This is a genomic window from Butyrivibrio sp. DSM 10294 (assembly GCF_028539135.1).
Classification (GTDB): domain Bacteria; phylum Bacillota; class Clostridia; order Lachnospirales; family Lachnospiraceae; genus Butyrivibrio.
The window spans coordinates 1-57,671 of record NZ_JANSWL010000036.1 but is presented as its reverse complement, the minus strand read 5'-3'; the positions used below and the strand labels follow the sequence as shown (position 1 = coordinate 57,671).

Genomic DNA, 57,671 nt, shown 5'->3' with positions numbered 1-57,671 from the left:
AAATGAGCAGATCGATTTCCGAATGTATGTAGGATTGCGAGAGCGAAGCGGAGCAATCCGTATATCACGGAGTACAATAAATCAACGGAGGAAATTAAAATGGCTAAGACAATTAAGTACGGCGCTGACGCCCGCACAGCTATGGTAGAAGGCGTTAATAAGCTTGCAGATACAGTAAGAGTAACACTTGGACCTAAGGGAAGAAATGTAGTTCTTGATAAGAGCTACGGCGCTCCCACAATCACCAACGACGGTGTAACAATTGCCAAGGAGATCGAGCTTGAGGATTCTTACGAGAACATGGGTGCTCAGCTTGTTAAGGAAGTTGCTACCAAGACCAATGACGTAGCAGGTGATGGTACAACAACAGCTACAGTTCTTGCACAGGCTATGATCAATGAGGGTGTTAAGAACCTTGCAGCAGGCGCTAACCCTATCGTACTCAGAAAGGGTATGAAGAAGGCTACAGACAAGGCTGTTGAGGCTATCGGCAAGATGGCTACCAAGGTTAAGGGCAAAGAGCAGATCATGAGAGTAGCTGCAGTTTCATCAGGAGATGATGAGGTTGGACAGATGATCGCTGACGCTATGGAGAAGGTTTCCAACGACGGCGTTATCACAATCGAAGAGTCCAAGACAATGCAGACAGAGCTCGACCTTGTAGAAGGAATGCAGTTCGACAGAGGCTATATCTCAGCTTACATGGCTACAGATATGGACAAGATGGAAGCTACACTGGATGATCCTTTCATTCTTATCACAGACAAGAAGATCTCCAATATCCAGGATATTCTTCCTCTTCTTGAGCAGATCGTTAAGACAGGCTCCAAGCTCCTTATCATCGCTGAGGATGTTGAGGGTGAGGCTCTTACAACACTTATCGTTAACAAGCTTCGCGGAACATTCAATGTAGTTGCTGTTAAGGCTCCCGGCTACGGCGACAGAAGAAAGGCTATGCTTGAGGATATCGCAATCCTTACAGGCGGCAAGGTTATCTCTTCTGATCTTGGTCTTGAGCTCAAGGACGTTACAATGGATGACCTCGGAAGAGCTAAGAGCATCAAGGTTGAGAAGGAGAAGACCACTATCGTTGACGGTCTCGGCAACAAGACAGACATCAAGAACAGAGTAGCTCAGATCAAGAAGCAGATCGAGGATACAACCTCTGAGTTTGATAAAGAGAAGCTCCAGGAGAGGCTTGCCAAGCTGGCAGGCGGTGTTGCTGTTATCAGAGTAGGTGCTGCAACAGAGACAGAGATGAAGGAAGCTAAGTACAGAATGGAAGATGCTCTTAATGCTACAAGAGCAGCTGTAGAAGAGGGTATCATCTTCGGCGGCGGCAGTGCATACATCCACGCAACCAAGGAAGTAGCTAAGCTTGCAGATTCACTTGAAGGCGACGAGAAGACAGGTGCTAAGGTAGTTCTCAAGGCTCTTGAGGCTCCTCTTTACCACATCGCTAACAACGCAGGTCTTGACGGATCCGTAATCGTTAACAAGGTTAAGGAGTCCAAGCAGGGCGTTGGCTTTAATGCATACACAGAAGAGTATGTAGACATGGTTAAGGACGGAATCATCGATCCTGCCAAGGTTACAAGATCAGCTCTTCAGAACGCTACATCAGTAGCATCAAGCTTCCTTACAACAGAGGCAGCAGTTGCTACAGTTAAGGAGCCCGTACCTCCTATGCCCGCTGGCGGCGCAGGAATGGGCGGTATGATGTAATTCATTAAACTCATAAGAAATTAAACTCCTTGTCGCAGTTGCGGCAAGGAGTTTTTTGCTATTTGCTCTACAAAAATGCTATAATAACTCTATGTGCGCAAAAATAAAACAAAATCTGAATAACATTCTTGGAGTGCTGTTTCTGGTACTTGGAACAGCAGCTTTTTTTAATACACTTAAGTTTGCCTTCGGAAGGGATATATGGTACGACGAGGTCTTTTCCCTGTGTTTTGCTAAGAAGAGCTATGGCGATATTGTGAGTCTTACAGCAAGAGATGTCCACCCGCCTCTTTATTATTTTTATCTTAGATTCGTTACCTCTATCGTCACCGGAATATTCGGGGAAGGAAGCTTCTACGCCGCAGCCAAGCTGGCTTCGTGCCTTCCCTGGCTGGGACTTATGGCCTTGGCTGTTACGTATATCAGAAAGAGATTCGGGATTCTTACGGCGGGAATGTTTATGTTCCTGATATCGGTTATGCCTCAGATCCCGATTTATTATGTTGAGATCAGAATGTACTCCTTTGCGCTGTTTCTTATTACAGCTCATATACTGACAGCTGATAGGATATTGTCAGGCGAAGGTGACAGGAAGCGCCTTTTTATACTGTTTTTTGTTTTGGGAATACTTACTGCCTATACTCAGTATTACGCCTGCATTGCCACTGCAGGTATCTATCTGGCGGTGGGAATTATCTCTTTGTTTCAAAAAGGTGATGACAGGAAGCAGATCCTTATCGGTGTGACAGCATCCGCAGTTATTTCTGTGATCGCGTATCTGCCCTGGCTTGGTGTAATTAAGAGGCAGATGGATAATATCAGCGGCATGTATTGGATTCAGCCCCTTACGCTAAGGAGCATACTTGGCTGTATCAAGTTTGCTACGCTTCCTGTTGTTTATGCAGGGCGTATGCCTGAAATATCGGCAGGGCTCTTGATACTGACAGTTACAGTAATACTTGCTATATATTTATTTGCTTCCAAAAGAGCTGCCAAGAAAGATGGGCTGCAACTTTTTGTACTTATGCTGATGCCGGTTATTGTGGTGATTGCCGGTGGATTCGTGTTATCGGCTCTGGGAACGCCGATTTTTGTCTACAGATATATGGTGCCTGCTCTTGGAGGAGCATGGCTTCTTGTGGCGATAGCTGTATCAGAAGTCATGAACAAGGCATTGGAGCGAAGATTGGGAGCGTTGTTATATATTTTGATCCTTCCCGTTATTCTTGCAGGAGCTCTGAACTACAAGGGCTTTTGCGATGAGGAGAGCAAAAAGGTATATGAGGAAGCCGCAGCTATGAACCTTGTGGACAGTATACCCACAGGCTCAGTCATCATCACCAATTTTGACCATGTGACGGCCGTGATGGGCTTCTACAGACCTGACTGTGAGGTGTATCTGTACGATGCAGAGATTGATAAGCTCCTTCCGGATATGCTTGGAAGTATCAGGGATGATGCCAGGGACGACATGCTGGATTATTTCCTGCAGAGCGGAAAAGAGGTCTATTTCTTCGGGAGCTTTGCTTCCAGAGAAGATATAGTTAAGAACTGGGAGAGTGAAGGGATAGGCGCATATCGAAGAGCCAGCATTCTGATAGAGAGATACTGGATAGATGTCTTCGAACTTCACGACTGAATATAAATTAACAGGGGAAATCTCTTTTTATGAAAAACAAACTCGTAAAACTACCAATAATCGTTGTGGTAATCCTTATGGCAGTTATATACCTGGTCAGGATGTTCACTAACGGGCCCTGGTACGACGAACTGTATACCTATTATTACTTTATCAGCAGAGGTCCGGCATATGCGGCTATTCACTGGCCGGTTCCCAATAACCACGTGGGATATTCGGTTCTGTCGGCTTATCTGGACTATTTGGGTAATCCTTATATAGGACTTAGGGGAGTATCCTTTTTGGCTGCTGTGGCCAATCTGATCCTTCTGTACAGATTCTGCGCAAGGTTCCTTGACAGGTTCCTGAGCGCAGCGGTTACACTTATGTACTGTTCAGCTTACCTTATTCATTCACTGGCTGTTCAAGGAAGGGGCTACACGCTGGTTATCACATATCTGCTCATCGCCATGACCTGTGCGCTTAATATCGGCATGGGAGAGGGCAGGAAAAGAGATTACGTACTGTTTGGACTGTCTCTGATGTTGGGACTGTATACCATTCCAAGTTCGCTGTACTGGGTGCTTCCCATCTGCTTAACAGGAGGATTATTCCTTTTGTTTGCAGGGAAAAAGAGCGAGCTGTTCAAGCTGTTTATGTCAGGTGTGGTTGCCGCCATCGGAACCTTTTTCCTGTATCTTCTGATCTGGCTTGCAATAGGAGCCAATCTTCTGAGCAAAGATCAGAGCAGCGCCTTTTTCGGGATGAATCAGGCGAAGGTTGTGCTGAAGGCTCCGATAGATTCGGCGCTTACCGGAATAAATTATATGACTGCAACTCCGTATATTCAGAGCATCGACAGGGTGCAGTGCATTACGGGTCTTCCACAGTATTTTAAGGAACTTTTTGACAATTATTATGACAGGCTGGGATCAGTTGTTCTTGTTATTGCGGTTCTGGTGCTTGTTCTTAATCTTGTGATCGCGATAAGTAAAAGAAATGACAAGGATGAGGAGTTCTACGGCGCGCTTTTTGTATCGGTTTTCATGATCTTTGTTCCTGTTATGCTGGTAGTACAGAGCGTTCATCCCTATAAGAGAGTTCTTAGTTTTCTGGCTGTTCCTCTGACTCTGGGATTGGGAATTATCTGCAGGGAACTTACGGATAGAATAAAAGATAAAAAGAAGGAAAGTGCTGCCAGTATCTGCATCATGGCCGCAGCTACTCTATTCTGGGTGCTGGCAATGACTAATCCCTATTACAGGGCGCCGATGGCGGACAGAGAAAACGAGCTCAAGGCAGCCTTTGACACTATTAATGTGTCGGATATTGATACCATATACTATACTGATGATTATCAGAAATATGTTTTGAAGTTTTATTATGATGTGACCCCGACGGAATATTATACGCTGGAGGAAGCAAATTATGTTGTGATAGGTCCGGAGCAAAGGGATGAAACCTATGATTCTCCCGTCTGGCCTGTATTTTACCCCTACAGCGAAGGATTAATTAATGATGTTTCAAAAAAAATGGTTGTTATAGGGGGCACAGACAATTATACTATCTATGCGAGTAACACCGATTAACCGATCGGTTTTTTGGAGGATGAGTTAGTTGGATTTAGAAAGACAGAAGAAAGCCCCTATTTATGAGGCTCTTGAGAGATTTAGAAAACAGAGGGTTGTGCCCTTTGACGTTCCCGGTCACAAGAGAGGCAGAGGTAATGCCGAGCTTGTGAGCTTTCTTGGCGACAGATGCGTCGGAATCGATGTCAATTCGATGAAACCACTGGATAACCTGTGCCATCCCGTATCGGTTATCAAGGATGCAGAGGAACTTATGGCAGACGCCTTTGGTGCTGCCCATGCATTTATGATGGTTAACGGAACCACCAGCGCTGTTCAGGCTATGGTTTTATCCCATGTTAAGGCAGGGGAGAAGATCATTATGCCCAGAAATGTACATAAGAGTGCCATCAATGCTCTTATTCTCTGCGGCGCTGTTCCCGTATATATTGATCCCAAGGTAGATACCAAGCTGGGAATCCCTCTTGGTATGGAGATAGCGGATGTTAAGAAGGCAGTGGAAGATAATCCTGATGCCAAGGCTATTCTTATCAACAACCCTTCCTACTACGGCATCTGCTCAGATCTTAAGGCGATTGTAGAGCTGGCCCATGCCAATGGCATGAAGGCTCTCGTGGATGAGGCTCATGGCACGCATCTGTACTTTGGACCAAATCTCCCCCTTAATGCAATGGCTGCAGGCGCCGACATGGCTGCCATCAGTATGCACAAGTCTGGAGGAAGCCTTACACAGAGTTCAATCCTATTGTGCGGCCCGGATGCAAATGTGGGATATATCAGCAGAATAGTGAATCTTACACAGACCACCTCTGCCAGCTATCTGCTTCTTGGAAGCCTTGATATTTCAAGAAGAAATCTTGCGCTTAACGGACATGACAGCTTTGCCAAGGTTACAAGGATGGCTCAGTACGCAAGAGAAGAGATCAATGATATCGGTGGTTATTACGCTTACGGCAATGAGCTCAAGAACGGCGGTAGTATCTTTGATTTTGATGAGACCAAGCTTGTTGTTAATACAAGGAGCATCGGACTTACAGGTATCGAGGTATATGATCTTCTCCGTGATGAGTATGATATTCAGATGGAGTTCGGAGACCTGTCCAATGTTATGGCTTATATTTCCATCGGCGACAGGCTTCAGGATATTGAGCGTCTGGCGGGGGCACTTGCAGATATCAGAAGACTTTATTCCAAGCCGGAATATCAGATCTTCGCCGCAGAGTACATCACACCTATAGTTAAGGCAACTCCTCAGGAAGCTTTTTATGCTGAGAAGGAATCACTTCCGATAGATGAGACTGTGGGCAGGATCAGTGCGGAGTCGGTTATGTGCTATCCGCCGGGAATACCGATCCTTTCACCCGGTGAGATGATCACCAAAGATATTCTGGATTATATTAAAACAGCCATGGAAAAGGGCTGTTCCATGCAGGGACCCGAGAGTGAGGATATCTCGGAGCTCTTTGTACTGAAATAAGAAGCATAGACTTATTAAGATATAGGAGATGAAGTAATGGCTGAGATGGATTATTGGTTCAGTGATATGCACACAGGCAATGTAAAAATAAGCATTCGCCTTGCCAAACAGCTTTTTTCGGGAACCAGTGAGTTTCAGAGAATCGATGTCTTTGATTCACCTGAATTCGGTAAGTTCCTGACCTCGGACGGAAACATCATCTTTTCCGAGAAGGACGAGTTCACTTATGATGAGATGATCGTTCATGTGCCCATGGCTGTTCACCCCAAGGTTCAAAGAGTCTTGGTTCTTGGCGGCGGCGACGGCGGTGTTGCCAGAGAGCTGACACATTATGACGAGATCAAGGTCATCGATGTGGTGGAGCCTGACAATATGTTTGTGGATGTCTGCAAACAGTTTTTCCCGGACAACGCAGTGGGACTTGAGGACGACAGGGTTCACATCTATTATCAGGACGGACTTAAGTACCTTCGTAAATGCGACGATATGTATGACCTTATTATAAATGACGTTACAGAGCCTCTTGGACATGAGGCGGGACTTTTCACCAAGGAATTCTACGGAAGCTGCTACAAGGCGCTTCACGACGACGGAATCATGGTTTATCAGCATGGAAGTCCCTTCTACGATGAGGACGAGGAGAGCTGCAGAGCCATGCACCGCAAGGCCTACAGAGTATTCCCGGTTAACAGGGTATATCAGGCCCACATTCCTACCTGCCCCGCAGGCTACTGGCTCTTTGGTTTTGCCAGCAAGAAGTATCATCCTCTGAAGGACTTCAACCCCGACAGATGGGACGAGAGAGGTATCAAGACCTGGTACTACACAACACATCTTCACAAAGGAGCCTTCATGCTCCCCAAATACGTTGAAGATTTGCTTCAAGAAGAGGAAGATATGTCTAGATAACAAGGGCGTTTTATGTGGAGCAATCCGTGTTATCTAGACAAGAATATAGCAAATATTACGAAGATAAAGGAGAATAAAATGAGTAGATTATTGGTTATCGGCTGCGGCGGAGTTGCTCAGGTTGCAATCCAGAAATGCGCACAGAACAATAAAGTATTTACTGAGATGTGCCTTGCTAGCCGCACAGTATCCAAGTGCGATGCACTTAAGGACAAACTTGAGAAGCAGGGAACAAGCGTTAAGATCACAACAGCTACCGTTAATGCGGATGACAGCGCCGATGTGGCTAAGCTTATAAAAGAGTACCAGCCCGATGCGGTTCTTAATGTTGCTCTTCCTTATCAGGATCTGGCGATCATGGATGCCTGCCTTGAGTGCAAGGTTGATTACATCGATACCGCCAACTATGAGCCTGAAGATACAGATGAGCCCGTATGGCGCGCAGCTTATGAGAAGAGATGCAAGGAGAAGGGCTTTACCGCTTACTTCGACTACAGCTATCAGTGGGCATATATGGACAAGTTCAAGGATGCAGGTATCACAGGTCTTCTCGGAACAGGTTTTGATCCCGGCGTAACAAGTGTATTTGTTGCATATGCAAAGAAGCACTATTTTGACGAGATCCACAGCGTTGATATTCTTGACTGCAACGGCGGCGATCATGGCTATGCTTTTGCAACCAACTTCAATCCTGAGATCAACCTCCGTGAAGTAAGTGCCAACGGCAGCTACTGGGAGGACGGACACTGGGTAGAGACTAAGCCCATGGAGATCAAGAGAGAGTATGATTTCCCTCAGGTTGGCAAGAAGGATATGTATCTTCTTCACCACGAGGAAATTGAGGCCCTTGGAAGAAACTTCCCTGAGATCAAGAGAATCCGTTTCTTCATGACCTTCGGACAGAGCTATCTTGATCATATGAGATGTCTTGAGGATGTGGGAATGCTTTCCACAAGCCCTGTTATGTTTGAGGGAAGAGAGATCGTGCCTATTCAGTTCCTGAAGGCTCTTTTGCCCGATCCCGCAAGCCTTGGCCCCAGAACAGTGGGTAAGACCAATATCGGCTGTATCTTCAAGGGAATCAAGGATGGCAAGGAGAAGACTCTTTTCATCTACAACGTATGTGATCACCAGGAGTGCTACAAGGAGCTTGGAAGCCAGGCTATCAGCTACACAACAGGTGTACCTGCTATGATCGGCACATCACTTGTGCTTGAAGGCAAGTGGAAGAAGCCCGGTGTATACACAACCGATGAGTTTGATCCCGATCCTTACATGGAGATGCTTAACGAGTTTGGCCTTCCATGGGTGGTTGATGAGAATCCCGTGCTTGTTGACTGATAAATATGATATGTCTGTCCCTCGGAAATGTTGTTCCGGGGGACTTTTTTTATAGTGATTTATGTTTATTTTAGATTTGATAGGCATTTGGCATAGTAAAATTAAAGGGTGATATGTTATTCTAATACATGGCGCTTTTTAGGACGCCGGAATAATAAAGGTGGTAATTACTTATGAATTTAAAAGAAATACCTACTCCTGCGTATGTTATCGATGAGAAAAAACTAAAGAAAAATCTGGAGATTCTGGCTGATGTTCAGAAAAGATCCGGAGCAAAAATATTACTGGCCCAGAAGGCCTATTCCATATATCAGACCTATCCGCTTATTGCACAGTATTTATCCGGATGTACAGCATCGGGTATCTTCGAGGCAAGACTTGCCCATGAGGAGTTCCATGCGCCGGATGGGTCCAAAAGAGAGAATCACGTATATGAGCCTGCCTTCAAGGACGATGAGATGGAGGAGCTCTGCGAGATCTGTGACCACATCGTCTTTAATTCCATAAAGCAGCTACAGCACCACAAGCCTGTGTGGAAGAAGGCCTATGAAGAGGGCAAGATCTCTGTTGGACTAAGAATCAATCCCGAGATCAGCACCGATGATGCACATGAGATATATGATCCCTGCGCTAGTGGCTCAAGACTTGGTATAAGGCTCTGTGATATGCCTTCTAGGCTTCCTGATGGGGTTGAGGGACTTCATTTCCATAATCTATGTGAGCAGGACTTCAAGCCTCTTCTTGATACCTTCAAGAAGGTTGAGAAGGATTTTGCAGCCTATTTTCCGGATACGGAGTTCTCTTATTCAGAGGGTGAAGAGCCCAAGGGAAGTCAGCTTAGATGGATCAACCTTGGTGGTGGCCACCATATCACAAGGGATGACTACGACGTGGAAGGTCTGATTGATCTGGTTAAATATATTAAGAGCACCTATGGACTTGAGGTATATCTTGAGCCCGGTGAAGCCATCGCTCTCTATGCGGGATATCTGGTTACAACGGTCATGGATATTGTTGAGACGGACAGAAAGCCCGTACTTATCCTCGATACTTCAGCAGCCTGTCATATGCCCGATGTTATAGAGATGCCCTATGTTCCGCCTCTTAAGGATGCGGACAATCCGGGAGAACTTCCCTATACCTACAGGCTGTCTTCAAGGACCTGTCTCGCCGGCGATGTTATCGGCGACTACAGCTTTGAGAAGGAGAAGAAGATTGGCGACAGGCTCTATTTTGAGGATATGGCCATCTACAGCATGGTAAAGAACAATACCTTCAACGGAATGCCGCTTCCTGATATTGCTGTGATGCATGACAGGAACGATATTGAGATAATCAGAAAGTTCGGATATGAAGACTTTAAGATGAGATTGTGATCATGAATCTGGAAAGGAGCTGCTTTGCAGAAAATTACCGATAGGGCACCTGTAATGGATGGATACCGTATGCCGGCTGAGTTCGCACCTCATGACGGCACGATCATGATATATCCTGTAAGACCCGGAAGCTGGGGAAAGGACCGAAGCGCTGCCCTTAAGGCTTTTGGTGACATTTTTTTGGAAATATTAAGGAGAGAAAATCTGTATCTTCTTGCCAGCAAAGAGGATTTCGAGGAGGCAAGACTTTTCCTGGATACTCTTATCGTCAAGATGAAGGTTCAGGGAACAGATGAGGATACTCTTAAGCTTATGGAGGACAGATGCCTTATCCTGCCCATAGAGTCTGATGACGCCTGGGCAAGGGATGTGGGACCAACCTTTGTATCAGGCGGTGACAAGCAGATAAGAGGAATAAACTGGAGCTTCAACGCCTGGGGCGGCGAGGTGGACGGTCTCTATGCCTCCTGGGACAAGGACGATAAGGTGGCAGAGAAATTCCTTGATATGTGCGAGATAGATTTTTATGATGCTGCGCCTTTTGTACTGGAGGGAGGTTCCATTCATTCAGATGGGGAAGGAACTGTGATGGTTACAGAGTCCTGCCTTCTGAGCAAAGGAAGAAATCCCGGGCTTACCAAGCAGCAGATTGAGGATATTCTAAAGGAGTATCTGGGAGCGAAGAAGGTTCTGTGGCTCCCCTATGGAATATATAACGATGAGACCAATGAACACGTAGACAATGTCTGCGCCTTCACATCGCCCGGAGAGGTGGTTCTTGCCTGGACTGATAAGGAGGATGATCCCCAGTATGAGATGTCCAAGGCTGATCTTGAGTATCTTGAGAGTGTGACCGATGCAAAGGGGAGAAATATCACGGTTCATAAGCTTCCGATTCCCGATAAGCCGGTAACAATAACCAAGGAAGATCTTGACAACTACGTCTTTGAAGAAGGCGAAGATGAGAGAGAAATTGGAGAAAGACTTGCAGCCAGCTACGTAAACTTTTATTATATTAACGGTGCTGCTCTGGTTCCTCAATTTGGTGGGGATAACGCAGAGAGCGATAAGAGAGCACTGGATATTCTCGGAAAACTCTGCAAAGACAGAGAAGTGATCGGTATTGACGCCAGGGCAATACTTCTTGGCGGTGGAAATATTCATTGCATAACGCAGCAGATCCCTGAGAATGATCTGGGGAAGCAACAGTAAATCTAGGAAATTAAGCAGGTACAAAATGAGAACAAAGGTTAAAGTTGCCTGTATTCAGTACGCCTGTGACAGAGGGGCGGTATCTGATAAGGAGCAGGTAAGAAGAAGTATAGAAAAGGCAGGGGAGCTGGTTAGAGAGGCAGGAGCCTCTGGAGCGCAGATAATTCTTTTGTCGGAGTTATTCGAAAGAAAGTATTTCTGCCAGGAGAGGCGCTATGATTATTATGATTATGCCGTTCCTGCCATGGAAAATGAGGCTGTGAAATACTTTAGTGAGCTGGCAGCAGAGCTCTTTGTGGTAATGCCTGTAAGCATCTATGAGAGGGACGGTAATGTCCTGTATAACTCAGTGGTTATGCTGGATGCGGACGGTAAGAGCCTTGGAGTATACAGAAAGACTCATATTCCGGATGATCATTATTATCAGGAGAAATTCTATTTTACCCCCGGTGATACCGGATTTAAGGTATTTAAGACAAGATATGGCAATGTTGGCGTTGGAATCTGCTGGGATCAGTGGTTCCCGGAGACCGCAAGATGCCTTGCGATTCAGGGAGCGGATATTATTCTGTATCCTACGGCCATTGGTTCGGAGCCTATTCTTGATGTGGACAGTTCGGGGCACTGGATGAGGACTATGCAGGGGCATTCTGCGGCCAATATCATTCCGGTGGCAGCAGCCAACAGAATTGGAACAGAGAGTGTTGAACCCTCCAAGGAAAACGGCGGGCAGAAGTCCAGTCTTTGCTTCTACGGAAACAGTTTTTTGACCGGCGAGACAGGTGAAGTTATTGCAAGGGCTTCAAGGGACAAGGAAGAGATCATTTACGCTGAATACGATTTTGCACAGATAAGGGAGAACCGCCTGTCCTGGGGATTATTCAGGGACAGAAGACCGGAATGTTACGGCGAAATCACCAAATAAGAAACAGATTAGAAGGAAGAATATAGAAAGTTATGGAATATAAGGATTATATGGTAAGAGCTACTGCGGGAAATGCGCAGATCAGAGCTTTTGCAGCAACAACAAGGGACCTGGCTGAGTACGGAAGAAAGGTCCACGGGCTGTCACCCATAGCGGCAGCAGCTCTTGGAAGACTTATGACAGGTACAGTTATGATGGGCACAATGATGGATAACGATGAGGACCTTATCACCGTCAAGATGGATGGCGACGGACCTCTTAAAGGCGTCCTTGCAACCGCCGACAATAAGGGCAATGTCAAGGGCTATGTGTCCAATCCCTACGTAATAATGGAGCCCAATGCAGCAGGACATCTCAATGTGGGCGGTGGTATCGGTGAGGGTACTCTTACCGTTATCAGAGACATGGGAATGAAGGAACCATACGTGGGACAGGTTCCCCTCTACACTGGAGAAGTGGCAGAGGATCTCACTTATTATTTCACCAAGTCAGAGCAGACTCCATCTTCAGTTGGACTGGGTGTTTTGGTGGAGAGAGAGGATCTGTCGGTTATCGCATCCGGCGGCTTTATTATTCAGCTTCTTCCTTTTGCTGAGGAGGAGACAATCAGTCACCTGGAGGAGAATCTCAAGAAGTTCACATCCGTAACGGATATTCTCAAGGCCGGCAAGACTCCGGAGGAGCTGCTTAAGATAGTTCTTGATGGTTTTGATATTGAGTTCACTGACAAGATAGACCTTAACTTCTACTGTAACTGCGACAGGGACCGAGTTGAGAGAGCTCTGATGCTCATCAGCGAGAAGGATATCGAAGAGATGATCGGAGATGGCAAGGAGATAGAGATGTGCTGCCAGTTCTGTAATAAGAAGTACACCTTCAGCGTTGATGAACTTAAGGAAATCAAGATCAAGGCAAAGTCAGCAAAGAAGTAATTATTAGGAAAATATTATCAGATTATAAAAATAGTGTGAAAATTGATGGCTGGTAGATTATAATTAATCCAGCCATCAATTTTTTTATGGTAAAAAACTGAAAATTTAAGGAGGTAAGTATGAAAAAGTATCACATCAAAAGAGTGCTTGCATTTGTAATGGCACTGACTATGCTGTTTACACTGAGATTCCAGGCAGCAGTTTCGCTGGCAGCTCCATCCGTTCCGGCAGACATCAGATCCATAACAACTGTAGCAGCGGATCTATCCGGCAAGACAATTATTCTTCACACCAATGATATCCATGGTGCAGTAAGCAAATATGCTTACATTGCATCAGTCAAGCAGAACTTCCAGAGCAGAGGTGCTCAGGTTATCCTGGTAGATGCAGGCGATTACAGCCAGGGAACACCTTATGTTAATACATCCAAGGGTCTTGACGCCGTTAAGATGATGAATGCGGCAGGTTATGACCTTGCAACCCTGGGCAATCACGAGTTTGATTTTGGCTACTACAAGCTTATGTCCAACTTAAGCCAGGCTAAGTACAAGACCATTTGTGCAGATGTCCTTGGGGCAGACGGCAAGCCCATCGTAGATCCCAATTATATGTACACAACCCACTCAGGAGTTAAGATCGGATTCTTCGGAATGGAGACTCCTGAGACCCAGACAAAGGTTCATCCCGGTCTCATCAAGGGAATCACCTTCCTCTCCAAGGGACAGCTTGCGACCTGTGCCCAGGAGCAGATTGATACCCTTAAGGCTCAGGGAGCAGATCTTGTTATCTGTCTTGCACATCTTGGAATTGATGATGAGTCTGCAGGCGATGGTCACAGAAGTATTGACCTTTATTCCAAGATTAAAGGCGTTGACCTTATGATCGACGGTCATTCCCATACTGTTATGACCGCTGGCCCCAAGGGAGAGCCTATTCAGTCAGCAGGAACCAAGGCTGAGAACATCGGCGTAGTGATTATAGATGATGCCAGCAAGAAGATAGAGGACAGATTCCTTCTTAACTACGACAAGCTTCAGCAGGAAGTAACCACAGCAGCCAAGGCTAACGAACTGTTCAAGGCCATCGACAACCAGTATGGTGTTGTATTTGCCAAGTCAGAGGTTAAGCTCAACGGCGCCAAGGACCCCGGCAACAGAACAGAGGAGACCAACTTGGGCGACCTTATCACAGATGCTATGAAGTGGAGCATTCTTAAGGCTCCCGGAGCTCTTACCGTTGATGCTGATCATGTTGTTGTTATCACCAATGGCGGTGGCATCCGTGCTACAATCGAAGCCGGCGATGTTACCATGAAGGATATCAACACAGTACTTCCTTTCGGAAACACTGTAGCTGTAGTATATGTAACCGGAGCTGAGCTTCTTGAGGCTCTTGAGGCTTCCACTTTCTGCACACCTAAGGCTATTGGTGGTTATCCTCAGACAGAGGGCATCAAGTTTACAATTGATACAACCAAGGCCTTCAAGCAGGGACAGGCTTATCCTGCATCCACCTACTACAAGCCCGCTGCTATCAGCAGAGTATCAATCGAGAGCATCAACGGACAGCCCTTCTCAGCTACAGATACCTATGCAGTTGTAACCAACAACTTCTGCGCTGCAGGTGGTGATACCTATTATTCATTTGTAAGCGCCAGCTCTCAGTTTGACACAGGTATCGTTCTTGATGAAGCTGTAATTGAGTATGTTAAGGAAGTTCTTGGAGGCAAGATCACAGCAGCCAAGTATGGCGCTCCAAGAGGAGATCAGACTCAGAAATAATCTTTATCCTTAAATAAATACGTTTACTCAGTATAAACATAAGAGCCGTAGTCTTAGCAGAAATGCCGGGACTACGGCTTTTTTATATGTGATATTTAGAATCACCAAAAATATTTAAGAAAAATTTATAATGGTCAAAAATGCAAAGTTTAGCTTATAAATTAAGTCGCAATAAAAGAGCAAATTGCATAAAATAACGACATGTAAATAATAATTTTTGTCACTTTTATCAGTCTGCGATCCTGAGGGGGATTGTTTTACCTATCAAAATGTGACAAAAGAAAAATCAACGGGGAAATGAAAAAGGAGGATTGTTGGAATGCATAAGGGGTTTAACGGACGCGTTTCCAAAGGAAAGGGAATGGCCTGCTTTCTTGCCATAACCATGGCCGCGTCAAATCTGTCCGCGATAGCGAACGGCGTAACAGCTTTTGCAGCAGAAGATGAGACCTTGCTGGAGATCAGTGAGGAGGATTCGCAGGAAAGCGCAGAGGAACTAATTCTTGAGGAGGAGCCGGAAGAGGAGGCTGATTTCGAGGAAGAAATCCAGCTGCAGGAGGATGAACCTGATACTGTCATGACTTCTTCAAAGGTTCTTGCTTCAGGGGGCGGACTGATCGCTGACCAGGGAGATGAAGGTTATGCGAACTACATGGAAGACCAGGTCATCGCTGACATAAAATTCGGCGAGGGCCAAAATGCTTCTTCCAGGGATGTTTACAGCAAAGATAAGGGCTACGGCTTCTCCGACGTGGATTATTCTACTGAGGCAAAGGGCTGGTCCGGTAATGTCTATTATCCGAGAGTGCCTGCAGTAACGGCCGGCGCTACTAATGTTAAGGACTATGATTCTTATGTCGCCGTAGATTCCAAGATCTGGACTGAGACTGAGAGCTCAGGCTATGGCGTATATACCTATGAGACAACATCAACCTTTGATGTTGATCTGTACAATGCAGATTACCTCGTGGAGGTAACTCTTACCAATCCCACAGGATCAGCATATACAGCAGCTCTTGAAGCTGAGGATATCTCCAAGAAGTGGGATATTAACGTGGCTGCAGGTGATTCAGTTACAGAGAGCTTCGAGGCAAACCTTGTTGACGGTCAGCTGAACCTTAAGTTCCTTGGTGCAAGCAGCGCAACCAAGATGTCTGACGCCAAGACTACCACAGTATATGTATCTGAGGTGAAGATCACAAGACTTGCTACAGAGGCTCGTGGTGATAAGCCTACTGTTTTCGTTGCTTCTGATTCTACAGTTCAAACCTATGATGAATATTATTATCCTCAGACAGGCTGGGGACAGGTTCTTTCTTCATACTTCGGAGATTTCGTTGAGGAGAGAGAATGCGATGCCTGCGGCTACAGCCAGTCACAGACCTATGAGACGGAGAGCGTTATCGTTGAGAACAGATCAATCGGCGGACGTTCTTCCAAGTCCTTCATTGATGAGGGCAAGTTCGATGATATCCTTGAGGATATCAAGCCCGGAGACTATCTCCTGGTTCAGTGGGGACATAACGATTCTACATATTCAAGACCTAACAGATATGTATCCTCAGAGGATTTTGCCAAGTGGATCATGATGTATGTGGATGGTGCTTATGAGAGAGGAGCAACTCCTGTTCTTGTAACTCCGGTAGCTCGTTACAGCTACACAACAGATTCCAACGGCAATCTTGTTTCTTTTGCCAGCAACTTCGAGAGCTACCGTCAGGTAATGCTGTCACTTGCAAAAGAGTACAACGTTCCTTACGTGGATCTTACACAGCGTTCGATTGATGTCTGCAACAGCTTCGGTATTGAGGGCTCCAAGATGCTCTTTTTGAAGCTTGCAGCAGGAGAGGTGACTTCAGGAGCATATGCCGGCGGCGTGGATGACTCAACTCACCTTCAGTACTACGGAGCTCTTAAGTTTGCCGGCTGCGTTGCAGAGGGTATTCTTGATTACGCTGATGGCAAAGTAAGCGGCAGCGACGATCAGCTTGATGACCTTGCAGCCAAGGTTACTTTCAAATCCGCAACCGAAGCACCGGCTAAGCCCGAAGGCCTTGCCACAACTTCAGTTGGAGCAACCAGCATTTCGCTTGCATGGGAAGCTGCTCAGGGGGCAGAGCTGTATTACATCTACAGAGCAAAACTCGCCGAGGGACAGACAGCAGCAGATGTTAACTTCGAAGGCGCTGAGAAATACTCTGTATCAGGCAAAACCAGCTATGTTGATTCAAAGTGCGCAGGCGGTGCAACCTATGTATATGCCGTTGCAGGCTTTAACAGCTACGGTGTTGGTGAGTTATCCGACAAGATAGAGGTTGGCACCAAGAATGCCGGCTACAGATTCGACTTTAACTATAACAATTCAGCTACTATGGAAGGCTGGACCGGAGTTAATCAGAATGAAATGTATGACGCAGCCAAGGGTTACGGCTGGATCAAGGCTCCCGGTAACGGCAGAGACAGAAAAGGAAACGGCAATTCAGATTCCTCCGCAATGGCTGATGATTTCAACATCGGAGCAGGAGAATTCGCGGTTGATCTTCCCAACGGAACCTATGAGATCACAGTTTATGCTGCAGATCTTTTATCCGGAACCAGCACAATTAAGCCTGCTTATTCAGCAGAGGGAATCTCCATCGGTTCCATCGCCTGCAAGCAGAGTCTTGGAAGCTGCACCGGAGTTGCCAAGGTAACAGATGGACAGCTTAATATCACAGTTGAGGGAACTAACCAGTATATTAACGGACTTACCATAACCTCTCTTTTGGAGTCTCCCGGCAATCTGGCTATTACAGAGCTTTCTTTTGACAAAGGAACAGCAACCTTCCTTCTGTCCTTTACCAAGGTTAAAGAAGCAGTTTCCTACAATGTATATCAGAAGGGCGAGACAGACAGCGAATTCGTACTTGTTAAGAGCTATACAGCCCAGGAACTTATGGACAACGAGCTTGACTGCAGAGCAATGACAGCAACACTCGGTGAGACTTATTCATACTATATGACCTGTGTTGTAGCTGACGGAACAGAGTCCGCACCTAGTAACACGATTGTTCAGGCAATGATGGATCCTTCTGCCAAGGCTCCTTCAGCACCTGTCAAGGTGGTATGTACAGATCCCGCAGAGGGAGAAACAGAGCTTAAGAACAGCATCAGCCTGACTTGGGAAGCTAATGCAACTTCTGAGAATATTCTTAAGTACATTATTTACAGATCAAACAAGCCTGAGTCAGATAAGGGCTTCAAGGAGTTTACCAAGGTTGGAGAATCCACTACAACAACCTTTACCGATGAGAGCGAAGGACTCTCCACCAACATTCATTACTACTACAAGGTAGCTGCAATGAACGCAGGCGGTGTGTCTGAGATGTCTGAGACATGTATTACACCTATTGCCGGAACTCTTACAGCAGGCGGACTTGAGAGCTATGCTTCCAGAGCACTTGTAGCCATCAATCTCGCAGGTAATGCAGGAGCAGAGACTAAGGTTACCGCAACAGACAAGGACGGAAATGAGCTTACTAAGGGAGTTTATCTCTCCTGGAGAGCATTCCCCAAGGATTTTGACGGCAAGACTCTTACTACTAGCTTCGATGTATACAGGAACGGAGCACTTCTTGTTTCCGGTCTTAAGGTTACCAACCTCGTAGACGAGGCAGGAACAGCAAACGATACTTATAAGGTTGTCGGATCCAATGATGATAACATGGCACTTACCGCAGTTGATACTGCTGTATGGGCACAGCAGTATATCGAACTTGGACTTAATAGACCCGATGATGAGACAATGCCCGATGGCTCAACCTGCAGCTATACCGCCAATGATATGTCAGTGGGCGATCTTGACGGCGACGGCGAGCTGGAGCTTATTGTTAAGTGGTATCCAAGTAATGCACAGGACAACTCCAAGGGTGGATATACAGGAAAGACCTTCCTTGACGGTTATGATGTCAACTTCGCAACAGGAGAGGTATCACAGCTCTGGAGAATCGATCTTGGCGTAAATATCCGTTCGGGTGCCCACTATACACAGTTCCAGGTATGGGATTTCGATGCTGACGGCATTGCTGAGATCGCAGTTAAGACAGCAGACGGAACCACAACCTACACAGGCAAAAACGGAGAACTTGTTGAAACAGGTTATGTTGGAGCCTGCAACAGTGATGCACTTCCCACAGATGTCATCAGTCCTGTAAATGACTACAGAAACAGTGGCGGCTATGTTCTTGACGGACCTGAGTATTTCTCAATGTTCAAGGGCAATACCGGTGAGCTTATTGATACAGTGGATTACATTCCTGCAAGAGGCTCAGTTGCAGCCTGGGGCGATGGCTATGGCAACAGAGTAGACAGATTCCTTTCTGCAACAGCATATCTTAACGGAACAACTCCTTTTGCAGTATTTGCCAGAGGTTACTATACAAGAACAACACTTACAGCATATTACCTTACCAAGACTACTGATGATGAAGGTAACGAAACAGAGCAGATCGGTGTTTACTGGAAATTTGATACCAATGATCTTCCAAACGGACCTTCCCTTGAGGCTCAGGGTAACCATGGCCTGTCAATAAATGATGTTGATGGTGATGGGAAAGATGAGATCATCTATGGCTCACTTACAATCGATGATGACGGAACAGTAATGTATTCAACCGGACTGGGACACGGCGATGCAATGCATGTTTCAGACTGGATTCCAAGTCACCAGGGTCTTGAGGTTATGGATGTTCATGAGCATGACAATGCAGCATATCATGTTGAGATTCATGACGCGGAGACAGGTGAAGTGATTACCGGCTACTACACAGGTAAAGATACCGGCAGAGGAATGGCTTCCGATATCGATCCCAGAGCAGAGGGCGCAGAGTACTGGTCAATCGCTAATCCCAATTACACCGGAAGCGATGAGCCTGCATGGAATTCAAGAAATGGCAGCGTATTCGGATCACTTTCAGGTCTTGTTGGAAAGACCGATAAGACAAATGATGCAATGGTAGAGCTCTCAAGCGGAGCAACACCTGCCGTTAACTTCTCAATTTATTGGGATGGTGACCTTCTTGCTGAAACGCAGGATCACACCTTTAACCAGGCTGCATATGTGCCGCTTACAACCACCATTGAGAAGTGGGATTATGAGAGTCAGAAGTCAATAATGCTCTTTGAGTCATCGGAGGTTCATACCAGCAACGGAACTAAGGGTAACCTTGGCCTTGTGGCAGATATCCTTGGTGACTGGAGAGAAGAGATAATTGCAAGAGATGCAGCTGACAGCAGTAAGGTAAGAGTATATGCCACAACAATTCAGACCGATTATGTAGTTCCTTGCCTTCTTTCAGATCTTGCTTACAGAGAAGGTGTTGCATGGCAGAATGTTGGCTACAATCAGCCCGCTCATACAAGCTACCTGATTTCTGAAGGTCTTTTGACATCACAGCTTACAGAGGGCAAGGTTGATCAGTCATCAGCTGAGATTGTATTTACAGCTGCTAATGACGGTTCAAGATATGGACATGACATTGAGGGCTATGAGATCTTAAGAGCCGATGTAACAGCTGATGAAAATGGCAATCAGACAGTATCCGATTATGAGACTGTTGCTACACTGACAATTGATGAGCTTAAGGCAGCATCAGGGGCAGAAAACGGTGAGACCAAGAAGGTAATCACAGGATATACCGACGGAGCAGCTATAAAGAAATATGACATGGGCTACAAGTCAGGTAATGCAGCCGGATTTGTCAGAGTCCTTGCTGATGACTATAACTCAGCTAGTGGTTACGGCTGGGAAGAAGGAACAGGTTCTGCAGTTAACTGGAACAGAGTAGGAGTAGGCATTGAAGACGCCGGAGAGACTCAGACAGATGTAGAAAAAGCCTGCTGCGATCTTGTAAGAGCAGACAATGAACTTAAATTCCTTGTGGATGTTCCTGCAGGAAGCTACAGAGTTGATGTATATGCCGGCGCTGCATACAGCAACAATGCTTATGACAATGCAACCGTTGCAGTGAACGGACAGGATCTTGGAATTGTTTCACAGTCAGCGAAAGTTGCTGATATTGAAAAGACAGCCTATGTAACCTTTGAAGAGGCTTCGCAGATTGAAATTGTTTCCTCCAACGCGGGTGCGCTTGCAATTCTTAATGCAGTAGTTATTTCCGAGGCTACACCTGTTTATCAGGAGATTACGGAGGGAGATGAGACAGATACTACCGCAGTTTACTCCTTTACCGATAAGAATCTTATGGGCGGAACCAGGTATTCTTACAAGGTGGCAGCAATCGTAGACAGCAAGAAGAGCTATAACTCATCAGCGCTTACGATTGAGACTACAATTGCGATAGAGAAGCTTAATGAAGAGTTTGAAGTATTTGAGCTTGTTCAGGATACTCCTCTTGAAAAGGACCAGACTGTAGAGGATCTTCTTACAGCCAAGAAGGACAGCGTTTCCGTAACAGATTCTGAAGGCAAAGAAACAAGAGTAGCAGTTACCTATGACGCTTCTTCAGTTGATCTTTCACAGGTTGGAACCTACATTGCCAAGGCTTTTGTTCGAGGCTATGCTGAGAACCCTATGGAAATAACCGTAGTTGTTATTGAGAATGTACCTACAGGCTATGCATCTTTCGATGATATCAAGGTAATACTTGGCAATGATGTTGAACTTCCAAAGACTGTACAGGCAACCTTCCTTAACGGTACCTCCAAGGCACAGACTGTAACCTGGGATGTATCAACTCTTGATCTTACCAAGGTTGGCGAATATGAGCTTACAGGTACTGTAGACGGAACAAATGATACAGTTAAGATCACAGTAAAAGTGGTTGATGACTTCATTGCAGCAGTCAACAAGACCTATGCAGAAGTTGATTACCTGAGAAACGATGTGATCCTTCCCGAGACAGTGCAGGCTATTTACTCAAGCGGCAAGAAGGCTGACGCCAAGGTAACCTGGGATACATCATCCCTTGACGTAACAAGCCTTGGAAAGACCTTCACACTTACCGGAACGGTAGAGGATTACGATGATGTAGCAGAGATCGATGTTACTGTAAGATATCCTGCAGTTCAGAAGTTTGACTTTGGTATTGATCCAAACAGAGGAGCTGAAGGCTGGACAACCATCACAGTTAATCCTAAGAACGGTACCAAGACCCTGGCTGAATTTGGAAGTGATTACACCAAAGCTAAGGGCTACGGCTTCGAGAATGGCACATCTCTGATGCAGGGACGTACTGAGGGCTTTGAGTACGATGGAATCCTTCCTGTTAATGTTTATACCGACTTTGCACTGCCTGCAGGCGAGACTTTCCTTTATGATGTTGCAAACGGCAAGTATCAGCTTGATTTTATCAGTAATTCCGTATATAAGAGCTCAATTTCCGGAACTGCTGAAGGTGTCAACTTCAAGGCTGATAATGCAGCCGGAACCTATTCTATCGTAACCATTGAGGTAGAGGTTGAAGATAACCAGCTTAATGTGGAATTCGGAGGCGGTACACCAAGAGTAGGCGGTTTCGTTGTTCGTAAGATCATCGATGATGCATCCTATTATGGCGTCGAAGAAGAGGAAGAGGAAGATAATGTTGCTCCTGCCGGAGAGTTTAAGGTTAAGTGGGGATCAACCTATTACATCCTTGAAAACGGCAACAAGCTTACCGGCAAATGGGTTATTGATGGTAAAACCTATTACTTTACCAAGAATGGAACAATGACAAGACTTAGTCAGGTTACCATTGATGACAAGACCTATTTCTTCAATGCTGAGGGACATATGGTAACAGGCTTCTATACCAGATGGGGCAATACAAGTTACTATGACAAGCACGGAGTATTGTTCAAATCCGCAGTATTTGAGGTAGATGGCTTTAAGTATTATGCTAATGCAAAGGGACATATAGTAAGAAGCACCTTTGTTGATCTGGAAGACGGCAGGCATTACTTCGACAGTGAAAGCCACATGGTAATCGGCAGAACAATAACCAAATGGATGAAGAAGTATACATTCGATGAAAACGGTGTATTGATAGATTAATTATCGAATAATGAAAATTTTATAATTAAAAGAGCCTTCGACATATACGTCGGAGGCTTTTTTATATATAATATTAATGCAGTTCGTAATATAGATAAATTTACATTTGTATAACGTGAATACGATGATCGAGACAATTATGTTAAGGAGGTTGCCTACGATATGGAAGGTAGAGTTAGAAAAGGTAAACTGGTACAGAAACTCATTTTTGCAGCAGTTGCGGCTATTATTGTGGTAGCAATCGCCTTAACTGTCATTAGCGGTATTGAGATAGACAAAACCTATACCAATATGTTTAATGAGGAACTTAAGGTTGCTGTTACACAGTTGAACAGTGAAATGAGCAATGTGTGGGACGGCGACTGGTCCTATGTGGATGGCATTGTCTACAAAGGCGAAGAAAATGTAATGGAGGAATACGAGACCATTCTTGATAAGCTTAAAGCTCAGACCGGTGTGGAATATTCTGTTTTCTATGGAAAAGAAAGAGTTATTACAACCATGAAGGACAGCTCGGGAAAGAAAGCTGTAGGATACAACATTTCTGATAAAGTATACAGCGCGGTTGTTCAGAATAAGGGTAATTATTCAGCCAAGACTGTTCCTGCAGGCGCTGCAGAGAGCTATTACTGCTACTATGAGCCTCTTTGCAATGATGACGGCACCTGCATCGGAATGGTATTTGCAGGTAGGGAGAGCAATTCTGTAGAATCAGCTGTTAAGATGATCATCCTTAATATGTCTCTTTTCTCCCTTATAGTTACAGTTGTTGTATCAATCACCGGAATTGTTATTGCAAATAAGTCATCCGTAAAGATGAGAGCCATTGCAGATGAGCTCGGAAGCCTTTCAAGAGGTGAACTTAAGCTTAATATCGACCAGAGCTCAATAGACAGAAACGATGAAATCGGACTTCTTGCCGATGGTGCCAAGACACTCAGTGAGAAGCTTGGCGAAGTAATTAAGACTACCATGGATATGTCCCGGGAACTCAAGGATTCCGGAGCAGAACTGTCCAGCTCCGCGAATCAGGCATCTCATGCATCCATGCAGGTCAGCGAAGCTGTGGATGAAATATCCAAGGGCGCTGTGAACCAGGCTGAAAGCGTAGAAGACGCCGCAGGCAATACTCAGCATATTGGCAAAGATATTGAAGTGGTTGCTGAGAATGTTGAGCAGCTCAACAGTTATACTAATCAGATGAAAGAATCCTGCGAGGCTGCCATGGAAGCCCTTGGCAAGCTCATAGAGCAAAGCGGAGAGGTTCAGGCATCCGTTAAAGATATCGGACAGACCATTGATTCCACCAATGAATCTGCAAGAGAGATCTCCAAGTTCTCAGAGGCTATCACAGAGATCGCATCCCAGACTAACCTGCTGTCACTTAATGCAAGTATTGAGGCTGCAAGAGCGGGAGATGCAGGTAAAGGCTTTGCAGTGGTTGCAACAGAGATTGGCCAGTTGGCTGTTCAGAGTAGTAACAGCGCCGAAGAGATCAAGAAGATTGTTGAGAAGCTGGTTGCCGATTCAGAAGCTTCCGTAGAAGTAATGCAGAGGCTCAACGCAAGCTTTGAGCAGCAGGAGCAGCAGCTTGGCGATACCAGGACCAATATGCAGTCCATGGCTGAGAACGTTGACAATGTTTCCGAATCCATAGGCAGCATTGCTTCCCACGTAGATCAGCTCTCTATAGCTAAGGATAAGCTGGTAGAGATTATTTCCGATCTGTCGGCTATTTCCGAAGAAAACGCAGCATCAACGGAAGAGACCAATGCATCAATGCAGGAGCTGAATGCAACCTTCGCAATCATCTCCGAATCCGCTGCAAAGCTTCAGGAACTTGCCTCCGGCATGACCGATGCAATGAGCTACTTCAAACCTTGATCATAGAATTTAGTGCCCGGGAGTCTCCAACGATTCCCGGGTTTTTTATTGCCTGTAAGCAATTTTCTGATATGGATTGGCAATATGCGCAGTATGCAACCGCAGCTTAAAGAGATATGATTAATAACAAATATATCAAGGTATAAGGTATGGAGCATGTATATAAATCTTGAGGGGAATTGGAAAGTCAGAATTGAAGATAAGGAATATGATGTCATGATTCCGGGGACACTTGATGAGAATGGTGTCGGCGGTGCAGATGAGCTGCTTCTCAAGAAAGAGGGCAGGGAGTTTGTCAAGGCCGATGGGCCAATTGCGAGCAGGTTTACCCGGAAGAATTACTATATGGGAGAAGCTGTTTATTCGAGGGTGATAGACAGTAAGGATGTAGTAGATCCTGATTGCAGAGTTTTTCTTGAGGTGGAGAGATCACGCGGTCTTAAGCTATTTGTGGATGGTAAAAAAGTAGAGTCAATTCGTGGGACCTTATCTACACCGTATGTATTTGAAGTAACGGGACTTGTACATGAGGGTAGCAGGATTGAGCTTGTCTGTGATAACAGCTATGAAGGCATGCCGGCTGCAAATATCCTGTATTCATCGGCTGCTACCGATGAGACCCAGACTAATTGGAACGGGCTTATCGGAAAAGTGGGACTTAAGGTTGTACCCGGTAATTTCATTGATGATCTCAGGATCTACACAAGGGGAAATAGGGCTTATGTGAAGGCGGCTATTTCAGCAGATGCCGGATTTCAGGGGAACATAGTCATCCGCAGCAAGGCATTTAGAGAAGAAGCAGCCCAAATGGCGATCTCCAATACCAACGACTACAGCAACAACTGCATTCAAATTGAGACCGATAGTATTGAGCTGGCTTCCGATGTACTTAAGTGGGATGAATATGAGGATAATCTCTACTGTGTTGAAGCAACTCTCTATGACCTGCAGGGCAAAGAAATCCATAGTGTATATAAGACCTTCGGAATCAGGGACTTTGGCTATGATAATACCGGAAGGCTGACGATAAATGGAAGACGATTCTTTTTAAGAGGCGAAGCTAACTGCGCAGAATTTCCTGAGGAGGGCCACTGGCCAATGGATAAGGACAGATGGCTGGACATCATGGAGAAGTACAAATCCTATGGGATTAACTGCGTGAGATTTCACTCCCATTGTCCTCCTGAGGCTGCCTTTGAAGCGGCTGACAAACTTGGGATAATGGTGCAGCCGGAGCTGTCACACTGGAATCCTGTGGACGCATTTATACCGGAGAACAGTTACGAATATTACAAAAAAGAACTGGTGGAGATTATAACAAGTTATGCGAACCACCCTTCTTTTGTGATGCTGACTCTCGGGAATGAACTGCATTCATCAGAAGCCGGAATATCTAAGATGGAGGAGCTTCTTGATATCGCAAAAAGTATCGATGATACAAGGCTCTATGCCTGGGGATCCAACAATTTCTACGGAGATAGGGGAGCCAATGGAAAGAGCGATTTCTATACCGCAAGTGACTATCGTAAGACGATGCTGAGAGCAACTTCTGCCGGAATGAAGGGGCATCTTAATGAGGACTATCCAAGCGCCTGTCATAACTTCAATGAAGTCTGTAATGAGATCAGAAAAGAATACCGCAAGCCAATTTTTGGCTTTGAAGTGGGGCAATATGAGATACTTCCCGATTTCGACGAAATACAGGAATTCAGGGGAGTATCTGATCCGGTGAATTACAAAATGATCAGGGACAGGGCAGAGCAAAAAGGCGCATTGAAAGACTGGAAGAAGTATGTTGAAGCCACCGGTGAGACTGCGCTTATGTGCTACGGGGAGGAGGTGGAAGCGGTTCTTCGCACTCCTGAAATGTCCGGATTGTCTCTTCTTGGAATCCAGGATTTCCCGGGACAGGGAACCGCACTTGTTGGTATGATGAACTCTCATATGGAGCCCAAGCCCTATAAGTTTGCAGCGCCGGAGAGATTCAGGGAGTTTTTTGCACCTGTCCGTGTACTGGCATGTCTTCCGAAATATACCTACACCTTCAGCGAGCTTCTTTCCTGTGACATTACAATTGCCAACTATGGTAAAAGAGATATCGGTGGAGAGATTGAGGTTGAAATCTCGGAGGAAAACACAGGTATAGGTCTGATGCATCAGACGCAGAGAACGCAGCATTTTCCCAAAGGAGAATTAACCACCGCAGGGAAATTAGGAATCAGATTCTCACTCCTTAAGTCCGGACTCGGAAGAATATGTATACCCGAAGACGTGGGAGTATGTCTTGTAATAAGAATATCTCTTTTGCCGGAAGAAAGCCGGGGGATTGAAAATGAGCCCATTACAAGTACGTACAAGATCTGGGCTTTTCCTGACATAACTCCTGCGAAGCCGGATTCAGTATATGAAACAGCATCTTTTGATGATACAGCCCTGAAGGTTCTTGAAGAAGGCGGCACAGTTTTCCTGTCGCCTGCTTCAGATAAGGAGTCGCTTCCTCATTCTATCAAGGCACAGTTTTCTACGGATTTCTGGTCTGTTGGAACCTTTGATTTTCAGGAGGGCGGAATGGGACAGTATATTGATGACTCCCATCCTCTTTTCAAAAGATTCCCCACAGGAAACCATAACGAGTGGCAGTGGTGGCCTATGGCAGGTAGAAGAGCAGTGTTTGTTCCTGATAAGATCAAGCCCATAATCAAGGAGTTGGACAGCTATTCATATCTAAGAAATATGGCGAAATTATTTGAATGCAGATGTCTGAAGGGAAGGGTTATGTTTTCCTCAATGGGACTTTCGGATCTGCTCGAATATCCTGAGGCAAAGGCGCTTCTTTACGCGATTTATGCCTATTTGGACTCAGATGATTTTGCCCCGACACAGGAACTTACACCGGGAGAGATAAAGGCTTTGTTTGATTGACATTTATTTAACGGACGGCTATAATTGTATCGTTGATTAATTAACAATTAAGTCTTTGATATTAGTCAAAAAATGTAATTGAATAGGGAGTTATCATGTCAGAGAAGGAAATTTCACAGGCGGTCATCAGTCGTCTGCCGCGCTATTTCAGATATCTAGGAGATCTCAAAGAGAGGGGTATTGAGAGAATTTCCTCCCAGGAATTAAGTGATATTATGAAGGTCACTGCTTCACAGATAAGGCAGGATTTCAACAATTTTGGAGGCTTTGGCCAGCAGGGATACGGCTATAATGTAGGCTATCTCTACGAGGAGATCAGTAAGATCCTCGGCATTGACAAGCAGCACAGTCTTGTTATCATAGGCGCCGGCCATCTTGGCAAGGCACTTGCAGGATATACCAATTTTACAAGAAGGGGATTTGTTTTTAAGGGGGCTTTTGATTGCAATCCCGATCTCTACGGCACAATGATCAGGAACGTGGAGGTACGCCCCATCGAGGAGATGGAGGATTTTGTCAAAGAGAACAAGATCGAGATCGCAGTACTGACCATCCCCAAGGAACAGGCAGTGCCCATGGCTCAGAAGCTTGCAGCCTGCGGAATCAAGGCTATATGGAACTTTGCCCATGTGGATCTGGAAGTTCCTAACAATATTCAGGTAGAAAATGTACATTTATCTGACAGTTTAATGAAATTATCGTATAATATAAATAGGTACGAGAAAACATTGAACCCATCCAAGGATTAATAGTCCGAGGGAGGATACCGGAAAGAGACACCGATGGCAAAGAATGACGAAGTGTACATGTCTGCGCTGGAGGGAAAGAGTATTCCCATCCTTACACTGGATAATAAATGGCACCAGCTGTTTACGCAGACGGAGATGACGCCTGAGATTGAGGCTCTGGCGGATCAACTGAATGCACTGGTTGAACGTGATGGCAAGATCAGAACCGAGACCAAGGACATCAAGAAGCTCAAAAAGAAGCTCCTTGCTGAAATTGTCCCCTTGAGAGATCAGGCCACCAAGTCCGGTGACTCTCCCCAGATTGAGAAGGAGATTCAGGACAGAACCCGTCTTATCAATGAATGTAACGAGAGGCTCGACAGTCATACAGATGAGCTTCTGAGTCTTTCCAAAGAGATCTATGATATAGATTACAAGCTTATGATAGAAACCATGAAGGTGTGCTACGAGAGACTTCATGACAATACCGATTATATCAAGGCTATGGATGAATGGATCTCCAAGGTAAGAGTGGAACTTAAGAAAAATGTCATAAGGCTTCAGGAATCGGAGATGGAGAATTACAATCTTTATTCCTATATGCATCAGATCTTCGGACCGGAGGTTATCGAGATTTTTGACATGAAGTATGACCCGGACAGAAGACACCCAGTAAGGCGCCCTCTTGCCGGCAATGAAAATGAATATGTAGAATAATACAGGGCTGCCGTTCTTGGCAGCCTTAATGTTTATGGCCATTTCCCAAAAGGAGGATGACAATGAGATATGCGGTTACCAGCAGTGAGATGAAAATCTGTGACAGAAATACCACTGAGCATTTTGGAATTGACAGCGCTATCCTTATGGAGAGAGCTGCTCTCAAGATCTGCGACAGGATAGATGAGTGGAGAGCCGGGCGCTGCATTAACAGGCCGCTTCGTTGTCTTATAATATGCGGTGTGGGAAATAACGGCGGAGACGGAGCCTGCGCAGCAAGACTTCTTCTTCAGAGGGGATATCGCGTCAATATCTGTGTTCTTGGAGATTATACCAAGTGCTCAGACCTTCTTCTTAAGCAGCTTAAGATTCTGGAAAAGTACAAGATACTCACGGACACTTTTTCCAATATAGTGGACAACAAAAACATTGTTCAGTGGGATATCATAATAGATGCGATGTTTGGAATCGGCCTGTCGAGGCCTGTGTCCGGAGATTACGTTGAGGCTGTTAACTTCATCAACCAGCAGAAAGCTGTTCGAAAGGATGACCTGTTCATTGTTTCTGTCGACATGCCCTCGGGGGTCAATGCCGATAACGGTCAGATATGCCAGGCCGCAGTTAAGGCGGATGCCACAGTGACTTTTAATCAGGTCAAGATAGGACAACTCATGTACCCCGGTTGTGAACAAGTTGGGCGACTCTACGTTGAGGACGCCGGTATCACCGGGGAGAGTTTTCTTGGAAAGGAACCGGAGGCCTTTTTCTATGACGGAGATATAGATAAGCTTCTTCCTTCCAGAAAAAAGGATTCCAATAAGGGAAGCAATGGTAAAGTTCTGATCATTGCAGGTTCCACAGACATCAGCGGAGCTTGTATCCTATGTGCAACAGCAGCGCTCAGAAGCGGCTCCGGTATGATACGCGTATTTACATCAAGTGCCAATGCGGTCGCCGTCAAGACTCTTTTACCGGAAGCAATACTTGATGTGTATGAAGAGGACGAGAATTTTGAAAGCAAGCTTGAGAAGGCTTTTGAATGGTCTACCCAGGCTGTTCTCGGACCCGGCATTGGAACACTTTCAACGGGCAAAAAGCTTGTAAGAAGTGTATTAAAGAGCTATGATAAAAGTCTTGTCGTAGACGCAGATGCAATTAATATCATCGCTGAGGACAAGAAACTCAGAAACCTTGCTGCCAACTATGCTACCGGCGGTAAGAGACTAATTCTTACACCTCATCTTGCAGAGTTTGCAAGACTATACGGTAAGAGTGTTAAGGAATGCAAGGACAATATTCTTGAATATCCAAGACTTCTTGCTTCGGAGCTTCACTGTACGGTGGTCTGCAAGGATGCAAGAACCATAATAGCCGATGGCTATGAGAAAAAGATATATATTAACGTAAGCGGCAATGACGGAATGGCAACAGCCGGAAGCGGTGACGTTCTGTCGGGAATAATGGGGGCATTTATCTGCGATAAGCAGAGTAGCTTCGAGGCAGCGTGCCTGTCCTGTTATCTCCACGGCCTCTGCGGAGATGCCGCAGCGAAGAGGCTTGGCAAGCATTTCATGGCAGCTTCGGATATCACCAGTGAGCTAGCCAATTTATTGGATTAAATTTTATTTATAAGGATGGTTTGAACATGTTGGAAGAATACTCCAGAGTATATGCCAAAATTGATCTTGGTGCCATAAGACATAATCTTGATGCTATGAAGAATAATATACCTGCGGGCACAAGGATGATGGCTGTTATCAAGACGGATGCCTATGGACACGGCGCGGTTCGTATAGCAGAAGAACTGGAGAAAGTGGATTATATCAGCGGATATGCCACAGCCACCGCAGAGGAGGCCTTCGAACTTAGAGACAATGGAGTCAATAAGCCCATTCTCATCCTTGGTTATACATTCCCATATTCTCATAGGAGAATGCTTTTACAGGGAATTCGTCCCACCGTATTTCGTATGGACATGGCAAAAGAGCTGTCTGAGTGCGCACAGGCACTTATAGATAGCGGCGAGCTGTCAGAGCCTGCACCTATTCATATTGCTGTGGATACCGGAATGAGCAGAATAGGAATTACCCCTGATGACAACGGAGCAGATTTTATCAAAGAGGTAGCAGCTCTTAAGGGAGTCAGAATAGAAGGAATATTTACCCATTTTGCCAGAGCGGATGAAAAGGATCTCACCAATGTGAAGGAGAGGGAGAAGGTCTTTTCTGACTTCGTGAATATGGCAGAGGAGAAGGCCGGTATTACAATTCCAATCAAGCATTGTGCCAATTCCGCCAGCATTATAGCAGTTCCCGAATCAAGCATGGATATGGTGAGAGCAGGAGTAACCGTCTATGGGATGTGGCCCTCTGAGGAAGTGCCCAAGGACATAATAGATCTTAAACCCACCATGGAGCTTATCAGTCATATAGTAATGATCAAAGAGGTTCCTGCAGGAACACCTGTAAGCTACGGCGGAACCTATGTGACCGGTGACAGCACCAGGATCGCAACCATTCCCGTAGGCTACGGCGACGGATATCCAAGGAGTCTGTCCAACAAGGGCTATGTACTTATAAATGGCAGACGCGCCAACATTTTGGGACGCGTGTGCATGGATCAGTTCATGGTGGATGTTACTGATATTCCCGATGCAGCAGAGGGGGATGAAGTAGTCCTTCTCGGAAGAGATAAAAAGAGCGGTGAGGAGATCACCGCAGAGTTTCTTGGAGAGCTCAGCGGAAGATTCAACTATGAGCTCACCTGTGATATTAACAAAAGAGTACCAAGAGTTTATGTTTCCTGAAATCTTTTACTCTTTTTGGCCTTGTCATACTGGACGTTGATTTCCTGGAGTGCCCGGGTATCACCGTCCATATTGTCGGGATGATAGAGCTTGACCAGGGATCTGTATTTTTTATCAAGGCTTTCCTTTGAACTGCAACCGGCAAAGAAATCAAAGCCGGGATTTTCATCATCGTAGTCTTCATCAGATTCGTCGTCATCATATTCTTCTTCGTAATATTCCTCATCATCAGAATACTCATCAGGGTAGCCATATTCACTGTCTTCCGGATAGTCTTCCTCATCCTCATATTCAGCTTCGTCTTTATAGTAATCATCTTCGTAGTAATCATCTTCATATCGATCATCAGAAGCCTCGTCCTCATAGAAGGTGTCAACCTTGGACCAGCGAGGCGATTTCTCATATTCATCATTTTCGAATTCATCGTGATGGCGCCTCAGCCACTTTTCATAGGTTTTCTCATCATGCTTTTTACCGGCATCCCTAAACAGCAGGAAATATCTGCCCTGAATCTGTTTTGCCGGAGATTTGCCAAGGATCAGACGTAGGATATAAATCGCTGCGTCCACGCATACTGCCCCGAAGAGTACCGCTGAATAGGAGGCAAATACTGAGATACACAGCAGCACGCTTACCACGGGAACAAACATCAGTATCGTAACAACCAAAAGAACAATGTATGCAGGGCCCACGTGCAGAACGTAAACTGTATCATTCCACCAGGAAATAAGCTCTCTGTACATTACAGCGACTGTGTTAGTGCCTGCATCAAGAAGCCTGTTTGCTTCGTTAACTCCCTCAGCCGGAAGGAAATCTGCTTCGGAGACATGAAAGGACCCTGTTATCAGCAGCACAATGTTCACAACAAAAAGCCCGGAGAATACTACAGCTGTAACCGGGAGAACACAGAAAAAGTACTTGATGCAGTTGAAAAAGTTTTTTAAAAACCAGGATATCAAAGAAAAGAAAGCTCTCAAAGCACTAACAATTATTCCCCCGAGTGCATTTGCAGCCATCGTAACAATCGAAACCATTTTATTCCCCATTTATTCTGATATTGTGATGATCACTTTTCTAATTTTATCCTATGTAATAAGTGCTTGCAAATAGTGACGGGAAAATGATAATGTGTATGATGTTATCAGCTTTTTTAGAAAAAAGTTAAGTTTGAATGGGGAACCATATTTTATGAAGATATTCAGAGTTATCAGAGAAAAGCTCTTCTGGCTGTCCTATGTGGCGGCAGCCATTCCTTTTATCAGTGCATTTATAGGATACAGAGTGGTTGGAAAACTGGGGTTTTGGGAGACTGTGTATGCTTCCATTGCCCTGTATTTCGTCAATCCTGTCGTTGATATAGAAAACGGATATGTTGTCTTTGCGGAGATAACCTCCACCATAGTTGTTGCAGGTATCATCTTAAGCGTAGTCAGATATGCATCAAGAAGAGTTGGGCATATGTTTGTGAGGCTCCACAAGGATGCCACGGTTGTCTATACCGACAACGACTGGGGAAAGGAGCTTCTTCGCACGATAAGGCATGGCTACATAGTGGACAGCACCGAGAGGGCGGAGAGAGTCAACAACCATATCCTTATGTTTTCTGATGACTTGAATAATATAAATTTCTACACCAAGCATGAGAAAAAACTCAAGGATAAGAACGTATATATGCTGATGCAGCAGGTTGATTCCACACTTTTGGAAGCTGCAGATGATGAGGAAGCAGCCCTTCATTTCTTTAACATCTATGATCTCCTTGCCAGAACCTACTGGAAGGACAATAATCTCTACGATAAGAGAAAAGAAGCCGTTAAGATTGCGATCATCGGCTATGATCAGGTGGGAATTGCCATTTTTAAGTATGGATTTCTTAACAATATTTTTTCCCTTGATCAGAATTTCGAATATCATATCTGGGGATGTGATGAGTTTGAGAAGACCTTCGTTAAACGACTCAGCACCATGAACAAGGACAAGATAATAGTTCATGACGGCAACTGGGATGAGGAAATTGATTCGATCAAGGAGATGGACAGAATAATCTATACCCTGAAGGAACACACCGTTGAAGCGCTTCAGAGAATGCTGTACATCAATCCCGATGCAGAGGTTCATTGCTATTCGGAATCAATGACGGATTTCAGCGACCTGTATCTCTCCGACAAGATCCTTACCTTTGGAGATATCAAGGACGTTCTTACAGAGGAGAATGTCAAGGAAGAAAAACTTTACCAACTCGGTAAGCTGTTTAATTATGACTATTGCCTTAGATATGCCGGTAGAACTGCTCCCGAAGATTTCAAGCAGGAGATGGAGGATGAGTGGAAAAAACTCAGCGGTTTTTATATGGATTCCAATGTGGCAAGAGCCGATCATTTCTGGATAGAGCAGAGGCTTTTTGAGGACGGAGAACTCTCCGAGGACAGTGAGATTGCATGGGAGCTTGAGCACATAAGATGGTGCAGATTCTATTTTATTAATCACTGGACCTACAATGAAGTCAGAAATAATGCCAAGAGACAGCATCCTATGCTGGTGGCGTACGATAAACTTCCAAAATCCGAGAAGGCCAAGGACGGCATTTATGATGAGCGCATCAAGAAGGAGATGCTGCGCCTACTTTCAACAAATGGAAAAATGTGATATAGTTTAATTTGATGTTTTGCGCATTTTTGTTTATTCATGTTTACAGGAGGATTTGATTATGGACGAAGGCTTGCCTTCTGTCAGTATTTTCGCTTTTTGTCTGATTCTTTTAATCGATGTTCTGGTTCAGGGTTTTTCCTGTGCACTTCTGCATTTAAGGCAGGAGGATGTGGAGAAAAAGGATGCGGAACTGAAGGATGGTATCAGCAAAAAGCTGTTGGAACTTCTTAAGAATGATTCGAACCATGTCAAGAGCATGCATTTTGTTACAATTATAATTAACATGCTTCTTGGTGGTATTGTTACATATGACCTAACGGACTTTATTGTTCGAATGGCCGGCGTCAATGAGCAGGAACTGGCACAGAGTTTGATTTTTATTGCCGTGGGACTTGTCCTGGCGCTGCTCATCATGTGCTTTGGAATTATCATTCCAAGAAGACTTGCACTGGGAAATCCTGAGAAATGGGCTTATGTATGCTTTTATCCTGTCAGTTTTTTCAGACTTCTCAGTATGCCTTTTGTTTATCTTACCAATGTGCTGTCCTCCGGAGTTTTGTATATCTTCGGTGTGAGAGAAGACGACAATCTGTCGGATGTCACAGAGGAAGAGATAAAGTCAATGGTAAATGAAGGCCAGGAACAGGGCGTTCTTCAGGAGGCAGAGGCGGACATGATATCCAATATCTTTGAGTTCTCCGACAAGGAAGCTCAGGACATCATGACCAACAGAAACAATATGGTGGCCATTGATGCCAACATGAGCCTTAAGGATGCGGTCAGCTTCATGATGAACACCAACAATTCCCGATTCCCTGTTTATCTGGATGATATCGATCATATAATCGGGATCATGCACATCAGGGATGCCATGAAGAAGCTTTCCGACGAGACGGATGCACAGCTTCCCATCAGGAAAATCAAGGGGCTTTTAAGACAGCCCAAGTTCGTTCCCGAGACCAGGAACATCGATTCTCTTTTCCACGGTATGCAGTCCACCAAGACTCAGATGGTTATCATCATAGATGAGTACGGACAGACAGTAGGACTGGTATCCATGGAGGATATTCTTGAGGAGATTGTCGGTAATATCCTGGATGAATACGACGAAGATGTTAATTATATCAAGCCCACCAAGAATTCGGGCGAATATATCGTAGACGGTAAGACACCTATAGAAGTCCTTGAGAAGAGGTTTGACCTAAGCTTTGGTGAGACTCAGTTTGAGACTCTTAACGGCTTCCTTATTTCAAAACTTGACAGGATACCCGAGGAAGATGTAGACTTTACCGTCAATGTGGAAGGCTATAGTTTCAAGATTCTTTCTGTTAAGAACCATATGATACAGGACGTTTTGGCTAACAAATTACCTGAAGAGGTTTCAGAAGAGGACCATGAACTTGCAATAGCAAAATAGATTTAAACATATATATGAAAGGAAAACAGGTTTTATGTCAGGACATTCAAAGTTTGCTAACATCAAGCACAAGAAAGAAAAGAATGATGCGGCAAAGGGTAAGATCTTTACCATTATCGGAAAGGAAATCGCAGTTGCTGTTAAGGAAGGCGGCCCTAACCCTGCCAACAACTTCAAGCTTGCAACAGTAATCGCTAAGGCAAAGGCCAACAACATGCCCAACGACACCATCGAACGTGGTATCAAGAAGGCTTCAGGTGCCGACGGAGCAGTAGATTACAAGAGCATTACTTACGAAGGATACGGTCCTGGCGGAACAGCCATTATCGTTGAGGCTCTTACAGATAATTCAAACAGAACAGCTGCTAACGTTAAGAGCGCATTCACCAAAGGAAACGGCAACGTGGGAACTCCCGGTTGCGTATCCTATATGTTTGATAATAAGGGACAGATCCTCATCGACAAGGAAGAGTGCAAGATGTCTTCAGACGATCTTATGATGCTCGTACTCGATGCAGGTGCTGATGATTTCAATGAGGAAGAGGATTCTTACGAGATTCTTACAACTCCCGAGAACTTCCAGCCCGTAGTTGAGGCACTTGGCAAAGAGGGGGTTGAGACAGCTTCAGCAGAGGTAACAATGATTCCTCAGAATTATGTTTCCGTAACAGATCCTGAGACTGTTAAGTATCTTACAAGAATTCTTGATCTTCTTGACGAAGATGATGATGTACAGGCTGTATACCACAACTGGGATGAGCCTGAAGAGTAATTTTTCAAGTGAATATTTAAGTTAAAAAACAAATGACGTGGGGGAGTCCTGAAATGAAACTAAGACGCCAATGGCCGGCAATATGCATCTTTTGTGTTTTTCTTCTTTTTGATGTGGTTATGATAGCGAGCTGTAGTTACTTTTCGGGACTTTTTCCGTCTAAAGACATATATCTTTATGTGGGCGGTTTCACAGTGCTGTCTGTTCTTATCATGGGAGTTGTGACCTTCCTTCTGGGAAGAGTCTGTGATGCCATCGGCGCCGAAGAGCTGTCGAGAAAAATTGTTTTTAAGATCCTGTACGGCATAACCCTGGCAGGGATAATTATCGGATCTGTTGTTTACAGAGTCAATTTGCTCTTCAGAACAACAGCAATACCTTCAGGTAAGATCACACTGTATGATAATGCTGCCGTGCACGGCGTAAAGATTCAGGAAACCGATCTTTTATCAATTCTTTATTCCAAGCTTCTTGGCTTTGTGCTTCTCTTTACTGGTAATAAGATTTCTGTGGCGTTTTTCTTCGAAGTATTCCTATTTACCGTATTTATTATCTGCGGAGCTTTTGCAGTCAGGATGCTGCTTGGTAAGACGGCTTCCCTTGTTTTTGCGGCGTATACGGCTTTTATGCCTCTTTTTTCTGATAATACCAGAATGGCCAAGCTGTCAACTGAGTATCTGTTCCTTGTTCTGTTCGGAATAGAACTGTTAGTTGTGTCCTTTTACATTAAGGGCGCAGCCAAAAAGGCATATAATTCCCGTGTGTGGGTGATCTGGTATCTATTGGCAGGCGTTGTCGTTGGCTTTATGTCTTATGTGGACTTTGGCACTTTTGTGACCATATTGCCTCTTATAATTGCTGTTCCTTTTATTCATGATACAGAGGTTAAAAGCGAGCTAATAAGACTTGCATTTGTTTTTCTGGGGGCAATCCTTACTTTCACGGCAATGATCCTTCAGGAAGCCGGAATAATGCAGGGCGACGTTACCATCGTCAAGTGGGCATCCCATTATTTCCACAATCTGAATACCTTCAGCATGTTCTGGACCTACACGGATTATAAGATCATCTATCTGATAACCGTTGTAGCTATGTCGGGAGTTATCGTGGGCTTTTGGAGGAACAGGGAAGTTGAGCAGGTTTCACCCTGGATTCTGTCACTTCTTATCGTGTTTGCCACAGTTCCCTTCATGGGGGCCACCAGAATGAACGATCAGACTATGGTAACCATTTACTATGGCTTTATTCTTGCCTGTGTGGCTGCTCTTATATGCATGTCTTCTGACAGAGTTCCTGTAGTGGAAGACGAGTATGATGAGGAAGAGCCTGAAACAGAGAGCGCCGGCGTTTCCAGAGTGGTTGAGCCGGAATTCAGGCAGGAGCCGGAACCTGAGCCGGAGCCGGAACCTGAGCCAGAGCCGGAACCTGAGCCAGAGCCGGAACCTGAGCCAGAGCCGGAACCTGAGCCAGAGCCTAAACCTCAACCTGAGCCCAAGCCCGAACCTCAGCCTGAGCTTCCGGAAGAAGAGCCTGTTAAAAATAATGCTCCAAGATATGTTCCTGAGGGAATGGTACTTCCGATGGATGATGACGACGAGACTCCTAGAGCGGCAGAGCCCCATATGAAGATGCCCAAATTTGAGGGTACAATCTCGCTTAACAGAAAAGAGATCAATGACGCCCTTAAGGCAGATGAAAGAAGACGCGCTGCTGAAAGGCGGGCAAAGCGCAGAGCTTCCTCTGAAAAGAAGGATGAGTTTGATATCGCCTTCAAGCACGGCGATGATTTTGATATCTGATTGCAGAATATAACTGTGATCTTTGATGAAAAAGAAGGAAGGAATTATTCATTAAATGAGAATAGAGGATTTAACGGCTTACGAAATAGTTGAAAAGAGAAGAATTGAGGATCTTAATTCCGACAGCTATATTCTCAGCCACAAAAAGACAAAGGCGCGAATTGCTCTTTTGTCCAATGATGATGAGAACAAGGTGTTTTCAATAGGATTCAGGACACCGCCCAGGAATTCCACCGGTGTTGCCCATATCATAGAGCACACAGTGCTGTGCGGCTCCAGGGAATTCCCTATTAAGGACCCTTTTGTTGAACTTGTTAAGGGATCTCTTAACACCTTTTTAAATGCAATGACATTTTCGGACAAGACAGTGTATCCGATCGCAAGCTGCAATGACACCGACTTCCAGAATCTGATGCATGTATATCTTGATGCGGTATTTTATCCTAACATTTATAAGACCGACAAGATTTTCAAGCAGGAAGGCTGGCACTACGAGATGGAATCTGAGGATTCCGATATCACCGTTAACGGCGTGGTGTACAACGAGATGAAGGGCGCTTTTTCGTCTGCGGAGGACGTTCTGTCAAGGGAGATCCAGTGCTCGCTTTTCCCTGATAACACCTATGGCAAGGAGTCAGGCGGTGACCCGGATTTCATCACTGATCTGACTTATGAAGAATACCTTGATTTTCACAGAAAATATTATCATCCTTCCAACAGCTATATTTACCTCTACGGAAATATGGATATGGCTGAGAAGCTTGATTATATCGATAAGGCTTACCTTAGCAGTTTCGATTATCTTGAGGTATCCTCAGATATCCCTGCGCAGGCCGCCTTTGACGCACCCAGGGAGATTCACAAGCCCTATCCTATAATGCAGGAGGAGAGCCTTGAGAAGAACACATATCTTTCTTACAACTGCGTTCTTAAGGATACTCTGGACAAGAAGCTCTATGTGGCCTTCGATATTCTGGATTATGCCCTGTGTTCAGCACCCGGTGCGCCTATCAAGAAGGCTCTCATTGAGAAGGGCATAGGACAGGACGTATACAGTGAATACGACAACGGCATCAAACAGCCTGTTTTCTCAATAATAGCCAAGAATGCGGATGCATCCCAGAAGGATGAGTTTGTTAACACAATAAGAGAAGTTCTAAAGGAGCAGGTAGAGAAGGGAATTGAGAAAAAGTCCCTGCTTGCTGGCCTTAACTTTGATGAGTTCAAGTACAGAGAGGCTGATTTTGGCAGATATCCTAAGGGACTTCTCTATGGCCTCCAGGTTCTAGACAGCTGGCTGTACGATGATAACAGCCCCTGGATCAATGTAGAGGCCAATGAGACCTTTGCAGAACTCAAAGAGGAGACAAAGGGAGACTATTTCGAGAAGCTTATCCGTGAGTATCTTCTTGATAATAATCACAGGACAGTACTTCTTCTTGAGCCTGAAAGAGGTCTTACCGAGAAGAAAGACGAAGAGCTTAAGAACAAATTGGCAGAGTACAAGAAATCTCTGTCTCCGGAAGAGATTAAGAATATCGCCTTGGAGACCAAGGCTCTCAGGGAATATCAGGAAAGCCCCGATGATCCTGAAGATCTTAAGAAAATTCCGCTTCTTGGAAGAGAGGATCTCAAAAAGACAGCAGAGCAGTTTATTTATGAGCTTAGAGAGGAAAACGGGGTCAAGATTCTGTTCCATAACATCTTTACCCATGGTATTGACTATATAACCTTTGTATTTGATCTAAGGAATATTGACGCCAAGCTTATTCCCTATGCTGCCACTCTTAAGAAGGTGCTGGGAATGCTTGATACTGAGCATTATACCTACGGAGACCTCTATAACGAGATCAATATTCATACCGGAGGTATCGGAGGCTCCATCGGTACTTATACCGATTCATCCGATGCAACCAGTTTTGAAACAGAGTTCGAGATAAATGTTAAGGTGCTTCATGATAATCTACCCAAGGCCTTCGAGCTCATTAAAGAGATTGTTACGGGTTCCAAATATCATGATTACAAGCGCCTCAGAGAAATAGTCGGCGAGCAGTATGCCAGAATGCAGTCTGATCTTGCTTCAGCAGGTCATCAGTCAGCTGCGGTAAGAGCAATGTCCTATGTATCTCCTGCAGCAATGGTTGCAGATGGCATCAGCGGAATAGGATATTTCAAGCATCTGGAGGAACTCATCAGCGAGATAGAGACAGACGAAGGTGCAGAGGCTCTTGCAACGAAGCTTGAAATGCTTTCAAGAGCTATTTTCAGACCTGAGAATCTCATCGTAGACATAACAGGAACCGAGGCGGAATATGTAAATGTTCCCGAAGAGAGCAGAAAATTTGCAGATTCCCTGTTTACCTGTGATTATGAAAAGGGCGAGCTTGTACTTGTTCCTGAGAAGAAGAACGAAGCCTTCAAGACAGCGGGACAGGTTCAGTATGTGTGCCGTGCCGGCAACTTTGCCTCCAAGGGCCTTAAGTATAACGGAACTCTCAGAGTTTTGAAGGTTATGATGGGCTACGATTATTTGTGGAGGAACATCAGGGTACTTGGTGGTGCCTACGGATGTATGAGCAGTTATGCCAAGAACGGTGATTCTGCTTTTGTGACCTACAGAGATCCCAATCTTAAGAACAGTATTGAGGTCTTTGAGAAGGCAGCTGATTACCTTAGAAACTTCGATGCAGATGACAGAGTAGTTCTTCAGTATGTGATCGGTGCGGTTTCTGATCTTGATACTCCCAAGACTCCTTCCGGCAAAGGAACCTACGGACTTACCGCTTATCTTTGCAATGCGAAGATGGAGAATATTCAGAGAAACAGAGATGAACTTCTTTCCACAACAAAGGAATCAATCAGAAGTATGGCGGATTATGTTGATGCTTTTATGGAAGATCAGTGCGTATGTGTTATCGGAACTGCAGAAAAGATTCAGGAATGTGAAGATATTTTTGATAATATCGGCCAGCTTATAAATAAATAAAAAAATTTAGGGATTGTTGCAACATTTGATCATTCACAAATGTATACCATATAGAAAAGCAAAACACCTATATGTATACAAGGAGGAAATCAGATATGAAAAGAAAAGGTAATTTAGGTATTGCAATCGGAACATCCCTGCTGGCAGCAACACTTCTTGCAGGATGCGGTTCATCAGGAAGCAGGGCTACTACAGATAACGCGTTTACAACTTCCAAGATGACCTATGAGGCACCTGCGGGAGCTGCAATTTACGAAGAGGCTGCTGACGAAGCATATATGGACGATCAGTCCTATAACACCTCCGGATCTCAGGCAGAGACAGTGAATGAGTCAGCTGCCAAGACAAACAGGAAGCTTATAACAACAATTAATATCAATGCCGAGACAGAGGATTTTGATAAGGCAAGAAATCTTGTGGAGAACAAGATCACAGAGCTTGGCGGTTATATTGAAAACAGCAGTGTTTATAACGAGGACAGATCAGCCAACTATACCATCAGGATCCCCGCTGACAATGCAGACAAGCTTATAGAGACCCTGGAGGGAAACAACAATGTCACCAGTAAGTCAGTAAGTGTTGAGGATGTTACTCTTCAATACGCTGATACCGAGAGCAGGAAAAAAGCTCTTAAGACCGAAGAGGAGAGACTTCTTAAGATCATGGAGTCTGCTGAGACTGTTGAGGATCTTATTGCTGTAGAGAGCCGTCTTGCTGAAGTCAGATACGAACTTGAGAGCATTGAGTCTCAGCTTCGTACCTATGATAACAAGATTGATTACACAACGGTTTATCTGTATCTTGAGGAGGTTGAGAAATTCACCCCTGTCGAGAAGGAGAGCGCAGGCCACAGAATGGCAGATGGCTTTGTTGAAAGCATTATCTCTATCAGAGATGGTCTTGTTGAATTCTGCATTTGGTTTGTCATTCACATTCCGCAGATCCTTCTCTTTGCAATCTTCGTAGCTGCAGTTGTAATAATTGTCAGGGTTCTCGACAAAAAGAGTAAAAAGAAAAAAGTAGCAAAGAATACACAGCAGAACGTAACTTCTGCAGAAGGTGAGAATGGAAAATAATTTTAAAACGGGATTTATAACTCTCATAGGACGCCCCAACGTTGGTAAGTCCACCCTCATGAATCAGATGATAGGGCAAAAGATTGCAATAACATCCAGTAAGCCACAGACTACCAGAAACAGGATCATGACCGTATATACGGATGAGACCTGCCAGATGATCTTTTTGGATACTCCCGGTATTCATGAGACCAAGAATAAGCTTGGAGAATACATGACCAAGGTGGCCAAGAGCACTCTTGACGAGGTGGATGTTATTCTGTGGCTGGTGGAACCTTCCACCTTCATCGGTGCCGGAGAGAAGTCCATAATCGAAGAGCTAAAGAGCTGCAAGAAGCCTGTGATCCTTGTCATCAATAAGATTGATACGGTATCTGAGGATAATCTTGAGAAATTTGAGAATACCTACAGGCAGGAGATGGATTTTGCCAAGGTGGTACATGTGGCAGCCCTTAAGAGGAAGAACATCGAAGGCGTCATGGATGCCATAAAAGAGTTCTTGCCTGTGGGGCCTCCTTTCTATGACGAGGATACCATAACAGATCAGGCTGAGAGAAATATCGTTTCTGAGATAATAAGAGAAAAGGCTTTGCGCCTTCTTCAGGACGAAGTGCCTCACGGAATTGCCGTAACCATCGAGACCATGAGGATGAGAGAAAAGCCTGCTCCTGCAGAACCCAAGAAGAAAAAGAGGCATCAGCATCCGCCCAAGAAGAGCAAGCTTCTTCAGGAAAAGGCAGCTATAGAAGCAGGTGAAGCTGATGATGAGATGATGGAGGATGGCCCGGTTATATTTGATATTCCCGGAGGCGAGCCTGTGGACGAGGGCTATGATCCCGACGGAATCATGGATATCGATGCCACCATTATCTGCGAGAGGGATTCCCATAAGGGCATTGTCATCGGCAAGGGTGGCAGCATGCTCAAGAAGATAGGTTCTACTGCACGTAAAGATATAGAAGCTCTTGTAGGCTGCAAGGTCAATCTTCAGCTTTGGGTCAAGGTAAGAAAAGACTGGAGAGATGACAAGACACAGATGAAGAGTTTTGGATACGATATAAGAAATTTTGACAAATAAGGCATTTATGGAAGATATTACTACCGTCAGAGGTATTGTTATCAAACATTCTCCTGCCGGAGACTATGACTGGGTAGCAACAATTTTTACCGCCGAGAGAGGGAAGATAACTGCCTTTGCAAGAGGGGCCAGAAAACCCGGAAACAAACTTTCCGGGACTGTTGAACCCTTTTGCTTTGGCACCTTCAAGCTCTATGCGGGCAAAAATTCCTACACCATTGTTGAGGCAGACATTGAGAATTATTTCGAGGGCTTTCGCCAGGATCTTGAAGGTGCTTGCTACGGCACCTTTTTTCTTGAGCTTACATCATTTTATACAAGAGAGAACAGTGAAGACAGGCAGCTTTTGAATCTTTTGTATCTTTCTTTGAAGGCTCTTCTTAATAATAATCTGCCCAACAGACTGGTAATGTGCGTATTTGAACTGCGAGCCCTTGCAATAGAGGGTGAATACCCCGGGATTCCGGAGAAGATGATGCTGACCGAATCCACCAAATATACACTGGATTACATAGTCTCAAGCCCTCTTTCAAGGCTCTATACCTTTAATGTAACGGATGAGGTGCTATCAGAGCTGATGTTGGTGCGGGATGATTACAGAAAAAGGTTTGTGGACAGGCCTATGAAGAGTCTTGAGATGCTAAAGACCTTTGAGTATTGAAAAAGAAAACTTATTTGGATATAATTAGTTTGTTTTGTAAAATTATCTTTTATTGAGGCAATTTGTGAATCATAGATTGAATACACATCTAAAACTTAAGAATAGACAAGCCAAGGTTCTGACAGCGCTACTGCTGATTCCTTCAATAGTGCTTATCGGCTGCGGATCATCTAAGGTGGATAACACAACCATCAGTATTGACAAGGACGGCAAGGTGGTCAGCACTATTATTGAAGATTTTGGTGAATCCTACTATGATCTTCAGGAACTTAGTGATATGGCGACCAAAGAAGCTTCTGTTTACAACTCAGACTTCATGAATGACAAGGTTTTCCTTGAATCCGTTTCCAAGGATGAGGAGACCGGGAAAGTAACTATGGTGCTTAGTTACAACAGCGCCTCTGATTATTCTCATTTTAATCAGGTATCACTTTTTTACGGAACAGTCAGTGAAGCGTTGGAGAAGGGGTACAAGATCTCAGAACAGTTGGTGGACAAGGACGGCAATACCCTTGGAGAAGCCGGTATACAGGATCATTTGGATAATCATATAATCATTTCATCCGACAAATCAAACATTAAGGTTCCTTACAACATTTCCTATATGAGTAAGGGGACGAATTTAAAAGGCAAAAAAGAGGCAGTATTTACTGAGGTTAGTACAGATTCGGCACAATTGCTTCTTTCAAAATAAGATTCAAATTTAAGAGAGGATTAGAAGTATGGAGAAATCAGCTAAGACAATGGACAAAATAGTTGCACTTGCGAAGGGTAGAGGATTCATCTATCCCGGAAGTGAAATCTATGGCGGACTGGCCAATACATGGGATTACGGTAATCTGGGTGTTGAGTTCAAGAATAATGTTAAGAAGGCATGGTGGCAGAAGTTTGTACAGGAGAATCCATACAATGTAGGTGTTGACTGTGCTATCCTTATGAACCCTCAGACATGGATCGCTTCAGGACATCTTGGCGGATTTTCAGATCCTCTTATGGATTGCAGAGAGTGCCATGAGAGATTCAGAGCAGATAAGATCATTGAGGATTTTGCTGCAGAGAACGGAATTAAGCTTGAGACTTCTGTTGACGGCTGGTCACACGAGGAGATGGAGAACTTCATCAAGGAGCACAGTGTTCCCTGCCCTTCATGCGGTAAGCATGATTTTACTCCCATCAGAGAGTTCAACCTTATGTTCAAGACATTCCAGGGTGTAACTGAGGATGCCAAGGATACAGTTTATCTTCGTCCCGAGACCGCTCAGGGTATTTTCGTTAACTTCAAGAATGTTCAGCGTACATCACGTAAGAAGATACCTTTTGGCATTTGCCAGATCGGTAAGAGCTTCCGTAACGAGATCACACCCGGAAACTTCACATTCCGTACAAGAGAGTTTGAGCAGATGGAGCTTGAATTCTTCTGCAAGCCCGGAACACAGACAGAGTGGTTCGAGTATTGGAGAAAAACATGTTATGAGTGGCTTCTTTCTCTTGGAATTAAAGAAGAGAATCTTCGCCTTCGTGACCATGACCCTGAGGAGCTTTCCTTCTACAGTGATCATACAACAGATATCGAATATGCATTCCCATTCACTGACTGGGGTGAGCTTTGGGGTATTGCTTCAAGAACAGATTATGACCTTACAAGACATCAGGAGACATCTGGTGAGCCTATGGATTACTTTGATGACGAGTCTAAGGAGAAATATATCCCTTATGTCGTTGAACCTTCACTTGGTGCAGACCGTGTAGTTCTTGCATTCCTTTGTGAGGCTTATGATGAGGAGAACCTTGGAACAGAAGAGGCTCCCGATATGAGAACTGTGCTTAGATTCCATCCCGCACTTGCTCCTGTTAAGATCGGTATTCTTCCTCTTTCCAAGAAGCTCAACGAAGGCGCAGAGAAGATTTATGCTCAGCTTTCCAAGAAGTACAACTGCGAGTTTGATGATCGTGGAAACATCGGTAAGAGATATCGTCGTCAGGATGAGATCGGAACTCCTTTCTGCGTAACCTATGACTTTGATTCAGAGACAGATAACAAGGTTACCGTAAGATTCAGAGACAGCATGGAGCAGGAGAGAATCGCCATCGATGAGCTCGATGCATTCTTTGCAGATAAGTTCACTTTCTAAAGTGATATAAGTAGTAGATATTTAAGGAGAATTGAAATGAAACAATTTACAGCTAATGAACTGCGTAAGGCCTGGAAACAGTTCTATATAGATCGTGGACATGTTGATTGCGGCGCTGTTTCACTTGTGTCCGACGGATCCACAGGTGTTATGTTCAACGTTGCAGGAATGCAGCCTCTTATGCCTTATCTTCTTGGTAAGAAGCATCCTATGGGAACAAGACTTTGCAACGTTCAGGGATGTGTTCGTACCAACGATATTGATTCCGTAGGTGATAAGAGCCATGGTACTTTCTTTGAGATGATGGGTAGCTGGTCTCTTGGCGATTACTTCAAGAAGGAAAGATGCCAGTGGAGTTTTGAGCTTCTTACTCAGCTTTTTGGATTCGATGCTGATCATCTTGCAGCAACAGTTTTTGCAGGAGATGAGAATGCTCCAAGAGATGAGGAAGGCGCTAAATATCGTATTGAATCAGGCTTTAAGCCCGAGAATATATATTATCTTCCAGCTGAGGATAACTGGTGGGGACTTGAATATGGTCCCTGCGGTCCCGACAGTGAGATGTTCTATGTTAAGGATGTTCCGGATTGCGGTCCTGACTGTGGTCCCGGCTGCCACTGCGGTAAGTATACTGAGATCGGTAACGATGTTTTCATGCAGTATGAGAAGCATCATGACGGCCATCTCACACCTCTTTCACAGAAGAACGTTGATACAGGTTGGGGACTTGAGAGAATTCTTGCTTTCCTTAACGGTGTAGATGATGTTTACAAGATCGATCTTCACGCACCTGTAATCGCATATATCGAAAAGGAGAGCGGAATTAAATATGAGTCAGATGAGAAGACCACAAGATCCATGAGAATTCTTGCTGACCACACACGTACTTCCGTAATGCTTATCGGCGATGAGGCTAAGCTTCTTCCTTCCAACACAGGAGCCGGTTATATTCTCAGAAGACTTATCAGAAGAGCTGTAAGACATGCAAGAACTCTCGGACTTAACAAGCAGCAGATTCTTGGCGTTGCTCAGATCTATATCGATGAGTACAAAGAGAGCTATGAGCACCTTAACAAGAATCAGAAATTTGTTCTTACCGAGCTTGAGAGAGAGATCACACGTTTTGAGTCCACTCTTGAAAATGGTATGAAGGAGTTCAAAAAGATCCTTGATGCTACTTCAGCAGCAGGCAAGAAGCAGATTGAGGGTAAGGATGCATTCTTCCTTTATGATACATTTGGATTCCCTGTAGAGCTCACAGCTGAGCTGGCAGAGGAAGAAGGACTTACAGTTGATGAGGAAGGCTTCAAGGCTTCCATGGAAGAACAGAAGCAGAAGGCCAGAGAGAATCAGAACTTCTCAGCTAACCTCGAAGCAGGCAAGGGTGTATTTGATAGCCTTGAGGAATCTGTAACTGTAGAATTCCTTGGATATGATGCACTGGACTGCGACGGCAAGGTAGTTGCCATGGCAGGCGCTGAGGCTCTTACAGATGAGCTTACAGAGGGTCAGCAGGGAACAATCATCACTGACAGAACAACCTTCTATGGCACTATGGGTGGCCAGGTAGGTGATATCGGTGAGATCCTTGGCCAGAACGGAGCAAGATTTGAAGTTGCTGAGGCTGTTAAAGTAGCAGGCGGAAGAACAGCTCATGTTGGTAAGGTTGTAAGCGGAAGCTTCAAGACTTCTGACAGCGTATCTCTTAAAGTAGATGCAGAGAACAGAGCTAAGACCTGCCGCAATCACTCAGCAACTCACCTTCTTCAGAAGGCTCTTCAGCAGGTTCTCGGTGATGGAGTAGAGCAGGCCGGTTCATATCAGGATCCTGACAAAACAAGATTTGACTTCAGCTATCATCAGGCTATGACTGCTGACGAGATTGCTAAGGTTGAGGCAATCGTTAATGCTAAGATCCTTGAGGCACTTCCTGTAGTTACCAAGGAAATGTCTATCGAAGAAGCCAAGAAGACCGGAGCAATGGCTCTTTTTGGTGAGAAATACGGAGAAACAGTAAGAGTAGTAAACATGGGCGACTTCTCAATCGAGCTGTGCGGTGGTACCCATGTTGCCAATACAAGCCACATCGGACTTTTCAAGATCCTCTCAGAAAGCGGTGTTGCTGCCGGCGTTCGTCGTATCGAAGCACTTACCGGCGACAATGCAAGAGAGTATTACAGAGGTGTTGAGGCTAACCTTGGAGAGGCTGCCAAGACCCTTAAGACAACACCTGCAGATCTTGTGGCTCAGATCAAGAAGCTTCAGGAAGAGCTCAAGTCTCTCAGAAGCGAGAATGAGTCCCTTAAGAGCAAAGAGGCTCAGGCAGCTCTCGGAGACGTTATGGACCAGGTTAAAGAGGTCAAGGGAGTTAAGCTTCTTGCTACATCCGTTAAGGGTGTTGACATGAATGGACTTCGTGATCTTGGAGATCAGATGAAGACCAAGCTTGGTGAGGGCGTAGTTGTCCTTATTTCAGAGGCTGATGGCAAGGTTAATCTTGTAACCATGGCAACCGATGGCGCTATGGTCAAGGGAGCACATGCAGGTAATCTTGTTAAGGCAATCGCACCCAAGGTTGGCGGTGGCGGCGGCGGACGTCCCAACATGGCTCAGGCCGGAGGAAAGAATCCCGCAGGTATAGCCGACGCAATAGCAGAAGCAGAGAAGGTTCTCGAGAGCCAGATCGGCTGATATATATTTTTGTAATAAAAAATGCAAAATAACGCTTGACGTGCATGATAATTGTGATATAATTATTCATGTTATGTGAGCTTAATGGCTCAGTTTAAGCATAATAAATAACCCAATCAGTCATGTACTTGAAGGGACTGAAGGGAGGGTAAGAGTAGAGATGTCAACTGTAGTAGTAAAAGAAAACGAGACTTTGGATAGCGCGCTGCGTCGTTTTAAGAGAAGCTGCGCAAAAGCTGGTATTCAGCAGGAGATCCGTAAGAGAGAGCACTACGAGAAGCCAAGCGTACGACGCAAGAAAAAGTCTGAGGCAGCAAGAAAGCGCAAATATAACTAATTTAACTAAAAAGAGTCTTTGGCTTATGCCATAGGCTCTTTTTTATTCCTTTCAATCACTTATTTGTGTTAGAATAATATTCGTATGTGGATTTATATAATTATTGCCGTAATAATAATCATAGTGCTTTCGATTGCCGTTATTTATCATGATACTCATAGTTTTGTTGTCAGAAATTATGAGATTGAAACAGACAAGATTGATGGTGAGTTTACTTTTGTTCTGCTTTCAGATCTTCATGGATATACCTTCGGCCCCAATAATGAGAGGCTTATAAAGGCAGTCAGGGATATTAAGCCTGATGCTGTTCTCTGCGCCGGAGACATGTTTACCGCTCACGAAGCCTGTGGGAAGATCCGGTATGAGGCCGGCCTTCATGTGCTCACAGCTCTTGCCGGAGATTTTCCGGTATATGCCGGGAACGGTAACCACGAGCGCAGGATCAAGACTTCAACCGTGCAGTACGGCAACCTCTTTGACAGGTATAGAAGCGCGCTCCAAAGAGCCGGAGTACATACCATTGAAAATGACAGCATATCCATTCCTGAGAAGAATATTCGCATTTCAGGCTTGGATCTTAGCTATGAATATTTTAAAAAAGTGATCAAAAAAGATATGGAACCCGGGCATATTTCAAGACTTCTCGGAGACTCTGACAGAGATGCTTTTCAGGTTCTTATAGCACATAACCCTCAGTATTTTCCTGAATACAGTGACTGGGGCGCGGATCTTACGGTGGCCGGACATGTTCACGGTGGTATCATAAGACTTCCTGTATTGGGAGGTGTGATCTCACCGGCAATCGCTCTTTTCCCAAAGTACGATGGCGGCCTATTTGAGCGAAAAGGTAAATACATGGTTTTAAGCCGGGGACTCGGAACTCACAGCATTCATGTCAGAATGTTTAACCCCGGGGAGGTATGTGTGATCAAGATTTGTGGGAGATAACAATGTCACTTGAAGTTAAGCTTCAGGTGTTTGAAGGCCCCTTGGACCTTCTTTTGCACCTGATCGATAAAAACCAGATAGATATCTATGATATTCCGATTTTTACCATCACTGAGCAGTATATGCAGTACATCGGTGCCATGCAGAAAGAGGATATGGAAGTAACAAGCGAATTTCTTGTTATGGCAGCCACGCTTATTGATATCAAATGCAAAATGCTCCTTCCCAAGGAAGTCAATGAAGAAGGAGAGGAAGAGGATCCAAGAGCCGAGCTTGTTGAGAAACTTCTTGAGTATAAGATGTACAAATACATGGCTTATGAGCTCAAAGACAGGCAGATGGACGCAGGACTTTCCTGGTACCGCACCAAAAATATTCCCAAGGAAGTCAGGGACTATGAGGCACCGGTCAATCTGGAGGATCTTATCGGTGATGCTACTCTGAACAAGCTCAATTCTATTTTTCAGGAGCTTTTAAAGAGACAGGAAGACAAGGTGGATCCCATCAGAAGCAAATTCGGCAATATCGAGAAGGAAGAAGTCGATATGGATGCCAAGTATCTGTATGTTAAGGCCTATATCCGTGAGCATACCAGATTCAGCTTCAGACAGCTCCTTGAGAAGCAGCACAGCAAGAATGAGATTATCGTAACATTCCTCGTTATGCTGGAGGAGATCAAGCTGGGAGAAATAGAGATAGAGCAGGAGACCACCTTCGGCGATATCATAATCACATCAAGAAAGGCAAGCTGAGAATATGATAATAGAAGAGGGAGCAGCCGTAGTTGAGGCTATTCTGTTTACAATGGGGGATTCTGTCGAGCTTAGTGCCCTTGCCAAGGCCATCGGGACAGATGTAAAAGAGATCAAGAAATACGTTCAGTATCTTAAGGAAAAATATGAAAGAACCGACAGCGGTATCGGTATCATTGAGCTTGAGAAATCAGTGCAGCTGTGCACCAGAAAAGAAATGTATGAATACCTGGTTAAAATTGCGAAAGCTCCTAAGAAGGCGGTACTAACGGATTCGCTTATGGAGACGCTGTCGATAATAGCCTACAAGCAGCCTATTACCAGGTTGGAAGTAGAGAAGATAAGAGGTGTAAATTCAGATCATGCCGTGAACAGACTTGTGGAATTCGGACTGGTTCAGGAACTTGGCAGATTGGATGCGCCGGGAAGACCCCTTCTTTTCGGAACTACAGAGGAGTTTTTGAGAAGCTTTGGCGTTAAGTCCCTTGAGGAGCTTCCATCCATCGGAACCGTGCAGGTAGAGGAGTTCAAGGCACAAGCTGAAGAAGAAGTTAACTTAAAACTGGATATTTAAGATACAAAAACTTAAAAATATGTGAGAATACTGAATTTTTTCTGTATTCTCGCTTTTTTTTGCCCACAAGTGTGGTATACTATATTCTGACTTATGTTGCGAAATTTGCGACTATTCCGAGTCTCAGCTCTGAATAATACATCAATTTTTTCACGGAGGTTAAACAAATGAGTAGTTCTTCACAAGCGAGTCAGAGAATTAATGCTTTGCTCGATGAAAACAGTTTCGTTGAAATTGGCGCCCTTGTGACTGCAAGAAGCACAGATTTCAATCTGAAACAGGAAGAAACACCATCTGACGGCGTTGTTACCGGATATGGTGTTATCGACGGTAACCTGGTATATGTTTACAGCCAGGATTCGTCAGTTCTTGGCGGATCTATTGGTGAAATGCATGCCAAGAAGATCGTTCGCCTGTATGAACTGGCTATCAAGACAGGATCTCCTGTAATCGGTCTTATCGATTCAGCAGGACTTCGTCTTCAGGAAGGAGCCGATGCACTTAATGCATTCGGTGAAATCTATCTTAAGCAGGTGGAGGCTTCCGGCGTAGTTCCTCAGATCACAGCCGTATTCGGAAACTGTGGTGGAGGACTTGCACTGATTCCTTCAATCACTGACTTCACATTCATGGAATCTGACAAGGCAAAACTCTTTGTTAATTCACCTAATGTCCTTGAGGGCAATTATAAAGAGAAATGTGACACTTCAAGTGCCAAGTGGCAGTCAGCCGAGACTGGCAACGTAGATGTTGTTGCTGACGAGGCTACTGTATACGCACAGATCAGAGAGCTCGTTTCGCTTCTTCCTTCCAACAACGAAGATGGTGATTCTTACGAGGAGTGCTCTGACGATCTTAACAGAGCCTGCGAGAACCTTGACGGCTGTGCTGCAGATCCTGCACTTGTTGCTTCACAGATCTCAGACAACGGCGTATTCTTCGAGACAAAGAGAGCGTATGCTAAAGAGATGGTTACAGGCTTCATCAAGCTTAACGGTGCTACAGTAGGACTTGTAGGTAACCGTACAGCTATTTTTGACGAGAACGGCAAAGAGGCTGAGAAGTTTGAGGACAAGCTTACAGGACACGGATGCGAGAAGGCTGCAGAGTTTGTTAATTTCTGCGATGCTTTTGATATTCCTGTTCTTACACTTAACAATGCTACAGGCTTCGGCTCAACCAGATGTGATGAGAAGCATGTTGCTAAGGCTGCAGGCAGACTTGTTTATGCACTTGCCAATGCGACAGTACCTAAGGTTAACCTTATCACAGGTAAGGCTTTCGGATCAGCTTACGTTATCATGAACTCCAAGGCTCTTGGAGCAGATGTTACCATCAGCTGGCCTGATGCTCAGATCGGAACCATGGATGCAGGTCTTGCAGCCAAGATCATTGCTGACGGCAAGGATGCAGAGACTGTTTCCAAGACAGCTTCCGAGTACGCTGCTCTTCAGAACAATGTTAAGAGCGCAGCTGCAAGAGGATACGTAGACGAGATCATCGAGCCTGCGGATACCAGAAAATACGTAATCGGAGCATTTGAAATGCTTTTTACAAAAAGAGATGAGCGTCCTGCCAAAAAACATGGCACAGTATAAATGAAGGGAGCACTCAGAATGAAAAGTAAACTTTTAGTTTTGGGCGTTATGCTCAGCTGCCTTCTTGGTCTTACAGCCTGCGGGCAGGAGATTAATTATAATTCCGTTGAAGGAAGCAGATATCAGGCTGAAACCTTTAATGTCGAGAATTTAAGAGCCTTCGCCACAACAGTTGAGGATCAGTGGTTTGAGAACTGGTACTTACAGGGAATCACACCACAGAACTTCGAAGAGAAAATGTACTTTTCCCTTGCCGGTTACGGCGATGATTACTACGAGGTAATCTACAAGGGCTATGACAGCTGGTGCAAGGCAGTTGAAGAGCTTGGTTATTCCAATCTTGAGACATTGCAGGGAGACATCAGTGTTACCGACACCAAGTTCTACATTAACAGCGACGGTGTTCTTGTTGCCCAGAGTGAACTTACAGGCACAACACATACAGCCAATATGGAGATGTATTTCAAGAATAACGGTCAGCCTACTGATATCGGTGTAACGGTTAACAAGTCTACCCCGGAGAAGTTAGGAAATGCCGGACTTAATACCCTTTTGGGTATGGGAATGGCCTTCGCCATCCTCATAATCATTTCCCTTATTATTTCACTCTTCCCGTTGTTTATCGGCGGTGGCAAAAAGAAGAAAGAGAGCGATAAGGAAATCACCCAGAAGGCAATGGACAATGCGACCAACCAGATTGCAGAGCAGGAAGAACTTACAAATGATGCTGAGCTGGTAGCCGTAATTGCAGCCGCTATAGCTGCTTATGAAGGTAGCGGTGGAACTGATGGCTTTGTTGTAAGATCCATCAGAAAGAGAAATACAAATTGGAAAAATAATTGATAAAGGCATCGCTATGGCATGCTTCTAATTTTGAAAGGAGACACAATGAAGAATTATACAATAACCGTTAACGGAAACGTATATGATGTAACAGTAGAAGAGGGACAGAGCACAGGCGCAGCTCCTGCCAGAGCAGCAGCTCCCGCCGTTAAGGCTCCCGCAGCTCCCGCTAAGAAGACAAGCGCAGGCGCAGGCAGTATCAAGGTTGAGGCCGGTGCAGCAGGTAAGGTTCTTAAGATCAACGCCAACGTTGGCCAGTCTGTTAAGAAGGGTGACACAGTTGTAACCATCGAGTCCATGAAGATGGAGATTCCTATGGTTGCTCCTGCAGACGGAACAGTAGCAAGTGTTGATGTTGCAGCCGGTGATCCCGTTGAGGCAGGAACAGTTCTTGCAACTCTTAACTAATTATTTGTCAGAGAACTATTCACGATTATTAAACTAAGAAATGAGGATAGAAAATGGATTACATAGTTAATACATTATCAAATCTCTGGCAGCAAACAGCATTTACCACAATGACACCCGGTAACTATATCATGGTTGTTGTGGCGCTGATTTTCTTATATCTTGCTATTGCCAAAGGATTTGAGCCTTTGCTTTTGGTACCAATTTCATTTGGTATGCTTCTTGTAAATATTTATCCTGATATCATGGCTAAGCCGGTAGGTGATGCAGCAGGCGGACTCCTTCATTATTTCTACATCCTTGATGAATGGGCTATCCTTCCTTCACTTATCTTCCTTGGTGTAGGAGCCATGACAGACTTTGGTCCCCTTATTGCCAACCCCATCAGCTTCCTTATGGGAGCAGGTGCTCAGTTCGGTATTTTCTCTGCTTACTTTATGGCCATTTTCTTCGGCTTTAATGACAAGCAGGCCGCAGCTGTTTCAATCATCGGTGGTGCAGACGGACCTACATCTATTTTCCTTGCATCCAAACTTCATCAGACATCAATCTTAGGACCTATCGCCGTTGCAGCTTACTCCTATATGGCTCTGGTTCCTATGATTCAGCCGCCTATTATGAAGTTCCTTACAACACAGAAGGAGAGAACCATCAGAATGCAGCAGCTTAGAGAAGTATCCAAGCTGGAGAAGATTCTCTTTCCTGTAATCGTTACTATCGTTGTTAGTATGATTCTTCCTACAACAGCACCCCTTATCGGTATGCTGATGCTCGGAAATCTTTTCAGAGAGTCAGGAGTTGTTCGTCAGCTTCAGGAAACAGCTTCCAACGCACTTATGTACATCGTAGTTATCCTTCTTGGAACATCAGTAGGTGCTACAACAAGTGCTGAGGCTTTCCTTAACAAGACAACACTTATCATCGTTGTACTTGGACTTATAGCTTTTGCTTTCGGTACTGCAGCAGGTTGTTTGCTTGGTAAACTCTTATGTTTGATCACCGGAGGAAAGATCAATCCTCTTATCGGTTCAGCAGGCGTATCTGCCGTTCCTATGGCAGCCCGTGTTTCACAGAAGGTTGGTGCGGAGTATGATCCTTCCAACTTCCTGCTCATGCATGCTATGGGACCTAATGTTGCAGGAGTTATCGGTACCGCAGTAGTTGCAGGTACATTCATGGCAGTATTTGGTGTATAAAATCTTTTATGAAAGGAAAATAAAGAAATGGCAGATATACAGAAAAAACCTGTTCGTATCAATGAGACCGTTCTCCGTGACGCGCATCAGTCACTGATCGCTACAAGAATGCCTACAGAGGTTATGCTTCCGATCATTGATACAATGGATAAAGTCGGATATAACGCAGTAGAGTGCTGGGGCGGAGCTACATTCGATTCCTGCATGAGATTCCTTAAGGAAGATCCCTGGGAGAGACTTCGTAAGCTCAGAGACGGCTTCAAGAATACCAAGCTTCAGATGCTCCTTCGTGGACAGAACATCCTTGGTTACAAGCACTATCCCGATGACGTTGTAGAGTACTTCGTACAGAAGTCTATCGCAAACGGTATCGATATTATCAGAATCTTTGACTGTCTTAACGACCTTAGAAACCTTGAGGCATCTGTTAAGGCTTGTAAGAAAGAGGGCGGACATGCTCAGATCGCTCTTGCATACACCCTTGGTGATGCATATACACTTGATTATTGGATGAACATTGCCAAAGATATCGAGGCAATGGGCGCAGATTCAATCTGTATCAAGGATATGGCAGGACTTCTTCTTCCTTACGAGGCAGAGAAGCTTGTTAAGGCCCTTAAGAGCGCAACCAAGCTTCCTATCGACCTTCATACTCACTACACATCAGGTGTTGCCAGTATGACATACATGAAGGCAGCTGAGGCCGGTGTTGATATCATCGACTGCGCAATTTCACCTTTCGCTCTCGGAACTTCACAGCCCGCTACCGAGGTTATGGTAGAAGCCTTCAAGGGACAGCCTTTTGAGACAGGTCTTGACCAGAAGATTCTTGCTAAGATCGCAGATCACTTCAGACCTTACAGAGAAGAGTGCTTAAAGAGCGGACTTATGGATGCCAAGGTTCTTGGTGTTAATATCAAGACTCTTATGTATCAGGTTCCCGGCGGTATGCTTTCCAACATGGTTAGCCAGCTCAAGGAGCAGAACGCAAGCGACAAGTACAATACAGTGCTTGAGGAGATTCCTCAGGTTCGTAAGGACTTCGGTGAGCCTCCGCTTGTTACTCCTTCATCACAGATCGTTGGAACACAGGCTGTTATGAACGTTCTTATGGGTGAGAGATACAAGGTTGCTACTGACCAGACCAAGGATCTTCTTGCCGGAGAATATGGTAAGACAATCAAGCCTTTCAACCCCGAAGTTCAGAAGAAGATCATCGGCGACAGAGAGGTTATTACCTGCAGACCTGCAGATAAGCTTGAGCCCGGACTTAAGAAGTTCGAAGAGCAGGTTGCACAGTGGAAGCAGCAGGATGAAGACGTTCTTTCATACGCTCTCTTCCCACAGGTTGCTACAGACTTCTTCAAGTATCGTATGGCACAGCAGGACAAGGTTGACGTAACTGCTGCAGATACCAAGAATGGTGCGTATCCTGTGTAATATAGCCACTTATACGATTTGTATAAATTAAATCGAAAATAAAATAAAAAGATGATATTTTGCATGTTTTATAAACAAAATATCATCTTTTTTTAATATTTGAGAACATCAATTGTGATAAAATTATACTATGGATAAGTATAGAAGGCACAGACAAATAAGAAAACATGTAGAAATAGGCGAGCGTCAGGGCAGAGAGCGGTCAAGTCCTTTATTGTGTGTAAATTACCTTTAGGTATCCAATTGTCAGGCCGCTAAAAGTCGTTGCTGTTCCTTTGCAATCTCTATCAGTTTCGCTGACGAGTTGTTCAGCTCATCAAAGTCTTTTCTGGTGAGTGAT

Annotated in this window: 39 protein-coding genes; 38 read left to right on the top strand and 1 reads right to left on the bottom strand. The window is 44.8% G+C overall.

Annotated features, from left to right (window positions below; genetic code table 11):
• Nucleotides 1-99 precede the first annotated feature (99 nt).
• The 18 genes from groL to alr all read left to right on the top strand — a co-directional run bounded on the left by groL (nt 100) and on the right by alr (nt 31,974).
• A complete protein-coding gene (gene groL / locus NXH67_RS01700) occupies nt 100-1,725 on the top strand; it encodes a chaperonin GroEL (RefSeq protein WP_022778732.1) in 1,626 nt (541 codons plus the stop codon).
• Between the two features lie 91 nt (nt 1,726-1,816).
• The gene (locus tag NXH67_RS01695; protein ID WP_272796147.1) at nt 1,817-3,364 is read left to right on the top strand and encodes a glycosyltransferase family 39 protein; all 1,548 of its coding nucleotides are present in this window, start codon (nt 1,817-1,819) and stop codon (nt 3,362-3,364) included.
• A 29-nt stretch (nt 3,365-3,393) separates the two neighbouring features.
• On the top strand, nt 3,394-4,932 hold the full coding sequence (locus NXH67_RS01690; protein WP_272796146.1) for an ArnT family glycosyltransferase: 1,539 nt from the start codon (nt 3,394-3,396) through the stop codon (nt 4,930-4,932).
• Between the two features lie 28 nt (nt 4,933-4,960).
• Entirely contained in the window at nt 4,961-6,409 is a 1,449-nt protein-coding gene (locus NXH67_RS01685) for an aminotransferase class I/II-fold pyridoxal phosphate-dependent enzyme (RefSeq protein WP_022778735.1), read from the top strand.
• A gap of 45 nt (nt 6,410-6,454) precedes the next feature.
• Nucleotides 6,455-7,318, top strand: a complete 864-nt coding sequence (speE, locus tag NXH67_RS01680; RefSeq protein ID WP_026668725.1) for a polyamine aminopropyltransferase — start codon at nt 6,455-6,457, stop codon at nt 7,316-7,318.
• Between the two features lie 78 nt (nt 7,319-7,396).
• Nucleotides 7,397-8,659, top strand: a complete 1,263-nt coding sequence (locus NXH67_RS01675; RefSeq protein WP_272796145.1) for a saccharopine dehydrogenase family protein — start codon at nt 7,397-7,399, stop codon at nt 8,657-8,659.
• A gap of 173 nt (nt 8,660-8,832) precedes the next feature.
• Nucleotides 8,833-10,035 (top strand): carboxynorspermidine decarboxylase, encoded by a 1,203-nt coding sequence (gene nspC, locus NXH67_RS01670; RefSeq protein ID WP_272796144.1) that lies wholly within the window; start codon nt 8,833-8,835, stop codon nt 10,033-10,035.
• A 24-nt stretch (nt 10,036-10,059) separates the two neighbouring features.
• Nucleotides 10,060-11,247, top strand: a complete 1,188-nt coding sequence (gene aguA / locus NXH67_RS01665; protein ID WP_330676548.1) for an agmatine deiminase — start codon at nt 10,060-10,062, stop codon at nt 11,245-11,247.
• A gap of 25 nt (nt 11,248-11,272) precedes the next feature.
• Nucleotides 11,273-12,172: an N-carbamoylputrescine amidase gene (gene aguB / locus NXH67_RS01660; RefSeq protein ID WP_272796143.1), complete on the top strand. Its 900-nt coding sequence runs from the start codon at nt 11,273-11,275 to the stop codon at nt 12,170-12,172.
• Between the two features lie 32 nt (nt 12,173-12,204).
• Nucleotides 12,205-13,104, top strand: coding sequence for an Hsp33 family molecular chaperone HslO (hslO, locus tag NXH67_RS01655; protein ID WP_022778741.1), 900 nt, complete (start codon nt 12,205-12,207; stop codon nt 13,102-13,104).
• 119 nt (nt 13,105-13,223) lie between these two features.
• Nucleotides 13,224-14,885 carry a bifunctional metallophosphatase/5'-nucleotidase gene (locus tag NXH67_RS01650; RefSeq protein WP_022778742.1) on the top strand — a complete coding sequence of 554 codons (1,662 nt, stop codon included), beginning with the start codon at nt 13,224-13,226 and terminating at the stop codon, nt 14,883-14,885.
• A 319-nt stretch (nt 14,886-15,204) separates the two neighbouring features.
• Nucleotides 15,205-22,917, top strand: a complete 7,713-nt coding sequence (locus NXH67_RS01645; protein WP_272796142.1) for a rhamnogalacturonan lyase family protein — start codon at nt 15,205-15,207, stop codon at nt 22,915-22,917.
• A gap of 162 nt (nt 22,918-23,079) precedes the next feature.
• A complete protein-coding gene (locus tag NXH67_RS01640) occupies nt 23,080-24,801 on the top strand; it encodes a methyl-accepting chemotaxis protein (RefSeq protein WP_272796140.1) in 1,722 nt (573 codons plus the stop codon).
• A 156-nt stretch (nt 24,802-24,957) separates the two neighbouring features.
• Nucleotides 24,958-27,723: a glycoside hydrolase family 2 TIM barrel-domain containing protein gene (locus NXH67_RS01635; protein WP_272796139.1), complete on the top strand. Its 2,766-nt coding sequence runs from the start codon at nt 24,958-24,960 to the stop codon at nt 27,721-27,723.
• A gap of 95 nt (nt 27,724-27,818) precedes the next feature.
• Nucleotides 27,819-28,472, top strand: a complete 654-nt coding sequence (locus tag NXH67_RS01630) for a redox-sensing transcriptional repressor Rex (protein WP_022778746.1) — start codon at nt 27,819-27,821, stop codon at nt 28,470-28,472.
• Nucleotides 28,473-28,505: 33 nt separating this feature from the next.
• On the top strand, nt 28,506-29,168 hold the full coding sequence (locus NXH67_RS01625; RefSeq protein ID WP_272796138.1) for a hypothetical protein: 663 nt from the start codon (nt 28,506-28,508) through the stop codon (nt 29,166-29,168).
• Nucleotides 29,169-29,230: 62 nt separating this feature from the next.
• Nucleotides 29,231-30,787: a bifunctional ADP-dependent NAD(P)H-hydrate dehydratase/NAD(P)H-hydrate epimerase gene (locus NXH67_RS01620; RefSeq protein WP_022778748.1), complete on the top strand. Its 1,557-nt coding sequence runs from the start codon at nt 29,231-29,233 to the stop codon at nt 30,785-30,787.
• 29 nt (nt 30,788-30,816) lie between these two features.
• Nucleotides 30,817-31,974, top strand: coding sequence for an alanine racemase (gene alr / locus NXH67_RS01615; protein ID WP_272796156.1), 1,158 nt, complete (start codon nt 30,817-30,819; stop codon nt 31,972-31,974).
• On the opposite strand, the gene NXH67_RS01610 is transcribed toward alr, so the two are convergent.
• Nucleotides 31,962-33,020, bottom strand: a complete 1,059-nt coding sequence (locus tag NXH67_RS01610; protein ID WP_272796137.1) for a J domain-containing protein — start codon at nt 33,018-33,020, stop codon at nt 31,962-31,964. The two genes, alr and NXH67_RS01610, sit on opposite strands and share 13 nt — an antisense overlap.
• A gap of 142 nt (nt 33,021-33,162) precedes the next feature.
• Between NXH67_RS01610 and NXH67_RS01605 the strand changes: the two genes are divergently transcribed.
• From NXH67_RS01605 to NXH67_RS01510, 20 genes are all read left to right on the top strand, one after another.
• A complete protein-coding gene (locus NXH67_RS01605) occupies nt 33,163-34,620 on the top strand; it encodes a RyR domain-containing protein (protein WP_022778751.1) in 1,458 nt (485 codons plus the stop codon).
• Between the two features lie 61 nt (nt 34,621-34,681).
• On the top strand, nt 34,682-36,040 hold the full coding sequence (locus NXH67_RS01600; RefSeq protein WP_022778752.1) for a hemolysin family protein: 1,359 nt from the start codon (nt 34,682-34,684) through the stop codon (nt 36,038-36,040).
• A 34-nt stretch (nt 36,041-36,074) separates the two neighbouring features.
• Nucleotides 36,075-36,812, top strand: coding sequence for a YebC/PmpR family DNA-binding transcriptional regulator (locus NXH67_RS01595; RefSeq protein WP_022778753.1), 738 nt, complete (start codon nt 36,075-36,077; stop codon nt 36,810-36,812).
• Nucleotides 36,813-36,865: 53 nt separating this feature from the next.
• Nucleotides 36,866-38,611, top strand: a complete 1,746-nt coding sequence (locus tag NXH67_RS01590) for a hypothetical protein (protein WP_272796134.1) — start codon at nt 36,866-36,868, stop codon at nt 38,609-38,611.
• Nucleotides 38,612-38,666: 55 nt separating this feature from the next.
• Nucleotides 38,667-41,597, top strand: coding sequence for an insulinase family protein (locus NXH67_RS01585; protein ID WP_272796133.1), 2,931 nt, complete (start codon nt 38,667-38,669; stop codon nt 41,595-41,597).
• Nucleotides 41,598-41,692: 95 nt separating this feature from the next.
• Nucleotides 41,693-42,673, top strand: coding sequence for a DUF4349 domain-containing protein (locus NXH67_RS01580; RefSeq protein WP_272796131.1), 981 nt, complete (start codon nt 41,693-41,695; stop codon nt 42,671-42,673).
• Nucleotides 42,663-43,751 (top strand): GTPase Era, encoded by a 1,089-nt coding sequence (gene era / locus NXH67_RS01575; RefSeq protein ID WP_272796130.1) that lies wholly within the window; start codon nt 42,663-42,665, stop codon nt 43,749-43,751. Before NXH67_RS01580 ends, era begins: the two co-directional genes overlap by 11 nt.
• Nucleotides 43,752-43,758: 7 nt before the next feature.
• Nucleotides 43,759-44,412, top strand: a complete 654-nt coding sequence (gene recO, locus NXH67_RS01570; protein ID WP_026668727.1) for a DNA repair protein RecO — start codon at nt 43,759-43,761, stop codon at nt 44,410-44,412.
• A 64-nt stretch (nt 44,413-44,476) separates the two neighbouring features.
• Complete coding sequence (locus NXH67_RS01565; RefSeq protein ID WP_272796129.1) at nt 44,477-45,106, top strand: hypothetical protein; 630 nt, start codon at nt 44,477-44,479, stop codon at nt 45,104-45,106.
• A 28-nt stretch (nt 45,107-45,134) separates the two neighbouring features.
• Entirely contained in the window at nt 45,135-46,544 is a 1,410-nt protein-coding gene (locus NXH67_RS01560) for a glycine--tRNA ligase (protein ID WP_022778760.1), read from the top strand.
• Between the two features lie 36 nt (nt 46,545-46,580).
• Nucleotides 46,581-49,235, top strand: a complete 2,655-nt coding sequence (gene alaS / locus NXH67_RS01555) for an alanine--tRNA ligase (RefSeq protein WP_272796127.1) — start codon at nt 46,581-46,583, stop codon at nt 49,233-49,235.
• 160 nt (nt 49,236-49,395) lie between these two features.
• Nucleotides 49,396-49,572 carry a 30S ribosomal protein S21 gene (gene rpsU, locus NXH67_RS01550; RefSeq protein ID WP_013280615.1) on the top strand — a complete coding sequence of 59 codons (177 nt, stop codon included), beginning with the start codon at nt 49,396-49,398 and terminating at the stop codon, nt 49,570-49,572.
• Between the two features lie 84 nt (nt 49,573-49,656).
• On the top strand, nt 49,657-50,520 hold the full coding sequence (locus tag NXH67_RS01545; protein ID WP_022778762.1) for a metallophosphoesterase: 864 nt from the start codon (nt 49,657-49,659) through the stop codon (nt 50,518-50,520).
• 2 nt (nt 50,521-50,522) lie between these two features.
• The gene (locus tag NXH67_RS01540) at nt 50,523-51,272 is read left to right on the top strand and encodes a segregation and condensation protein A (protein ID WP_022778763.1); all 750 of its coding nucleotides are present in this window, start codon (nt 50,523-50,525) and stop codon (nt 51,270-51,272) included.
• A gap of 4 nt (nt 51,273-51,276) precedes the next feature.
• The gene (gene scpB, locus NXH67_RS01535) at nt 51,277-51,846 is read left to right on the top strand and encodes an SMC-Scp complex subunit ScpB (protein WP_272796124.1); all 570 of its coding nucleotides are present in this window, start codon (nt 51,277-51,279) and stop codon (nt 51,844-51,846) included.
• Between the two features lie 167 nt (nt 51,847-52,013).
• The gene (locus tag NXH67_RS01530; protein ID WP_022778765.1) at nt 52,014-53,444 is read left to right on the top strand and encodes an acyl-CoA carboxylase subunit beta; all 1,431 of its coding nucleotides are present in this window, start codon (nt 52,014-52,016) and stop codon (nt 53,442-53,444) included.
• Nucleotides 53,445-53,462: 18 nt separating this feature from the next.
• Nucleotides 53,463-54,287, top strand: a complete 825-nt coding sequence (locus NXH67_RS01525; protein WP_196804975.1) for an OadG family transporter subunit — start codon at nt 53,463-53,465, stop codon at nt 54,285-54,287.
• 45 nt (nt 54,288-54,332) lie between these two features.
• Nucleotides 54,333-54,695 (top strand): biotin/lipoyl-containing protein, encoded by a 363-nt coding sequence (locus tag NXH67_RS01520; protein ID WP_022778767.1) that lies wholly within the window; start codon nt 54,333-54,335, stop codon nt 54,693-54,695.
• Nucleotides 54,696-54,748: 53 nt separating this feature from the next.
• Nucleotides 54,749-55,891, top strand: a complete 1,143-nt coding sequence (locus NXH67_RS01515; protein WP_022778768.1) for a sodium ion-translocating decarboxylase subunit beta — start codon at nt 54,749-54,751, stop codon at nt 55,889-55,891.
• Between the two features lie 27 nt (nt 55,892-55,918).
• Entirely contained in the window at nt 55,919-57,331 is a 1,413-nt protein-coding gene (locus tag NXH67_RS01510) for an oxaloacetate decarboxylase subunit alpha (protein ID WP_022778769.1), read from the top strand.
• Nucleotides 57,332-57,671 lie beyond the last annotated feature (340 nt).

Bases quoted from the DNA above. Each gene is read 5' to 3' on its own strand.
- NXH67_RS01635 (WP_272796139.1), top strand. From the start codon at position 24,958: ATGTATATAAATCTTGAGGGGAATTGGAAAGTCAGAATTGAAGATAAG.
- rpsU (WP_013280615.1), top strand. From the start codon at position 49,396: ATGTCAACTGTAGTAGTAAAAGAAAACGAGACTTTGGATAGCGCGCTG.
- era (WP_272796130.1), top strand. From the start codon at position 42,663: ATGGAAAATAATTTTAAAACGGGATTTATAACTCTCATAGGACGCCCC.
- scpB (WP_272796124.1), top strand. From the start codon at position 51,277: ATGATAATAGAAGAGGGAGCAGCCGTAGTTGAGGCTATTCTGTTTACA.
- NXH67_RS01675 (WP_272796145.1), top strand. From the start codon at position 7,397: ATGAGTAGATTATTGGTTATCGGCTGCGGCGGAGTTGCTCAGGTTGCA.
- NXH67_RS01640 (WP_272796140.1), top strand. From the start codon at position 23,080: ATGGAAGGTAGAGTTAGAAAAGGTAAACTGGTACAGAAACTCATTTTT.
- NXH67_RS01585 (WP_272796133.1), top strand. From the start codon at position 38,667: ATGAGAATAGAGGATTTAACGGCTTACGAAATAGTTGAAAAGAGAAGA.
- NXH67_RS01645 (WP_272796142.1), top strand. From the start codon at position 15,205: ATGCATAAGGGGTTTAACGGACGCGTTTCCAAAGGAAAGGGAATGGCC.
- NXH67_RS01695 (WP_272796147.1), top strand. From the start codon at position 1,817: ATGTGCGCAAAAATAAAACAAAATCTGAATAACATTCTTGGAGTGCTG.
- NXH67_RS01610 (WP_272796137.1), bottom strand. From the start codon at position 33,020: ATGGGGAATAAAATGGTTTCGATTGTTACGATGGCTGCAAATGCACTC.
- NXH67_RS01590 (WP_272796134.1), top strand. From the start codon at position 36,866: ATGAAACTAAGACGCCAATGGCCGGCAATATGCATCTTTTGTGTTTTT.
- NXH67_RS01600 (WP_022778752.1), top strand. From the start codon at position 34,682: ATGGACGAAGGCTTGCCTTCTGTCAGTATTTTCGCTTTTTGTCTGATT.
- NXH67_RS01690 (WP_272796146.1), top strand. From the start codon at position 3,394: ATGAAAAACAAACTCGTAAAACTACCAATAATCGTTGTGGTAATCCTT.
- speE (WP_026668725.1), top strand. From the start codon at position 6,455: ATGGATTATTGGTTCAGTGATATGCACACAGGCAATGTAAAAATAAGC.
- NXH67_RS01525 (WP_196804975.1), top strand. From the start codon at position 53,463: ATGAAAAGTAAACTTTTAGTTTTGGGCGTTATGCTCAGCTGCCTTCTT.
- NXH67_RS01545 (WP_022778762.1), top strand. From the start codon at position 49,657: ATGTGGATTTATATAATTATTGCCGTAATAATAATCATAGTGCTTTCG.
- NXH67_RS01605 (WP_022778751.1), top strand. From the start codon at position 33,163: ATGAAGATATTCAGAGTTATCAGAGAAAAGCTCTTCTGGCTGTCCTAT.
- NXH67_RS01625 (WP_272796138.1), top strand. From the start codon at position 28,506: ATGGCAAAGAATGACGAAGTGTACATGTCTGCGCTGGAGGGAAAGAGT.
- NXH67_RS01595 (WP_022778753.1), top strand. From the start codon at position 36,075: ATGTCAGGACATTCAAAGTTTGCTAACATCAAGCACAAGAAAGAAAAG.
- hslO (WP_022778741.1), top strand. From the start codon at position 12,205: ATGGAATATAAGGATTATATGGTAAGAGCTACTGCGGGAAATGCGCAG.
- NXH67_RS01630 (WP_022778746.1), top strand. From the start codon at position 27,819: ATGTCAGAGAAGGAAATTTCACAGGCGGTCATCAGTCGTCTGCCGCGC.
- alaS (WP_272796127.1), top strand. From the start codon at position 46,581: ATGAAACAATTTACAGCTAATGAACTGCGTAAGGCCTGGAAACAGTTC.
- nspC (WP_272796144.1), top strand. From the start codon at position 8,833: ATGAATTTAAAAGAAATACCTACTCCTGCGTATGTTATCGATGAGAAA.
- NXH67_RS01520 (WP_022778767.1), top strand. From the start codon at position 54,333: ATGAAGAATTATACAATAACCGTTAACGGAAACGTATATGATGTAACA.
- recO (WP_026668727.1), top strand. From the start codon at position 43,759: ATGGAAGATATTACTACCGTCAGAGGTATTGTTATCAAACATTCTCCT.
- NXH67_RS01510 (WP_022778769.1), top strand. From the start codon at position 55,919: ATGGCAGATATACAGAAAAAACCTGTTCGTATCAATGAGACCGTTCTC.
- NXH67_RS01560 (WP_022778760.1), top strand. From the start codon at position 45,135: ATGGAGAAATCAGCTAAGACAATGGACAAAATAGTTGCACTTGCGAAG.
- NXH67_RS01540 (WP_022778763.1), top strand. From the start codon at position 50,523: ATGTCACTTGAAGTTAAGCTTCAGGTGTTTGAAGGCCCCTTGGACCTT.
- aguB (WP_272796143.1), top strand. From the start codon at position 11,273: ATGAGAACAAAGGTTAAAGTTGCCTGTATTCAGTACGCCTGTGACAGA.
- NXH67_RS01580 (WP_272796131.1), top strand. From the start codon at position 41,693: ATGAAAAGAAAAGGTAATTTAGGTATTGCAATCGGAACATCCCTGCTG.
- NXH67_RS01530 (WP_022778765.1), top strand. From the start codon at position 52,014: ATGAGTAGTTCTTCACAAGCGAGTCAGAGAATTAATGCTTTGCTCGAT.
- NXH67_RS01620 (WP_022778748.1), top strand. From the start codon at position 29,231: ATGAGATATGCGGTTACCAGCAGTGAGATGAAAATCTGTGACAGAAAT.
- groL (WP_022778732.1), top strand. From the start codon at position 100: ATGGCTAAGACAATTAAGTACGGCGCTGACGCCCGCACAGCTATGGTA.
- NXH67_RS01650 (WP_022778742.1), top strand. From the start codon at position 13,224: ATGAAAAAGTATCACATCAAAAGAGTGCTTGCATTTGTAATGGCACTG.
- NXH67_RS01515 (WP_022778768.1), top strand. From the start codon at position 54,749: ATGGATTACATAGTTAATACATTATCAAATCTCTGGCAGCAAACAGCA.